Genomic DNA, 55,605 nt, shown 5'->3' with positions numbered 1-55,605 from the left:
TAGCGGTCGATCATCGCGGTGGCCTCGGCCTGCGGGTTCTTCGTCCACACCCCCTGCGGACCCCGGAAGTCGGGAATGCCGGAGTCGGTCGAGATGCCCGCTCCGGTGAGCACCGACACTGGCATTGGCTCGTTCACGTGGCAAACGGTGTCACACTTACCTCTCGTATGCGACTTCCGCCCCACATCCTCGTGGTCAACGGCATCAAGGTCCGCCGGCCGGTCTTCCTGATCGGAGCTCCGCATTCCGGCGCGGACCTGCTGGCCCGCGCCCTGAAAAGGTCTCCAGGCTTCCACGTGACGATGGGCCGCGCGAGCGTGGCCCACGTGGTGTACGCCTTCGCCCGCAAGCCGTCCATCGGCCACACCTCCGGCGCGGTGCGCGTGCTGCGCGACGCGCTGGCCGAGTCGTGGCAGGTGCTGCCCCGCTCGTGCGGCCAGTGCGCCGAGTCGTGCAGGGAGGCGGGCGGCGTCACCGGTACCGGTCCCTGCGTGTCCACCGGCGACATCACCCGGTTCGGCGACGGCAGCCCCGACCTGCTCTACAGCGCGCCGGTACTGCTGCAGGCCTTCCCCGACGCGCGGTTCGTGCAGCTCATCCGCGACGGCAGGGACGTGGTGGCCGACATGCTGGACGATCCGGCCTGCCTGGCCTGGTTCAAGCCGTCGATGCTGACGGAGCAGACCGAGTTCCCCAACACCTTCCTGGGCGTCAACAAGGACGAGCACCTCGACCGGTGGAAGGGCATGCCGGTGGCGGGCAAGAGCGCCCTGCGCTGGCGCAGCGCCGTGCGCCTGAGCGCCGAACTGCGCAGGACGCTGCCGCAGGACCAGCTCCTGACCTTGCGCTACGAGGAGCTGATCCACAAGCCGGTGCCGTCGGTGGCCACGCTCACGGAGTTCCTGGAGACGCGGGTGTCCAAGGTCGTCCTCTACGGCACCGGTGTCCCCAAGGTCGGCGCCTGGCGGTCCAAGCTGCGGCGCGGCGACCTGGAGCTGGTGGAGAAGGTCGCCAGGGAAGAGCTCAAGCGGCTGGGCTACCTGAAGAAGAGCTGAACTGGGTGCGGTAGAGCTCGGCGTAGATGCCGCCGCGGGCCAGCAGGTCGTCGTGGCCGCCGCGCTCGGCGATGCGGCCCTCGTGCACGACGAGGATCTCGTCGGCCTCCCTGATCGTCGACAACCGGTGGGCGATGACCAGTGACGTGCGGCCCTCCAGCGCGGTCTTCAGCGCCACCTGCACCGCAGCCTCCGACTCCGAGTCGAGGTGGGCGGTGGCCTCGTCGAGCACGACCACGCGCGGCGCCTTGAGCAGCAGCCGGGCCAGCGCCAGACGCTGCTTCTCGCCGCCCGACAGCCGGTAGCCCCGGTCGCCGACGACGGTGTCGAGCCCGTCGGGCAGGCCCTCGACGAGATCGCCGATCTGCGCGGCCCTCAGAGCCTCCCAGATCTCCTCCTGGCTCGCCTCCGGCCTGGCGTAGCGGAGGTTGGCCCCGATCGTGTCATGGAAGAGATGGGCGTCCTGCATGACCACGCCCACGGTGTCGCGCAGCGAGTCGAGCGTGGCCTCGCGCACGTCGAGCCCGTTGACGCGGACCGCGCCCTCGTTGACGTCGTACAGGCGCGAGACCAGTGAGGTGATCGTCGTCTTGCCCGCCCCCGAGTGGCCGACCAGGGCGATGAGCTGGCCGGGGCGGGCGGTGAACGACACCCCTTCCAGCACCGGCTGGGACGGTCCTGTGTCCTGCCTGGCCACCGACTCCAGCGAGGCCAGCGAGACCTCCTCGGCCGACGGGTAGCGGAAGCGCACGTCGTCGAACTCGATCGTCACAGGGCCGTCGGGGATCGGGACGGCGCCGGGCTTCTGGGCGACCATGGGCTTGAGGTCGAGGATCTCGAAGACGCGGTCGAAGCTCACCAGGGCGGTCATCACGTCGACGTGCACGTTCGACAGGGACGTCAAAGGGCCGTACAGGCGCATCAGCAGGGCGGCCAGGGCCACCAGCGTGCCGAGCTCGAAGACGCCGGAGACCGACAGGACGCCGCCGATGCCGTACACCAGGGCCGTGGCCAGCGCCGCCACCAGGCCGAGCGCGACCCGGAACACGGTGCCGTACATGCCGACCGTCACGCCCACGTCACGCACCCTGGCCGCCCGCGCGCCGAACACCGCAGCGTCGTCCTCGGGGCGGCCGTAGAGCTTGGCAACCATCGCGCCCGCCACGTTGAACCGCTCCGTCGTGACCGAGCTCATCTCGGCGTCGAGCTGCATCTGCTCGCGGGTCAGGGCCGACATGCGGCGCCCGACGTACTTGGCCGGCACGATGAAGATCGGCAGCAGCACCAGCGCGACCAGCGTCACCTGCCACGACAGCGCCAGCATCGCGCCGAGCACCAGGACGAGGCTGACCACGTTGGACACCACGGACGACAGCGTGCTGGTGAGCGCCCGCTGAGCGCCGATCACGTCGGTGTTGAGCCTGCTGACCAGCGCGCCGGTCTGGGCCCGCATGAAGAAGGCCACCGGCATGCGCTGCACGTGGTCGAACACCTCGGTGCGCAGGTCGTAGATCAGGCCCTCGCCGATGCGCGCGGAGAACCACCGCTGCACCAGCGTCAGCCCGGCATCCACCAGCGCCAGCGCGCCGATCGCCACCGCCAGCCCGACCACCACGCCGGGCCTCTTGGGCAGGATGCCGTCGTCGATGATCGCCTTCATCAGCAGCGGGTTGGCGATCACGATCACCGCGCCCGCCACCACCAGCGCCAGGAACGCCGCGATGTGCCTGTTGTACGGCCTGGCGTAGCGCGCGATGCGCCGGACCGTGCCGGGACGCAGCCGCTGCTTGGTCACCGATTCGTCGCGTCGCAGGGACGCCATCGCCGAAGGCCCGAAGCCTCCGCCCATCATCGCCATCCGGGGGATCCCCTCCTCGTCCCCAGAAGACAGCGTCACGGGGCCGTACGGCGATTCCCGCGTCAGCTCACCGCGAAACCGGCGAAGGGCGCTTGACGGCCCTCGAGGACGGCCCAGCACCCCCTCAGCGGGTGCGAGTTCCCCCTCGAAATCTCTCCCGGGCGGGAGATTCAGCCGAACAGCGCCTTGATGCGGGCCGCCTGTTCGACCCCCTCGGCCACACTCTGCTCCTCCAGGGAGCGGCCCTGCGCCCCCTGGAGGAGTCGCTTGGTCGCGGCGGCCGCATCCCGATTGGTGGCCAGCAGCTCCGCGATCTTGTCTTGTACGGCTTGCTCCAGGTCGCCCCCGGCGACCACTTTCTCGGCGAGGCCGATCCGCATGGCCTCGTCGGCGTGCACGGTCCTGGCCGTCAGGCAGATGTCGATCGCCTTGGCCAGACCCACCAGCTCCACCAGGGGCTTGGTCCCCGTGAGATCGGGCACCAGGCCCAGCGCGGGCTCTTTCATGCAGAACGAAACATCATCGGCCACGATCCGCAGGTCGCAAGCGAGCGCGAGCTGGAACCCCGCGCCGATCGCGTGCCCCTGCACGGCTGCGATGGAAACGATCTCCGGGCGGCGCAGCCACAGGAACCCCGCCTGGGCCTGTCTGATGCGCTGCTCGAAGGTTGCGCCCTCGCTTTTGGCGACCGAGCCGAACGAGCCCTGTCCGGGCACCCCCTCAGGTGTGAACATTCGCAGGTCTATCCCTGCTGAGAAGGACGGTCCCTCACCTTTCACGACGACGACGCGCACCTGCTCGGGCAGGTTCTCGCCGATGCGAGCCAGTTCGGACCAGGTCGCGAACGTCTGGGCGTTGCGCTTTTCCGGCCGATCGAGCGTGATCGTCGCTATCTCACCGTCCACCTCGTGGCGAAGCCCGCTCTCCGTGGAGGCAGAGCCATTCTCCGCTTTCCCCCCGCGCTGTCGCGCCTGCGCGTCCGCCATCGCCTGTTCCCTTCCGCCAATGCTGAGCGTCGCGCCCGAGCCTACAGAACATGGTTCTGGACTCGGGCGCGACGTCGACCGACTAGGGACGGGCGGCTGCGGTCGCACGTTCCGAGGCGGCCGTCAGCGCTTGGACTTGCCTCGGGTCGCCCCGCCGCGCCCACGCAGAGTCACACCGGACTCGCTCAGGATGCGGTGGATGAACCCGTAGGACCGACCGGTCGAAGCGGCCAGGGCGCGGATGCTTTCGCCCGCGGCGTAGCGCTTCTTGAGATCGCCGGCCAGTTTTTCCCGGTCGGCCCCGGTGACCCGGGTGCCCTTCTTCAGTGTCTCGGCCACGAGTACCTCCTGTAGTGCCGGACTTCCGCAGCGTTACTCCGCCATGATCAGTCATTTCAGCGGGATCGGCTACCTACTCCACGGGAAAAGATCCGTACCCACTCAAATTAAGATCAGGCAAGTGCCACAAGATCGGAAAATTCATCGCTCCATGCGTCTTCAGTTCCGTCCGGTAGCAAGATCACCCTATCCGGTGACAGGGCGTCAACGGCACCCTCGTCATGTGTGACTAGGACGATTGCTCCTGAATACGACCTTAGAGCGGTGAGAACTTGCTCCCTGCTGACCGGATCGAGGTTGTTCGTCGGCTCGTCAAGAAGCAGGACATTGGCGCTCGAAAGCACCAGGATGGCCAGCGCCAGCCGGGTCTTCTCGCCGCCCGACAGCACCCCTGCGGGCTTGTCCACGTCGTCGCCGGTGAACAGGAAGGACCCGAGGACCTTCCGCAACTCCGTGTCGGTGAACTCGCCGCCGGCCGATCGCATGTTCTCCAGAAGCGTACGACCGGCGTCGAGAGTCTCGTGTTCCTGGGCGTAGTAACCGATCTTGAGGCCGTGACCTGGCCTGATCTCGCCCGTGTCGGGATGCTCGACGCCGCCGAGCAGGCGCAGCAGCGTGGTCTTGCCCGCGCCGTTCAGCCCGAGGATGACGACCCTGTGACCTCGGTCGATGGCCACGTCGACGTCGGTGAAGACCTCCAGCGAGCCATAGGACTTCGACAATCCCTCGGCCGTCAGCGGGGTGCGCCCGCACGGCTGCGGATCGGGGAAGCGCAGCCGTGCCACCTTGTCGCTCTGGCGCTCCCCCTCGGTGCCCGACAGCAACCGGTGCGCACGCCGCATCATGTCCTGGGCGGCCTTGGCCTTGGTGGCCTTGGCGCGCATCTTGTCGGCCTGCGCGAGCAGCGCACCCGCCTGTTTCTCGGCGTTGGCGCGCTCGCGCTTGCGGCGCTTCTCGTCGGTCTCGCGCTGATCCAGGTACGCCTTCCAGCCGACGTTGTAGTGATCGATCACCGACCGGTTGGCGTCCAGGTGCAGGACCTTGTTGACCGTGGCTTCAAGAAGACCGACGTCGTGGCTGATGATCACCAAGCCACCTTGATGCGAGCGCAAAAAATCGCGAAGCCATCCGATTGAGTCCGCATCTAGGTGGTTTGTGGGCTCATCGAGAAGGAGAGTTTCCGCTCCGCTGAAAAGAATTCGCGCCAATTCCACGCGCCTGCGCTGGCCGCCGGAAAGCGTTTGCAACGGCTGCCCGAGCACCCTGTCGGGCAGGCCGAGGCTGGAGGAGATGGAGGCCGCCTCCGACTCGGCCGCGTACCCGCCGAGCACATGCATTTGATCTTCGAGCCGGCCGTACTGCCTGACGGCCTTCTCCCGGGTGCGGTCGTCGGCGGAGGACATGCCGAGCTCGGCCTCGCGCAGCTTGCGCAGGACCTCGTCCAGCCCTCTCGCCGACAGGATGCGGTCGCGCGCCAGCACCTGCAGGTCACCGGTGCGCGGATCCTGGGGGAGGTAGCCCACGCTGCCTGAGGTGGTGACGGTGCCCGCGGCGGGCAGGCCCTCGCCCGCCAGCACCTTGGTCAGGGTGGTCTTGCCCGCGCCGTTGCGGCCGACCAACCCGATCTTGTCGCCGGGGTTGACCCGGAACGACGCTTTCTCGATGAGCAGACGCGCGCCCGCGCGCAGCTCGATGTCACTGGCGATGATCATAGTGGCGGACACTCCCGAGCTAGGAAACGAGGATTGGGCGTGCGACGCCGGTCAATCGGGAGTATGCATACAGATCAGTGTAGGACCACGGTCAGCACCTTCTCGTCTGCTTGACGGTCCATCCGCCCCGGTTCAGCGCCGCGTCAGGTGCTTGCCGATCAGGGCCAGGTTGTGGATGGCGGCCAGGCCGTACTGCGCGGCGCCGTTGGTGGAGACGAACGCCGCCTCCCGTACGGGGGCGAGCACCTCGGGGCCGTCGACCAGGGTCAGCTCCCAGGACCGCTGCCGCTGCAACGGGTTGCTGTTGAGCTGGTCACCCTCGTCGAGGAAGAACTTGCGCCACGCCCACGCCGCCAGTTCGGCGTCGCCGGTGCGCGCGGCCGCGTACGCGGTGAGCCTGCTGTGCGCCTGGATCAGCGAGATCCCGCTCAGCGGCCGCCCCACCTCGGCCTCCTGCTGCTCGGGGGTGGCCAGGTAGAGCCTGCAGTACCGCAGCCACGCCTCCTCGAACCCGGGGACGTCCAGGTCGAGCGCGATGAGCTCCGCGCACATCTCCGGCAGCCCGAACAGCGACGACAGGTGCGAGACGGAGATCTTGTCCCGCGAGGTGTCGAACCGTCCGGTCTCCAGGTTCAGCCGGCCCTCGCCGGTCAGGAAGCCGTTCGGCAGCGCCCCGATGTCGGCCATCGTCCCCAGCAACCGGTCTCTGGCCCGTTCGTCGCCGTGCCGCTCCCAGCGGGTCAGCCACGCCGCCGCCAGCGAACCCCAGTCGGTGCCGAGCCCGACCGACAGCGCCTCGGGGTCGGGGGTGTAGACGTCCTCGCGCACCTTGCGCGTGGGATCGATGACGACGAACGTCTCCTCGGGCGTGCTCAGCTCGTCCATGAGGTCGCCGGTGCGCTCGTCGGCCGTCAGGTAGTAGTAGAAGCGCCGGTAGGCGGCGTTGGAGATGCGCAGCTGCTTGCAGCTGCACCCCCAGTGCTGCACGTTGTGCCGGGTGCCCAGGCCCTTCCACCTGCCGAGATGGTAGACGTCGACCTCGCCGGTGTGGCGGGTCATGGCCTCGGCGAAGCGGAAGACCTCCGCCCGGCCCGTGCGCAGGTACTGCAGCCACAACCACAGGTCGGGCGAGAGCTCGGAGTTGTCCCAGGCGTAGCCGCCGACGTCGTAGCGCCAGGTGTGGCGGTCGCGGTCGTAGGTGTGCATGACGTCGCCGTAGTCCCAGAAGCCGTACCACCTGCGCTGCTCACGCTCGCGCCGGTACAACTCGAACAGGAAGTCCAGCCGGTCCTCGATCTCGGCGTGCGCGGGCGTGGAGCGGTCGGGCAGCTCCCACAGGCCGAACACGCCCGCCTCACGCACCCGCTCGGGAGCGGCGGCCAGCAGGCCCGGCTCGTTCAGCGCGGCGGCGTGCGCGGCCAGGTCCCGCGCGGACGGCGTGGCGTCGTGGACGCGCAGGGTCAGCTCGTGCGTACGCGCCACGCCGTGCGCGTCGCCGAACCCCGGCTCGTAGTCCTCGTAGGTGACCTCCAGACCTTCGAGCTGCTCGGCGAAGGTGTCCTGGCCCATGCCGTCGTGGTAGAAGCGCAGGTCCATGGCCGGGGCGGAGGGCGACCAGAGCCAGACGGTCGCCGTGGCCAGGTCCGCGGCCGCGTTCCTGATGTCCAGGCGGGTGGGGTGCAGGCGCCAGAAGTCGCGCAGCCCGAAGCCGAGGCCGCCGCCCGTTCCACCGACGTAGCCGTACCCCGACGACCTGGTCCCGGCCGGGATCGTCACCCACGCGTGGCCGTCGGCGGTGCGTTTGCGCAGCGTGAAGCCGTCGGCGGAGCCCTGGTCGAGGGTGTAGTCGTTCCAGGCGGGGATGAGGTGCAGGCGGCCGGCGACCTCCGGGGCGATCTCGCCGCACGGGCGGCCCTCGACCTGCGCCCGCCGTACGGACTCGCCGGGGTCGCGGCGCAGCCCGGTCAGACCGCGCACGGCCTCGGTGAGGAAACCCCCTGAGCCGGCCAGGCGCACGTGCCTGTCGTGAAGCTCGTCACGCATCACCACGTCGGCGCGCAGCCCGAGCCCGGCCAGGAAGTCCCGCTCGGGGTCGCCGTCCCAGACGAACGTGTGCATGATCCGCACGGCCTCCGCGCCCGCGTGGAAGTACAGGCGCACGGTGAACGGCAGCCAGTCGCCGTGCCGGCCCTCCAGGCGGACGACGGCGCGCACGGGGCCGTCCTGCTCGACCGTGACGCGTTCGACCACGCCGGTGGCCTGCTCGCGGGCCACAGGACCGCCCTCGTCGGGGGTGGGCTCACCCTGGCGGAGACTGACCAGGCGCACGTCCCTGGCGATCTCGCGGCTCCCGCGCGAGATCGACCGGGCCAGCGTGCCGCCCGACTCCTCGATCGTCCAGGTCACCACGCCGGTGCCGACGCGCAGCACGCCGTCCTCACGGACGACGGTGACGGGCATGGCGGGGACGGCGGGCTCGCGTCCCGGCTCGATCCGGTACGCGAAAGCGCCCCTGCCCGCGCCGATCGCGTGCGCGGACCACTTGACCGAACCGTCGGGCCAGGTGGCGGTCACCCAGCTCTGCACGGGCACCTCGCGCCCGTCGGAGTCGGCCAGCGCGAACGGCGCCCCGCGCCCGACCGCGCCACGCGGCCACGGGACCCCCCAGGTCGCGCCCTGCTCCCCCGGCCGATCCAACCAGCGCAACACAGTCATTGAATCTCCTTGAGTCGCTCCGCGACGATGATCGCGACCGCGTCGGCGCCGCGGAAGCAGAAATGGGTGTCGTCGGCCACCCCGTCCGGATACAGCAGGTGCGTGCCGGGCGGGAAGTGGGTGAACAGGGCTTTGGAGCCCTCGGGGCCGAGCCGCTCGTACAGCTCGGTGGTGGCGGCGGTCAGGTCGATCAGCGGCACGCCCTCGGCGGCGGCCAGCGCGCGTACCTGGTCGGGGTAGTCGCCGTGGGTCGGCGTCAGCCGCTCGCCGTCGAACCTGCGGCGCTGCACCGGCGTGCACAGAACCGGCAGCGCGCCGGCCCCGCGCGCCTCCTCGACGAAGGCGCGCAGGTTGTCCTGGTACGGGATCGCGGGATCCTTCTGGTCGTTGTGCCCGAACTGGAGCACGACCAGGTCGCCCGGCGCGATCTCGCGGACGAGCGCCGCCCACAACCCCTCCGCCCGGTGACTGGCCGTAGTGGCGCCGCCCTTGGCGAAGTTGCGCACGGGCCCGCCGACGTACGCGCCGAGCTGCGCTCCCCACCCCGACATGGGCGCCTCGAACGCCGGGCACGAGGCCACGGTCGAGTCGCCCGCCAGCAGCACGGTGCGGGTCACTCCTTGACGCCCCCGATCAGCACGCCCTTGGCGAAGTGCTTTTGCAGGAATGGGTAGAAGAACAGGATCGGCAGCGTCGCGATGACGATGACCGCGAACTTCAGCCCCTGCTCCGGCGGCACCCAGGTCCTGTCCATCTGGGCCAGAGCGTTGGCGGCGTCGGTGTTGATGAGTTGGCGCACCAGGATCTGCAGCGTCCACTTGTTCGGGTCGCTGATGTACAGCAGCGGCGACATGTAGTCGTTCCAGATGCCGACCGCGTAGAACAGCGAGAACGTTGCGATGATCGGCTTGGACAGCGGCAGGACGATCTTAAAGAAGACGCCCATCTCGTTGCAGCCGTCGATGCGCGCCGCCTCCTCCAGGGCCTGCGGCAGCTCCTGGAAGAAGCTCTTGACGATGATCAGGTAGAACGGGTTGATCGCCAGCGGCAGGATCAGCGCCCAGTAGCTGTCGAGCAGCCCAAGGTCGCGCACCACCAGATAGGTGGGGATCATGCCGCCGGTGAAGACCATCGTGAAGATGATCAGGTTCAGCACCAGGATCCGGCCCGGCAGGTACCGCTTGGCCAGCGGGTAGGCCATGGTGAAGGTGAGCAGCACCTGCACCACCATGCCGACCGCGGTCACGATCACGGTCGTGAGCAGGGCACGGACGAAGGTGGGGGTGGCGAAGATGTACTCGTACGACTCGGTGACGATCTTCTCCGGCCACAGGAAGAACGGCCGGGAGGCGATCTCCGGCTCGCCGGCGAACGACGCGGCCAGGACGTAGAGCAGCGGCAGGGTCGTGATCAGTGCCAGGCCCACGAGCGCGACGACGTTGAGCGTGTCGAACGTGCGGCTGCCGATGGAGTTGTTGTTGTTGACCGCGAGCTTCTTGGGCTTGGTGTCAGTCATGCTGGTCATGGCCGGCTCCTTAGAACAGTCCCCGCTGGCCGAGACGCTTGGCCAGCCAGTTGGAACCGAAGATCAGGATGACGCCCGCGACGCCCTTGAACAGGCCGACGGCGGTGGAGTAGCTGATGGCGCCGTTCTGGATGCCGGCGTAGTAGACGTAGGTGTCGAAGACGTTCGCCACGTCGCGGTTCAGCGAGGTGGTCATCAGCCAGATCTGCTCGAAGCCGGAGTCCAGCAGGTTGCCGGAGGCGAGGATCGCCATGACGACGACCGTCGGGCGGATCGCGGGCAGCGTGACGTGCCAGAGTTGGCGGAAGCGGCCGGCGCCGTCCATGCGGGCGGCCTCGTACAGGTTGGGGTCCACCCCGGCCAGCGCGGCCAGGTAGATGATCGTGCCCCAGCCCGTCATCTTCCAGACCTGCTGGAGGATGATCAGCGGCCGGAACCACTCCTCCTGCGCCATGTAGTCGATCTTCGCGGTGTCGCCCAGGATGTCGCGCATCCAGCCGGAGATCACGCCGAAGTCGGCGGCGAAGAGCACGTACGTCAGCGACGCGACGATCGTCCAGGACAGGAAGTGCGGGATGTAGATGAGCGACTGGACCGAACGCTTGAGAATGTTGAGCCGCAGCTCGTTCAGCAGCAGCGCGACGATGATCGGCGCTGGGAAGACGATGAGGATGTGCAGCAACGCCACGAAGAGCGTGTTGAACATCAGCTTGCCGAAGTCGCCGCCGGTGAAGAGGGTCTCGAAGTGCTTGAGGCCCACCCAAGGGCTGCCCGAGTAGCCGAGGAAGGGCAAGTAGTCCTGGAAGGCGATCGTCACGCCGTACATCGGCAGGTACTTGAAGAGCGCGAAGTAGGCGAGGCCCGGGAGCAGCATCAGGTAGAGCCAGCGGTAACGCAACGCTGCGGTGCGCAGCGGCACCTTGTCGGCCCGCTTCGGCTTCTTCGCCTTGGGCGCCGCCTTCGGAGGCGTCGCCAGGTCGGTGGCCACAGCGGCCTCCTTTCGTATGAGGGGCCCGGAAGGTGCCCGGGCCCCTCAATCGGGAGTCGTGACTACTTGGGGAGCTTCGCGAGCCCCTCGTTGATCTCGGTGATCACCTGGTCGCCACCGCTGTCGTGCCAGCGCTTGATCTCGGCCTTGAGTCCCTCTTCGTCGATCGCGCCCGACAGGAACTTGACCCGGGCGTCGGAGACGATCTTGTCGATCTGCGCGCCCTTCTCGATCTGCGTCTTCGAGATCACGGGCAGCGCCACGTTGTGCACGGCCGTCTTGAGGTCCTCCTCCACCAGCTTCTTCTGCAGGTCGAGAATGTCCCGGTACGGCTGACCAGACGGGACGCGCTGGTAGGCGATGCCGCCGATGTCCACCGTGCCCTTGGTGCCGAACTGGACGAAGGCGTCGTCCACGTTGTCCTGGACGGTCTTGACCGCGGGGTCGTCCTCGTTGATCAGCGCGGCGGTGTCGCCGTTCTCGACCTTGAAGTTGCGGCCCTCGATGCCGTTCTGCAGCAGGACCTGGCCCTCCTTGGTGGCCAGCTTGTCCAGCGTCTTCAGCACGTTGTCGAGCTCGGCCTCGGTGCGCACGCTCTGCCTGGAGATCGCCAGGGAGTCCGCGTAACCCGTGAACGGGTAGGAGTGCTTCTCTGTGTCGGACTTCGCCATGTTGCCGACCATGGTGACCTTGTCGCCGTAGTCCTTGTCGCCGTTCTCTCTGAACAGGTCGAAGACCTGGCGGGAGCGGATGTTGACGTCGATGATCATGCCGCCCCTGCCATGGAAGAACGGGTCGTTCCACTTGGCGGAGTCGAGAGTGGCGAAGTCGGGGTTGACGAGGCCCTCGTCGACCATCTTCTTCAGCCACTTGTTGGCTTCGAGGAACTCAGGCGTGTCGAACCCGGGCCCGACCTTTCCCTCGCGCTCGCCCCAGCCGGTCGGGGCGCCGAACCAGGTCTCGATCACGTCGTACGGGCTGGCGCTGGCGTAGTCACCGGGCCACTTCGGGATGATGAGTCCGTAGGTGTCCTTCTTACCGTTGCCGTCGGGGTCCTTCTCGGTGAAGGCCTTGGCGACCTGGTAGAAGTCCTCGATCGTCTTCGGCTCCTCAAGACCGACCTTCTTCAGCCAGTCCTTGCGGATGACGACCGCCGAGCGCAGCAGGGGCCGCATCCGGTAGAGGCCGTAGGTCCTGCCGTTGATGGAGGCGTTGAGCGCGGACTGCGCGTTCGCCGGCTTGAGGTTCGGATACTTGTCCAGCTTGTCGGTCAGATCCCAGAAGGCCCCCGCCTGCGCGGCCCTCACGAACGCCGGCAGCTTCGGGTCCACCACGATGACCTGCGGAATGCTGTCTGAGGCCAGGGTGACGTTCAGCTTCTCGGTGTACTCGGCGTTGGGAACCCAGGTGACCTTGATCTTCTTGCCGAGGAACTTCTCGATGGCCTGCTGCATCTCGCCGGTAGGTTCGGGAGCCGTGCCGAACAGCTTCGACATGAACGTGATCGTGTTCGGATCAGACTGGGCCGCGTCGCCACCTCCAGAGCAGGCGGAGGCGGTGAGAGCAGCCGTGAGCGTTAACACACCGGCGATGAGCCGGCGACGACGCGATGCGCTCATAGGTTCCCTTTCGAATGCAGGCGCGCCTCGTTCTCCTCGAAGAAGCGCAGGCAAAGCCACGTGTTGAGATAGATCCACGCGCCGAAGCTGATCGCCGGGGCGAGGATGGGCGCCGCCGAGGTCGCGAAGGCGATGGCTGACAGAGCCAGCAGCAACAGCACCGACGAGGCCGGACGCAGGAGCGCTAGCTGTGTCGCCTTGGGCCAGTACGCCCATAGCGGCAGGTCGTAATGCACGTAGAGCGGCCCGAGGTAGGCGCCGACACCCGCCAGGGCGATGAGCGCCACGAAGGTCGCGATCCGCAACGCGCCCATGCCGGGCCCGAGAGCGGACAGATAGAGGTAGTTGCCGACCAGGACGACGGCGAGCGCCGCCGCGGGCAGGACCAGCAACGAGGCCCGGACGAACTCCCGTCGGTAGACGGCCCAGAATTCGGCCCAGGCCTGAAACGTTTCATTCCGGGCATGCCGACGAGCCAGGGTGTAGGCGGCCACAGTGGCGGGCCCGAGCCCGAGGATCACGCCGCCCGCGAGGGTGAAGACGATCCACATCAGGTTCAGGCGGACCGCCCAGATGAGCTCTGAGCAGGCAGCTTGAATCCTGATCGACAGGGCGGGATGGTTCATCCGGCACCACCTTCTCGTGGCCCGTGCACGGATACGGGGGGCGAGTGTTGCACCGCGGTTCCTGCCCAGTTACAGGGGCATGAACGGCGGTTGGTGCGAAATTAGTGTTGAATCGACTCAAAGTCAATGACGAGATACCCGGAGATTTTCGTACTCTCCGATCAGCGGCGCCATCTGCCTGAAGCCGATCTTGCCTCCTGCCAGGGCGGGACCGCCGACCGAGCCGTCGTCCCGCCAGCGGAACGAGACCAAATCGTTGACCGAGAAGGTCACCTCACCCCCCTTGACGTCGAGCCGGATCGCATAGGGGCCGTCGGCGTCCATCACCCCAGGCAGCGGATCCGGGCCCTGCGCGACCAGGTGGAAGCCGTGGCTCTTGCGCAGGTTGCAAGTGTGCAGGGCGCGCTCCGACTGCCACATGCGGCGGAAGTAGGAGACGTGGTAGGCGTCGATGTCGCCGTGGTGGTACTGCTCATAAGGGCCGCTGCGCGGGGCCAGGCGCTCGTCGAACAGGTCCTCGCCGTTCCCGCCCCTGGCGTGGAAGAACATGATCGCCAGGCCCGGCTCCCTGATCGGCCGGAAGTCCCACTCGATCCGCACGTCGGCCGGGAACTCCTCCGGACACCACAACACCAGGTTGGCCGCCTGACCGTCGGAGGCCGGCCTGAGGCTCTCCAGACGCATCCTGCCCTGGGGGAAGGACATGGCGCCATCTCCTTCCATCCGGAATCCCGCCAGGTCCTGGGGGGTGGCCAGGGGGTTGCGATACAGCTCTTTCACGGGGCCCCTTTCATGGTGGTGTGGGGTCGGCTACGGGTGGGTCCGCCGTGCGAGCGCGTCGCGGTGAGCACGCGTCGTCGGGCGCTCGTCGTTCGGCGCGCCGCGTCGGCGGGAGGTCGTGCGGTGGGGCCCGGCGCAACGCGAACGGCGCCCAGCACTCCTACCAGCCCAAACACGGGTGCGCCGCCAAAGGCGTGCAGCGAGGCGGTGCGTCAGGCGCGGCGGAGGGCGCTGGATTCGCGGACCACCAGGTCAGGCTGGAAGATGACCTGCCGGTGCCGGTGCTCCTCCGGCTCGGCCACCTCCTCCAGCAGCAGGTCGATGGCCGTGCGCCCGAGCAGTTCGCGCGGTTGCCTGATCGACGACAGCGGCACGGCGGCCGCCGCGGCGAAGTCGATGTCGTCGTAGCCGATGATGGCCAGGTCGTCGGGCACCCGCAGCCCGTGGGTGGCCATCGCCTGTAACAACCCCAGCGCCATCATGTCGTTGGCGCAGAAGGCGGCGGTGGGCCGCTCTTCGGCGGGCAGCCCCGCGACGTGCTCCCCGATGGCCCGCCCTTCCGCCACGGTCAGCGCGGGAGCGGAGCGGGTGAGCAGTTCGACGGCTCCGTCGGCGGCGGCGACGGCGCTGGTGACGCCGGCGTGCCGGTCGGCGACTTGTTTGATGGACGGTGGTCCTCCGACGAACATGATCCGCCGGTGCCCCCGCTCGATGAGGTGCGCGCCGGCGATCTGCCCGCCGAGCCGGTCGTCGACCGCGACCGAGCACTGCAGCCCGGTGGCCGGGCTGTCGACCAGCACCACGGGCGTGCCGCGGGCGGCCAGCTCCTCCAGATAGGGGCTCTCCATCTCGACGGGGGTGATCAGTATGCCCATGACCCGCTGCTGTTCGAGCTGGTCGAGGTGGCGACGTTCGCGGCCGGGGTCGCCGGCGCTGTTGCAGAGCACCACCATCGTGTCGTGGCCGTCGGCGACCGCTTCCGCGCCCTGGGCCACGTCCACGAAGAACGGGTTGGAGACGTCGAGCACGACGAGGCCGACCGTGCGGCTGCGTCCCACCCGCAGGTGGCGAGCCACTTCATTACGGACGAACCCCAGCTTCTTTATCGCTTCGAAGACGCGTTCGCGTGTAGCGGGTGACACGATCTCCGGGCGGTTGAGCACATTGCTCACCGTGCCCACAGAGACGCGCGCCAGTTGCGCGACCTCCTTGATGTTCCTGGTCGCCATCGATCCTCACGAGGCCGTGCTGCTGTCGTAGGTGCACAAACGGGAGCTACCTGCGGTGAACCGCCGGACGCGGCCCACTGTGAACCCGCTCATCATAGCGGGAATCAAGATTTTTTTGAATCGTATCAAAACCTCAAAACAGTCACGAGCGCGGCGTGGCGGCGGACGCCTTCATGCCGTCGAGCATCAGGCACAGGTAGTACGCGGGCCGAGCAGCCACGGGTTCGGGCAGTTGGTCGGGGTGGCAGGTGAAGACGTTCAGCAGGTGGATCAGGTCCTCGACGCCGACGTCGGTACGCATGGAGCCCTCGGCCTGCGCACGGCGTACGAGCCCGTCGAACTGCTCCACCCACCCCGCCCGCACCCGCGCGAACTCGGCCCGCTCCACGATCGCCTCCTGCGGCAGCACCGCCAGCGCGGTGGCCAGCGCGGCGCGGCCGGGCTCGGCGACCCAGAGCACGAAGTCCCAGATGGCGCCCCAGGCGTCGGACGCGCTCTCGGCGGCCTCGTCGAGAGCGCGGGCCATCGTGTGGATGTAGTGGTCGCCGACGGCCGCGATCAGGGCGTTCCTGTCGGGGAAGCGCCGGTAGAGGGTGCCGACGCCGACGCCCGCGCGCTTGGCGACGCTCTCCATGGGCGCGTTGACGCCGCGTTCTGCCATGACCTCGGCGGCGGCCACGACGATCTTGTCCAGGTTCCGTCTGGCATCCGCACGCACGTGAGACCCCCAACTGGACGATTCGATTCCGCTTATTGTACCGTCCAGCCCAACCGGAACTTGAGATTCCACTTATTGGAGGTTGACCGTGATCGTGGTAACCGGTGCCACCGGCTCCATCGGACGCGCCCTCGTCGAACGCCTGCGCGGGCACGACACCCTCGCCGTCGTCCGCAAACCCGCCGACGACCTCGGCACCGACTACGCGCTCGCCGACTTCGACGAGCCCGCGACCATCGGCAGGCTCCTGTCGGAGGGCGACCGGCTGTTCCTCAACAGCTCGCTGTGGCCCGGCTTCGTCGACGCCCACCGCGCGGTGATCGACCTGGCCGCCCACGCGGGCGTCGCGCAGATCGTCGCCGTGTCGGTACGCGACGCCGCCCCGGGAGCCAAACTGGGCGGCGGCATGCACGGCGAGGTCGACGCCCACCTGAGGAAGTCGGGCGTGCCCTGGTCGATCCTGCAGCCGACCGGCTTCATGCAGAACCTGCCGCGCGACGTCCAGAACGACCGGGTCTACGGCTCGTACGGGCCGAAGGAGGTCAACTACATCGACACCCGCGACATCGCCGAGGTAGCGGCCGCCCTGCTGACCCGGCCCGTCGGAGAAAGCCGTGACCACGTGCTCACGGGGCCCGAGTCGTTCTCCCACGAACGCATCGCCGCGCAGATCAGCGCGGCACTCGGCCGCCCGGTCCACTACGTCGACCTGCCCGTCCCCGAGATGACGGCGCACCTGGAACGGCAGGGCGTCCCGCAGCCGCACGCGGGGGACCTGGCGGAGCTGATGGGCACCACAGGAGACGGGCGATGGGCGACCGTCACGACGGCGGTCGAAGACCTCACGGGCCGCCCGCCCCGCCCCCTGTCAGCCTTCCTCGCCGACCACCGAACCCAGTTCTCCTCGTAAGCTCGCTCGGCGTCGGAGAGACGATCGTCCGGGCGACCGCGTCCTCACGCGGAGACGTCCTGTCCGAGACCTCGGCGGATGGCCGCGGCAATGCGGTCCACATCTCCGCGTTCGGCGGGTGGCAGCGGGGCGCCGGCCGACTCTCGAGCGGCGGTGGCCGTGCCGAGCAGGCGTGCGGCGCGACGGTGCTCTCCCACCCCCGCGTAGGCGCCGGCGAGTCCTTCGAGGGCGAGCGCGACGGCCCGAGGGTCGCCGGTGGCGCGAGCCACGGCGTGTCCCTCCCGGTGCAGGGCCAGCGCCGTGTCGGCGTCTCCGCGCAGCTCGGCGATGAAGCCCAGCTCGGCCAGGATCAACGCGGTCCCGTTGTCGGGCATGATCTGGCGGTTCCAGTCAAGCCAGCCCCGCAGGAGTGCCTCGGCCTCGTCGAGGTCGCCTCGTCGGCGGGCCGCGAGCGCCAAGCCGACCTCGGCGAGCTCGTGGGCGAGGGTATTGGATTGCTCCAATGCCCGCTCCCGAGCTCGCCGATGGAAATCGTCGGCCACGTCGTGATCCCCCATGAGCAGCGCGGTACGACCGAGCGCCGACAGCCGGGAGGAGACCTCGTTCCACAACCCCAGCTCTTCGGCCATGCGCAGCCCGTCGCGGCGCAGCCGCATGGCGCGCTCATAGTCACCGGTGATCTCGGCCAGCGTTGCGAGGAGGTTGACCGCCTGGGTCTGCCCCCACCTGTCGCCGAGGTCCTGAAACAGGGCCAGGCAGCGGGTGCCGTCGCGCTCCAAGGCGGCCAGGTCTCCGCGGACCAGGGCCTGTTTGGCGCGGGTCATCAGCGCGGCGGCGACGCCCCACCCTTCACCATCTGCCAGGAACCGGGCGAGCGCCTGCTCCGTGAGCTCCTCACTGGCGGTCAGCTCGCCGAAGTCGACCGAGGCGAAGGCCACGAACCAGGCGGCCATGCCGTCCGCTCCTGCCTCCATGGGCGCGAGCTGCCCAAGTCCGGCGAACATCGTCAGGCCCGCCAGCCACGCTCGAGCGGTGGCCCGTGGATCCGCGACGGGCACGCCACCGCTCTCCGTACCGCTCGGGTGTGTCCGGCCCGCCTCCAGCGCGGCGGTCAGCGCTCTACGGCCCTCAACGATCCGGCCGCGCAGGACCCAGTACCAGGCCAGCGCGTTGGCCAGCTGAGCCGCCTGGCCCGGGGCTCCGTCCTGGGCCGCGGCTTCGAGTGCGGCCCGCAGGTTGGCCCCTTCGCTGTCCAGCCGCCGCAGCCAGCGGCGCTGGTCGTGGCCCCTCAGGTGCTGGTCGCCGCGCTTGGCCACGTCGGTGTAGTGATCGCGATGGCGCCGTTTGAACAGCTCGTGCTCGCCCGCCTCGCGCAAGCGCTCCAGGCTGTAGGCGGCGATCGACTCCAGCAGCCGGTAGCGCGGCCTGCCGTCGTCATCCGTCATGACGACAAGCGAGCGATCCACCAGGCGGCCGAGCAGTTCTGGCACGTCGGCCGCTGCCATGCCGTTCCCCGCGCAGACCTGTTCGGCGGACTCCAGAGCGCACCCGCCGGGGTGGACGGCCAAGCGGCGCAGCAGGACGCGTTCGGGCTCGGTGAGCAGGCTCCAGCTCCAGTCAATGACGGCGCGCAGGGTCTGCTGCCGGGCGGGGGCGTCGCGCCGCTGCCCCACCAGCAGACGAAACCGGTCGTCCAGCCGTCGGGCGACTTCGTGGACGCCCATCGTACGGACCTTGGCGGCGGCCAGCTCAAGCGCGAGCGGGATGCCGTCGAGCCGCCGGCAGACGGCTCGCACCGCCTCGGCGTTGCCCGGCTCCAGCGCGAACGCCGGCGCGGCGGCCGCCGCCCGCGCCACGAACAGCCGCACCGCTCCGGAGGAGGCGAGGGCGGCCGGGGCCTCGTCGGTCTCCGGCACGTCCAGCGGCGGTACCGGCAGCACCACCTCGCCCGACAAATCGAGAGGCTCGCGGCTGGTGGCCAGGATCAGCAGGCCGGGTACGGCCTTGAGCAGCCGGTCGGCCAGCGCGGCGACCGGTTCGACGACATGCTCGCAGTTGTCCAGTACCACCAGGGCCCGTTGGGCACGCAACGTGGCGACGAGCCGTTCCACCTGGGTCCCCGAAGCCTCCACGTCATCGCGCAGGCCGACCGCGCAGGCGATCGCCTCGGCCACCTCCTGCTCCCGCGCGGAGCGTTCCAGCAGCCCCAGCTCGACCAGCCATACGCCGCCCGGTTCGCCGTCGTGGAGCAGCCGGGCGGCGGTCTCCAGCGCCAGCCGCGTCTTGCCCACGCCGCCCGGGCCGGTCAAGGTGATCAGCCGGCTCTGGTCGAGGAGCGAGCGCGCGTGCGCGACCGCTTGCTCGCGGCCGATGAGCTCGGTACGGACGGCGGGAAGATTCGTGCGCGGCCGGCGAACGGGAGCCGTCTCCAGCGCCGGGTCCTGGCGGAGGATCGCCTGGTGCAGCGCCGCGAGTTCGGGCCCGGGTTCGACGCCCAGTTCCTGATCCAGTCGTTCGCGCAGCTCCCGGTAGCCGGCCAGCGCCTCTGCCTGCCGTCCCGCGCCGTACAGGGCTCGGATGTGGGCGGCCCGCAACCGCTCCCGCAGCGGATGGCGAGCCACCAGATCGGCGAGCTCGGCCGCCAGTAGACGGTGCTCGCCGAGGTGCAGCCGTGCCTCGGTCAGATGCTCCACCGCGACCAGCCGCTCCTCCTCCAGCCGTACCGCCGCGGCGCGGGCGAACTCCTGGTCGGCGAAATCCTCGAACGCCGGCCCACGCCACAGGGCGAGGGCGTCCGCCAGCAGCGCTGCCACGCTCGCGCTGTCCCCGGACTCGTACGCGCGAGCGACCAGCGCCGAGAACCGGCCGACGTCCACGGCCTCCGGCTCCGCGCGCAAGGCGAACCCTGCCGGCGCCGACACGACGAGATCGCGACCGCCGGGCTCGGCCTCCTGGAGCGCCCTGCGTAGCTGCGACACCTTGGTCTGGAGTACGGCGGTGGGCTTGGCCGGCAGCCGCTCGCCCCACAGGGCGTCGATGAGCCGGTCAGCGGACACCAGCCGCCCCTCCTGCGCCAGCAGGATGGCGAGCACCGTCCGGACCTTGGCCTCGGGGACGTGCACGAGCCTGCCGTCCGCCGTCCACACCGCTAGCGGACCAAGTACCCCAAAGCGCATGCCGTCACAGTAGCCGAGCGAAAGTCTCTCAAAATTCCGCCGAAAGTCCCCTGAGGCACCGTGAAACCGCGCGAACAACTCTGAACGCAAGGACATCGATCATGACTCGATACGCAGGGAAGAAGGCCGTCGTCACCGGCGGGTCGCACGGCATGGGACTGGCCATCGCCAAGGCGCTGGTGCAAGAGGGCGCGCAGGTCGTGGTGACCGGCCGCAACGAGGCCACGCTGGCCTCGGCCCGCGCGAAACTGGGCGCGGCCGGGCACGCCGTGCGCTCCGACGCGGCCGGCCTGGCCGACATCGACGCCCTGGGCACACAGGTGGGCAGCACGCTCGGCCGGATCGACGCCCTGTTCGTCAACCACGGCATCGCCGAACTGGAGAGGCTGGAGCACGTGACGGAGGCGTCCTACGACCGCCACTTCGACATCAACGCCAAGGGCGCGTTCTTCACCGTGCAGCGGCTGGCGCCGTTCATCAACGACGGCGGCGCGATCGTCCTGACGACGGTCGCCAACGACCGCGTCTTCGGCGGCATGAGCGCCTACTCCGGCTCCAAGGAGGCGCTGCGGGCATTCGCCCAGGTCTGGGCAGCGGAGTTCCTGCCCAGGCGGATCCGGGTGAATTCCGTGGCGCCTGGGTTCATCAAGACGCCGACCATGGGCGTGGCGGGGCTGACCGACGAGGAGCGGGCCGCGTTCGAGAAGCAGGGGGATGAGATGACACCGCTGCGCCGCAACGGCACCGTCGAGGAGGTCGCCACGGCGGCGCTGTTCCTGGCCTTCGACGCGACCTTCACCACGAACATCGAGTTGGCCGTGGACGGCGGATTCGCTCAGGGCATCACCGCCGACGGACATTGACGTGACCGCGTGGAACGACGCCGCTGACAGCCCGGATCCGTCGGTGGCCAGAGCGGTTCGCCGCGCGGGCGCGCACCGCCGAAGGGCAGGAACGCGAGCGGTTGTGGCGGAAGATGACCACGTTGGCGCCGACCTATCTCACCTACCAGGCCAAGACCCAGGATCCCCGTGGTCGTACGGGAGCACCTGACCCGTTTCACACCAGGGCCGCCACCGCCTTGACCGCGTGATCCACCTGCTCGGGGGTGGTCACGATGCTTGTGCCGAACCGCAGCAGCGACGCGCTGTACGGCGTCACGCTCGTGACCACCTTCTGCTCGTGCAGCCGGCGTACCGCCTCGAACGGCGGCATGTCCCTGATCGAGCAGCACACCAGCCCGGCCGACAGCTCGGGCGCCTGCGGGGTGGCCAGCGTGACGTGCGGAATCTCCCGCAGACCCGCTTTGAGCCGGGTGGCCAGCTCCTGCGTACGCGCCCGCACCCGGTCCTTGCCGATCGCCGTCATGAACTCGAACGCCTGCGTCATCGCCCACCGGTGCTCGAACGCCTTGTAGCCGCCGGGCGTGACCAGTTCGGCCGTGCCGCGCCCCGGCGACCGGCTGCCCTGCCAGGCGTCGAACGCGGCCTGGCTGAAGCTCGGGATGATCGGCGCGAGGGCGTCCCAGGCCCTGCCCCACACGATGCCGGTGCCGCGCGGCCCGAACAGCCACTTGTGCGTGCCGCTGGCCAGGAAGTCACAGCCCAGGTCCGTCACGCCGTCGTCCATCGCGCCGAACCCGTGCACCCCGTCGACGCACAGCAGCGCCCTGTCCCGCTGGTCGCGGCCCTTGTTGGCCTCGGCCAGCATGCCGGCGATCGCGCGGACGGGCAGGCGCACGCCCGTACTGGAATGCACCCAGGTGATCGCCACCACCCTGGTCCGCGGGCCGAGCCCGTCCTTGATCGCCGAGACCATCCGGTCGGCGGAGGCCCGCGCCGGGTCGTCGTACAGTCTGACCCTGCGCACCTTCGCCCCCGTGCGCTCGGTGAGCAGGCGCAGGCCCTCGTGGGTGGCCAGGAAGTCGTGCTCGGTGGTCAGCACGTCCTGTCCTGGGCGCAGCCTCATGCCGGAGTAGAGCAGGCCCAGGCCCATCGTGGTGCTGTCGGTCAGCGCGATCGCGGTCGGGTCCGTGCCCAGGTAGCGGGCGGCGGCCTGGCGTACCGTCTGGTCGGGGTTGCCGCCGGGAGGGGTGTACTCGGGGTTGGCGTCCAGGGCGTCGCGGTGCGTCCTGATGGCCGCGCGGACCGGCGCGGGCGCAGGGGCCAGCACGAACGCCGCGAACTGCCCGAGGGCGGGGTCCAGGGCGAATTGGGCGCGGACGGACGCCCAGTCCTTGGGGTCAAGAGCCGGGACGCCCCGCGCCGGATTCGGCGGCGCGGCGGCCTCGTCCTTGGGGACGGCGCTGCACGCGCCCACCCCGGCCAGCATTCCCGCACCCAGGAGGGCACGTCTGTTCAGCCGCATGCCTCATTCCTATCCAGGAGCGGGCCCGGCCAGTCGCGGCCTCAGCCTTTCATCGCGGCCACCTGCCTGATCAGGTCGGAGACGCGGACGATGCCGAGGCACCGGTTCATCTCGTCGGTGACGACCAGGTCGTCGTAGACGCGGCCGGCGTCCCGGCCCGCGGCCTGCATGGCGGCGATCGCGGGGGTCGTCCGCGGGACCGTGCGGGGCGGGTCGGCCAGGCGCTGCGCGGGCTTGGAGCCGTGCAGGGCGTGGCCGTAGCGGGCCGCGAACGACAGCAGGAAGCGGCTGCGGTCCAGGCTGCCTTTGGGCCGCTGGAACTCGTCCACCAGGATCACGCTGGTGATCGTCGGCTCGTGCCCGAACGCCGCCATCGCCTCCTCCGCCTTGGCCTCCACCGGCAGCGTCACCGCCGGGATCAGCAACTCCTGCACGCGGGGGCCGAGCATGACCGTGGACGGCGACTCGTCGGCCACGGGGAGCGGGACCCGTACCTTGCCGTCGGGGCCGGGGGCCAGCAGCGGGCCGTGCGCGAGGCGTACACCCAGGCCCCTGGCCACCGCCACCTGCGGCTCGCGTTCCACGCCCGGAGCCATCACGTGCGCGCCGATGCCGCGCGCCAGCGTCACCACCGACCGCGCCACCGCGGCGGCCCGGTAGTCGCCGGGGATGCGGGTGACCAGTTCGGGGTCCAGGGCCAGCAGGTATGGGGCGGAGTCGGCGACCACGTCGAGTGTCACACCGCCGGTGGTGCCCACGTCGGCGAAGCCGATGAGGTAGCCGATCGTGCGCAGACTGTCGAGCCCCACCTTCAGCAGCGGCCGTTCCTGCTCTTGGCACGGTCCAGTGAGCAGCAGGATCGCCTCTCGCGGATGCCTGCCGGATCGTCGGAGCGCCTCGTGCAGCGGGGCCAGCGCGCCCGCGCCCGCGAGAACCACCCGGATGGGGAGTTCGAGCATCATGGGCAGGGGCGTCGCTTTGAGCGTGCCGGTGTTGTCCACCACGGCGGGGTGTGCGATGACAGCCCCGGTGTCGAGATCCACCATGGGGCTGGTGAGCAGGGAGGACGACACATGAAGATAATCCAGCCGCCACCAGGTGTTGCAGAAGTGGCAGCAAACAAAATTTACCGACATTTCGGCTTCGTGTAGCTCCGGCTCCCGCCGGGTACATCATCGGGTTGGCCGCGCTAGCCTTCGTGGCATGAGCGCAGCGCGTCCGGCCAAGGGCGGGGGCCGGTGGGTCACGGTGCCGCCGGAGCGCCTGCACCCGTGGATCGACGGCTTCGCCGACCGGCACGGGCCCTTCTCCGCCACCGGCGACTCCCGGGCCGTACGGCTGACGGCCGACGACGGGGCGCTGGCCGAGCTGCGCGTCCCCTTCCCGCCCATGGTGCCGGGGCCGCCGCACGTCACCCGGCTCGTCGCCCACGCGCAGGCGTCGCGGCGGGTGGGGGTGTTCCTGGTACGGCTCGGCGGGTACGCGGCCGGGGTCTTCGACGGGGCCACGCTGGTGGTGTCCAAGGTGGGCTCGCGGCTGGTGCAGGGGCGCACGGCGGCGGGCGGCTGGTCCCAGCAGCGCTTCGCCCGCAGGCGGCGCAACCAGGCGGGACAGGCCCTTGACGACGCGGTGGAGACCGCCCTGCGGGTGTTGTCCCCTTACCTGGGAGAGCTGGACGGGGTGGTGCTCGGCGGAGATCGGCGGGCGGTCGACGGCCTGCGCGCCGACCGGCGGCTGTCGCCGCTGCTGGCCCTGGAGACCGAGCCGTTCCTGGTGGTGCCCGATCCGAAGCTGGCGGTGCTGCGTGACACCCCGGCGACGTTCCGCGCCGTCCGCATCCACATCACCGACCCATCCTGAACCCGCTCCCCACACCCGCCCTCATGATCCCCGCGCCCGCCCCGCAGTCCCCGCCGCCCGCCCGTGGGTCCCGCGTTCGCCCGTGGGGCCGCCACGCGCCCGTCCCCTCTGAGTGCTTCTCGTGTCGTCGCGGGGTCACAGCCAGCCCTGGACCTTGGCGCGCTGCACGGCCTCGATCCGGTTGCGGGCGTGCGTCTTCTGGATGGCCGACGACAGGTAGTTGCGCACCGTCCCCTCCGACAGGTGCAGCCGCCCCGCGATGTCCCCGATCGTCGAGCCGTCGGCCGCGGCCTCCAGCACGTCGCGCTCGCGCGGCGACAGCGGGTTCGGTCCCGCGCTCAGCGCCGCCGCGGCCAGCCCCGGGTCGATGACCCGCTCCCCCGCCTGAACCCGCCTGATGGCCGCCGCCAGCTCTCTGGCCGGGCTGTCCTTCACCAGGAACGCCACGGCCCCCGCCTCCATGGCGGTGCGCAGGTAGCCGGGCCGCCCGAACGTGGTCAGGATCATCACCCGGCACCCCGGTACCCGGCCGATGATTTCGGCACAGGCGGTGAGCCCGTCCATGCCGGGCATCTCGATGTCGAGCAGCGCGATGTCGGGCCGGACCTCCGCCGCGACGGCGAGCGCCTCCTCGCCGTCGGCGGCCTCGCCCACGACCTCGATGTCAGGTTCGAGGCCCAGCAGGGACGCCAGCGCCCCGCGTACCATGCCCTGGTCCTCGGCCAGCATCACCCGGATCACGCGCACGCCTCCGCTCCGGCCGGGACCAGCACCCGCAGCAGGTGGCCGCCGCCCGGCGAGGGCCCCGCCGTCACGGCGCCGCCGGCTCCCGTCACCCGCTCGGTGAGGCCGCGCAGGCCGCTGCCCATCTCGTACGACCCCTCGCCGCCCTTCCCGTCGTCCACGATCTCCAAAGTGGCGCAGGCGGCGTCGGACGTCACCCTGATCTCGCAGGACGTGGCCCGCGCGTGCCGGACGACGTTGGTGGTGCCCTCGCGCACGGACCAGCCGAACAGCCCGTCGAGCAGGCCGGGCAGCGGCGTCCCCGAGACGCGCACCTCGGACCTGACCCCGGCCGCCCGCAGCACCGCCCTGGCGTTGTCGAGCTCCTCCGACAGGCTGCGCTGCCGGTAGCCGGTGACGGCCTCGCGCACCTCGGTCAGGGCCTTCCTGGCGACGGACTCGATGTCCTCGATCTCCTTTCGCGCCTGCGGGGACTGCTCGGCCAGCCGCCCGGCCAGCTCGCTCTTGAGCACGATCAGCGACAGGCTGTGGCCGAGGAGGTCGTGCAGGTCGCGGGCGATGCGCAGGCGCTCCTCGGTGGCAGCCAGCCGGGCCACCTCGCCCTGGGCCAGGCGGAGCTTGACGTTGAGCACCCTGCTGTTGCGCACGCTGATGAACAGCACACCGAGCGTCACCACCTGGAGGCACAGCACGATGATGGTCATGGGTTCGGTGCCGTGGATCACCCCCGCGCCGACGACGACGCCCAGGTTGGCGAGGTTGGCCCACACGGCCCAGTTGGCGGGCAGGGTGAACCCGTACAGGACGACGGTGTAGACGGGCAGACTGAGCCAGGAGCCGCCGAAGACGAGCGCGGCGCCCACCCCCAGTGCAGTGGTGAGCCCCAGCAGGGGGTAGGTCCAGCGGCCCCGTTCCAGGTAGCTCCTGGCGCTCAGCACCGTCGACATGAAGGAGGCCACGAAGGCCAGCAGCAGCGCGCCCGCCCAGACCGCCCTGACCCCGTTGAGCATGCCCACCATGATCTCGGCGAGGGGGAAGACCAGGTAGACCATGCCCACGGAGACGCCGAGCAAGCGCCGCTTCGGCGACGGATGCTCGCCGCCGAAGGTGATTCTGTCCGCGAAGCTCACTCCCGTACCGTAGCCCTGCGGTAGAGGTAGGCCGCCACTCCCCCCAGAACGAGCGCCCACCCGCCGACGACGGCCACGTCCGTCAGCGGCAGGCCGTGACCTGCGACGAGACTGTGCCCCATGTCGGCGTAGTGGAACGACGGCGTGACGTTCGCGACCGCCCGCAGGGTGTCCCCGAGGACCTCGGGCGGGAACCACAGCCCGCCGGCCAGCGCCAGCGCGAACATGCAGATCATCGCGACCGGCTGGGCGGCGTCGGCCGACAACAACGACCCGATGGCCAGGCCGAGCGCGACGAACGGCAGCGCCCCGAGCCACATCGTGAGCTCCAGCGGCACCCAGGTGCCCAGCGGAAGCTGCACACCCCGGATGACGGCGACCACGCTGACCAGCAGCAACCCGGGCAGCACCAGGAGCATCGCGGTGCAGATCTTCGTCACGATGATCATCCAGCCGGGCAGCGGGGTGATCTGGAGCTGACGCAGCCAGCCCGACCCCCGCTCGGCGGCCCAGGGGACGGCCGTGCTCATCAGGGACGAGGCCAGCGCCCCGTAGGCGGCCATCGACACCATCAGCAGGACGCTGTAGGAGACGCCCGAGGGATCGTTCTGCCCGCCGAAGGCACCGGCCATGATCAGGTAGAAGACGACGGGGAAGGCGATCACGAAGATGAGGTAGCGCCGGTTGCGCAGCATCCGCAGCGCCTCGGTCCTGGCGTAGTAGAGCATTCACGACTCCTTGGTCAAGGCGAGGAAGGCGGCTTCGAGGTCGGCGCCGGACAGCCGCAGCTCGCGTACGTCGAGCGTGGTGCCCCGGTAGAGCCCGGCGAGGGTGGCGTCGCTGTCGGCGGTGCGCAGGGTGACGGTGCCGTCGGCGACCTCCACGGCGCTCACCCCCGGCAGCCGGTCGAGCCCGGCCGAGGGCTGCTCGCCGATGAGGAAGCTGACGGTGTGGTCGCCCGCGCCCGCCTTGATCTCGGCCGCGGTGCCGTCGGCCGCCAGCCGGCCCCTGGCGATGACGATCACCCGGTCGGAGTGCTCGTCGGCCTCCTCCAGGTAGTGGGTGGCGAACAGCACGGTCCTGCCGCCGGCCGCGTAGTCGTGCATGCTGGCCCAGAACCGCAGCCGGGACTCCACGTCCATGGCCGAGGTCGGCTCGTCGAGCAGCAGGATCCGGGGCGCGCCCGCGACGGCCAGGGCGAACCTGACCCGCTGCGCCTGGCCGCCCGACAGCTTGTTCGCCCGCCGGCCTGCCAGGTCGGTCAGGTCGGCGAGTTCGAGGATCTGCCGCAGGTCGAGCGGGCGGGGGTAGAGGCGGCGGACGAGGTCGATGAGCTCCTTGACCGACAGTTCGGGGATGAGCGCCCCGTTCTGGAGCATGGCGCCCATCTCGCCGGCCTTGACGGCCTCGTCGGGGGTGCGGCCGTGGACGGCGACCGTGCCCCGGCTGGGCTTGAGCAGGCCGAGCAGCAGGTTGACGGAGGTCGACTTGCCGGCGCCGTTGGGGCCGAGCAGGGCCACGGTCTTGCCGGGCTCGATGGCGATCGACAAATCGTCGACGGCGAGCACGTCCCCGTAGTGCTTGCTGACGTGGTCGAACACGATGGCGTTCATGGAAGGAACGCTATGGCCGCCGTTTCTTCGCGGTTAGTGCGTTCCTTCCGGGGTTGACCATGACATTTGTCAGATCGGCGTCACAGGCGGCAGGCGTAGATGGCGGTGACCAGGATGGCCCTTGCGCCGATCTCCCAGAGCTGGTCCATGACCTGCTGGTGGCCCTTGCGCCGGACCATGGCCCGCACGGCGACCCAGCCCTCGCGGTGCAGCGGCGAGACCGTCGGCCCCTCCATGCCGGGCGTGAGCGCGATGGCCTCCTCGACGCTCTCGACGCGGATGTCGTAGTCCATCATCACGAAGTCGCGGGCGTGCACGACGCCCTGGAAGCGGCGGACGAGCTGGTCGACGCCCGGCGTGCCCGGAGTGCTCTGCTGCTTGATCAGCACGGCCTCCGAGCGCATGATCGGCTCGCCGAACACCTCCAGGCCGACGTTGCGCAGCGTGGTGCCGGTCTCGACGACGTCGGCCACGGCGTCGGCCACGCCGAGCCTGATGGCGGTCTCGACGGCGCCGTCCAGCTTGATCACCCGGGCGTCGACGCCCTGGTCGGAGAGGTACTTGTCGAGCAGGCCCACGTAAGAGGTGGCGACCCGGCGGCCGTTGAGGTCGTCGACGCAGGTCATCGCGCCGGCCGTGGTGGCCAGGCGGAAGGTGGAGCCGCCGAAACCGAGCGGCATGATCTCTTCGACCGGCGCGCCGGAGTCGATCAGCATGTCGCGGCCGGTGATGCCGACGTCGAGGGTGCCCTCTCCGACGTAGACGGCGATGTCGCGCGGGCGCAGGAAGAACAGCTCGCAGCCGTTGGCCTCGTCGACGACGACGAGCTCCTTGCTGTCTCTGCGGGGCCGGTAGCCGGCCTCTTTCAGCATGTTCTGGGCGGCTTCGCTGAGCGCGCCCTTGTTCGGTACTGCCAGACGCAGCATGTTCGGGTCCTTCAGTGTCTCGCTGTGGCTTCTCCAGGGCTGGTGGCGGGCGCCGGGCGCCCTAGAGATGCTTGTAGACCTGGTCGAGCCCGATGCCCTTGGCGATCATGAGCACCTGCACGTGGTACAGCAGCTGGGAGATCTCCTCGGCGGCCCTGTCGTCTGACTCGTACTCGGCGGCCATCCAGCTTTCGGCGGCCTCCTCGACGACCTTCTTGCCGATGGCATGGACGCCGGCGTCGAGCGCGGCCACGGTGCCCGAGCCCGCGGGCCTGGTCGTGGCCTTCTCTGACAGCTCGGAGAACAGCTCTTCGAAGGTCTTCATGGTCTCTCTCGTGGATTGGACGACGTGCCTGCTAAGCCTAGTCTGCGCGAGAGGGTGACGCCGACCTGCGTCCGCCACGCGAGACGGCGTCGACAAGAGTTCATCGCGGTGACTTCTTGGCCTGCGCAACGCTCTCCCGCGACCCCCGGACGCGCGGCTGCCCGCCGTCCCCAGGGGGCACGGCGGGCAGCAGGTCGGTCACCGGAAAACGGCAACTGGCGCAGCGGACAGGGGGTCAGCGCTCGTAGCGGCGGCCCGAGTTGCGTCGGTAGCCGCCGCCGTTGCCTCGCTCGTCGCCACGGCCGCCGCCGGAACGGAAGCCGTCGCGCGGTCCGCGGTCATCGGAGCGGACGCCGTCGCGCGGCCCACGGTCGTCCGGACGGTAGCCGTCGCGCGGCCCGCGGTCGGCCGAGAACGGGCGGCCGCGGTCGGAGCCGTACCGGCCGCCGCCGCGCTGGCCGCGGTCGTCCTGACGGTAGGGGCGGTCGTCGGAACGGTAGCCGCCGCCGCGCCGCCGGTCGTCGCCGAACGCGCGCGGCTCCTGCGAACGCCCGAACGGCCGCTCGCCCTCGGCGTGCCGACGCGGGCGACGGTCGTCGCCGGATCCCGACGGCCGCTCGCCGTCCTCGTGACGACGGGGACGGGCGTCGTCGCCCGACCGGTACGCCCGCTCGCCGTCCTCGTGACGGCGCGGACGCCGGTCATCGTCGTGACGACGGGGGCGGCGCTCGCCGTCGAAGTCGCGGCGCCCGCCGCGACGCCCGCCGCGGCGCTGCTCCTGGCCGCCCTCGCGGCGGGGCCGCAGCGGCTTGCGGACGTCAGGCTCCCAGACGGGGATGGCCTCGCCGCTGGGGATGCGGGCGCCGGTCACCTCGGCGAGCCTGGGGTGGCCGGGGGTGGCCTTCAGGCGGAACGGGTGGATGCCCGCCCGCCGGGTGAGGGCGTCGGTGGAGCGGCGCTCGTTGGGCAGCACCAGCGTGACGACGGTGCCCTTCTCGCCGGCGCGGGCCGTGCGGCCGCCCCGGTGCAGGTAGCTCTTGTGGTCCTGCGGCGGGTCGACGTGCAGCACCAGGCTGATGTTGTCGACGTGGATGCCGCGGGCCGCGACGTCGGTGCAGACCAGCACGTTGATGGCGCCCTCGCGGAACTCGGCGAGGATGCGGGTGCGCTGGTTCTGGCGCTTGCCGCCGTGCAGGCCGCCGGACTTGACGCCGACGCGGGCGAGCTGCTTGCAGAGCCGGTCGACGCCGTGCTGGGTGCGGACGAAGATGATCGTACGGCCCTCGCGGTTGGCGATCTCAGCCGTCACGTCGAACTTGTCGTCGCGCGTGACCTGCATCACGTGGTGCTCCATGGTGTCGACCGGCGAGGTCGCGGGGGCCACGGAGTGGGTGATCGGGTCCTTGAGGAAGCGCTGCACCAGCTTGTCGACGTCGCCGTCGAGCGTGGCCGAGAACAGCAGCCGCTGCCCGTCGGTCGGCGTCTGCGCGAGCAGGTCGGTGACGACGGGGAAGAAGCCGAGGTCGCACATGTGGTCGGCCTCGTCCAGGACGCTGACCTCGACGTCGGAGAGCGTGCACTCTCCCTGCCTGATCAGGTCGCCGAGGCGGCCGGGGGTGGCGATGACGATGTCGACGCCGCGCCGCAGCGCCTCGATCTGCTTGCCCATGGACATGCCGCCGACGACGACCTTCATGCGCAGGCCCAGGCCGCGGCCCAGCGGCTCGAGGGCGTCGTGCACCTGGAGGGCGAGCTCGCGGGTGGGGACGAGGATCATCGCGCGGGGGCGGCCGGGCGCGGGCCTCACGCCGGCGATGCGGGCCATGGTGGGCAGGCCGAAGGCGAGGGTCTTGCCGGAGCCTGTCTGGCCGCGGCCGAGCACGTCGTGGCCGACCAGCACGTCGGGGATGGTCGCGCTCTGGATGGGGAAGGGGCTGTCGATGCCCTGCTTGGCCAGCCCGGTGATGAGCGGCTTGGGCAGGCCGAGCAGCTCGAATTCCGAGGGACCTGGTTCGGGGGCGCCGGGGGTGCTCTCGTCGAACGAGGGCATGACAGCGTCAAGCATGGTCACGAAAGTCGTGCCTTTCCGTAGAAGTGGCACGTCACTTCTGCGAAAGGACGAGCCAGGGCGTGCGGTACGCGCCGCACATGTTCAGGACACCCGCCATGGGGACGGGGTGAAGAGGAGGGGGATACACCGGGCACCGGCCGCAGGCGATGCGAAACGCGCGATGAGACGTCAGGTGTTCCTAGTTACCAACGCCGGGATGTTATCGGATAATTCCCGGTCGGGTCCGGACCTTCCGCAACCCTCTATGGCACGCTGAAAGGCTGACGCCTTACGCCAGCCATAACAGCAGAAATGATCAGACGTTAAAGCCTAGCATACGGAGCTGCTCACGCCCCTCGTCGGTGATCTTGTCCGGCCCCCATGGCGGCAGCCAGACCCAGTTGATCTTGACGTCGGACACCATGCCGTCGAGCGCCGAGTGGGCCTGGTCCTCGATGACGTCCGTCAGCGGGCAGGCCGCGCTGGTCAGCGTCATGTCGATGGTGGCCACCGGCTGCTGACCGTCGCCGGCGGGGTCGAGGTTGAGCCCGTAGATCAGACCCAGGTCGACCACGTTGATGCCGAGCTCGGGGTCGACGACGTCCTTGAGCGCCTCCCATACCTCTTCGGCGGTCGCGTCACCGTCGAAGCCGGTAGGCGTCTCCACTGGCTTGCTCATCGAGCACTCCTCACAACAGCGTCCTTGTAGGCCATCCAGGAGAGCAACGCGCACTTGACACGCGCGGGGAACTTGGCGACGCCCGCGAACGCGACCGCGTCGCCGAGCACCTCCTCATCGGCCTCCACCTGTCCCCTGCCCTGCATGAGCCGGGTGAACTCGTCGACCACGGAGAGCGTCTCCTGGACCGTCGAGCCCGTGGTCAACTCGTGCAGCACCGAGGCCGCGGCCTGGCTGATCGAACAACCCTGTCCGTCGTAGGAGACGTCGAGGATCTTGCCGGCGTCGTCCACCTTGACCCTGAGCGTGATCTCGTCGCCGCACGTCGGGTTCACGTGGTGGACCTCGGTGTCGTACGGCTCACGAAGCCCCCGCCCCTGCGGGTGCTTGTAGTGCTCCAGGATCAGCTCCTGGTACATCGACTCGCCGATCATGGCTATGCGAACACCTTCTGAACGTGGTGGAGGCCGCGCACCAGGGCGTCGATCTCGCCCGTGGTGTTGTACAGGTAGAACGACGCCCTCGTGGTCGCCGGTATTCCGAACCGCAGGTGCAGCGGGCGCGCGCAGTGGTGACCGACGCGCACGGCGACGCCGAACTGGTCGTCAAGAATCTGCCCGACGTCGTGCGGGTGTATGCCCTCCAGGGTGAAGGAGACCGTGCCCCCGCGGCGCTCCAGCGAGTCGGGGCCGATGAAGCGCAGCGTGGGCACCTCGCGCAGGGCGTCGAGCGCGTAGGCCGTCAGCGTGCGCTCGTGCGCCTCGATGGCCTCCATGCCGACCTCGGTGAGGTAGTCGACGGCCGCGCCGAGCCCGATGGCCTCGACGATCGGCGGCGTGCCCGCCTCGAACTTGTGCGGCACCGGCGCGTACGTCGAGCGGTCCATCCAGACCGCCTCGATCATCTCGCCGCCGCCCAGGAACGGGGGCATGGCCTCCAGCAGCTCGGCCCGGCCCCACAGCACGCCGATGCCGGAGGGGCCGGCCATCTTGTGGCCGGTGAAGGCCACGAAGTCGGCGCCCAGCTCGGTGACGTTCACCGGGTGGTGCGGCACCGACTGCGACGCGTCGAGCATGATCAGCGCGCCGACCTCGTGCGCCCGCCCGGCCACCTCGGCGACCGGGTTGACGGTGCCGAGCACGTTGGACTGGTGGGCGATCGAGACGATCTTCGTCCGCTCGGTGATCAGGTCGGGCGTGTAGTCGAGCCGCCCGTCGTCGGTGACGCCGAACCACTTCAGCGTCGCGCCGGTGCGCTGCACGAGCAACTGCCACGGCACGATGTTGGAGTGGTGCTCCATCTCGGAGATGACGATCTCGTCGCCGGGGCCGAGGGTGAAGCGGGGGTCGGTGTTGGCGGGATTGCCGAAGGAGTAGGCGACCAGGTTGAGCGCCTCGGAGGCGTTCTTGGTGAAGATCACCTCGTCGCGCGACGGCGCCCCGACGAAGCCCGCGACCTTGTCGCGGGCGCCCTCGTAGGCGTCGGTCGACTCGGCGCCGAGCACGTGCATGGCCCGCCCGACGTTGCTGTAGTGCAACGCCAGGTGCTCACGCATGGTCTCGATGACCTGGTTGGGCTTCTGGGAGGAGTTGCCCGAATCGAGGTAGACGAGCGGGCGCCCGCCGGGCAGCTCGCGGGAGAAGACCGGGAAGTCCTTCCTGATCTTCTCCACATCGAAGCTGATGGAGCTCATGCAGACGCCTTCGTGTACTGCTCGTAGCCCTCGGCCTCAAGCTTCTCGGCCAGCTCAGGGCCGCCCTCCTCGACGATCCTGCCACCCGCGAAGACGTGCACGAAGTCGGGCTTCACGTAGCGCAGGATGCGGGTGTAGTGCGTGATCAGCAGCACGCCGGTCTCGCCGGAGGCGCGGAAGCGGTTGATGCCCTCCGACACCACGCGCAGCGCGTCGACGTCGAGGCCCGAGTCGGTCTCGTCGAGCACGGCGATCTTCGGCTTGAGCAGCTCGAGCTGGAGGATCTCGTGGCGCTTCTTCTCACCGCCGGAGAAGCCCTCGTTGAGGTTGCGCTGGGCGAAGGCCGAGTCGATGGCCAGGGCGTCCATGCCGTTCTTCAGGTCCTTGGCGAACTCGCGCAGCTTGGGCGCCTCGCCGCGGACGGCGGTGACGGCCGAGCGCAGGAAGTTGGACACCGACACGCCGGGGACCTCGACCGGGTACTGCATGGCCAGGAACAGACCGGCGCGGGCCCGCTCGTCGACCGACAGCTCCAGCAGGTCGACGCCGTCGAGCAGCACCTGCCCGCCGGTGATCGTGTACTTGGGGTGGCCGGCGATCGCGTAGGCGAGCGTCGACTTGCCCGAGCCGTTGGGGCCCATGATGGCGTGGGTCTGGCCGGACTGCACGGTCAGGTTGACGCCGCGCAGGATTTCCTTGTCCGCTACGGCGACGTGCAGGTCACGGATCTCTAGGGTGGACATGTGTTTATGACTCCTTCGAGAGCGAGACGAGGACGTCGTCGCCGTCGATCTTGACTGTGTAGACGTTCACGGGCTTGGTCGCGGGCGGGCCTGTCGGCTTGCCGCTGCGCACGTCGAAGCACGAGCCGTGCAGCCAGCACTCCAGCGTGCCGTCGTAGACCTCGCCTTCGCTGAGCTTCACCTCGGCGTGCGAGCAGACGTCGTGCAGCGCGTAGACGTCGCCGCCCTTGCGCACGAGCGCGACCGGGGTCTCGCCGACCTCCACGCCGATGACGCCCCCGTCGGGGATGTCATCGAGCTTGCACACCTTCTCGAACTCACTCATCGGGAGAGCTCCGCCTCCACGGCGCCGAGGACGCGCTCGCGGATCTCCTCGATCTCGATCTTCTCGATCAGCTGGCCGAGGAAGCCCCTGACGACCAGGCGGCGTGCCTCGTCGTAGGGGATGCCGCGGGCCTGGAGGTAGAAGATGTGCTCGTCGTCGAGGCGGCCGGAGGCGGAGGCGTGCCCCGCTCCCGCGACCTCGCCGGTGAGGATCTCCAGGTTGGGCACCGAGTCGGCGCGGGCGCCGTCGGTGAGGAGCAGGTTGCGGTTGAGCTCGTAGGTGTCGGTGCCCTCTGCCTCGACCCTGATGATCACGTCGCCGATCCAGACCGCGTGGGCCTCCTCGCCCTGCAGCGCGCCCCGGTAGTCGACGTTGCTCTTGCAGTTGGGCTGCGAGTGGTCGACCAGCAGGCGGTGCTCCAGGTGCTGGCCGGCGTCCACGAAGTAGACGCCCGACAGGTCGGCGTCGCCGCCGGGAGCGGTGTAGGACACGCTGGGCGACAGGCGTACGAGGTCGCCGCCGAGCGTGGCCACGAAGCTGCGGAAGGTGGCGTCCTTGGCGAGCTGGGCGTGGTGGTGGGAGACGTGGACCGCGTCGTCCTCCCAGTCCTGCAGGCTGACGACCCGCAGCGAGGCGCCGTCGCCGACGACGAACTCGATGTTGTCGGCGTAGACCGCGCTGCCCTTGTGGTCGAGCACGAGCACGGCCTCGGCCATCGGCTCGACCGCGACCACGATGTGGCCGTAGGTCGCGCCGTCGCCGGAGCCGGTGAGCGTCAGGACGGTCGGCTTGGAGGTGACGGCCTCGCGCGGCACCGTGATCACGGTGGCCTTCTCGAAGCTGTTCCACGCCTGCGCGCTGACCCGGTCGGCCGGCGTGTACGCCTTGCCGAGGCGCGGGTCGTCGCGGCCCACGGTCTCGACGGTGACCTCGGGGGCGGCGTCGACGTCGACGCGCACGTGGCCCACGGGCTCGGCCTTGCCGTTGTGCAGGCCCTTCAGGCGCGAGAGCGGCGTGAAGCGCCACGCCTCCTCGCGCCCGGTCGGGACCTCGAAGTCGTCCAGTGCGTAGGACGCCTTCTCGTGCAGAGTCGACAGGGGCTTCTCGTTCAGGCCCATCAGCCGACGGCTCCTTCCATCTGCAGCTCGATCAGCCGGTTCAGCTCGAGCGCGTACTCCATCGGCAGCTCACGGGCGATCGGCTCCACGAAGCCGCGCACGATCATCGCCATCGCCTCGTCCTCGTCGAGCCCGCGGCTCATGAGGTAGAAGAGCTGGTCCTCGCTGACCTTGGAGACCGTGGCCTCGTGGCCCATCGAGACGTCGTCCTCGCGGACGTCGACGTAGGGGTAGGTGTCGGAGCGGCTGATCTGGTCGACCAGGAGCGCGTCGCACTTGACGGTGCTGGCGCTGCCGTGGGCGCCCTCCTCGATCTGCACCAGCCCTCGGTAGGAGGTGCGGCCGCCGCCGCGCGCCACCGACTTGGAGATGACGCTGGAGCTGGTGTTGGGCGCCAGGTGCACCATCTTGGAGCCGGCGTCCTGGTGCTGGCCCTCGCCGGCGAACGCGACGCTCAGCGTCTCGCCCTTGGCGTGCTCGCCCATGAGGTAGACGGCCGGGTACTTCATCGTGACCTTGGAGCCGATGTTGCCGTCGATCCACTCCATGGTGGCGCCCTCGTAGGCGACGGCGCGCTTGGTGACCAGGTTGTAGACGTTGTTGGACCAGTTCTGGATGGTCGTGTAACGGCAGCGGGCGTTCTTCTTCACGATGATCTCGACGACGGCGCTGTGCAGCGAGTCGGAGGAGTAGATCGGCGCGGTGCAGCCCTCGACGTAGTGGACGTAGGAGTTCTCGTCCACGATGATCAGGGTGCGCTCGAACTGGCCCATGTTCTCGGTGTTGATCCGGAAGTAGGCCTGCAGCGGGATCTCGACCTCGACGTTCGGCGGCACGTAGATGAACGAGCCACCGGACCACACGGAGGTGTTGAGCGCGGCGAACTTGTTGTCGCCCACGGGGATGACGGAGCCGAAGTACTCCTTGAAGAGCTCTTCGTGCTCCTTCAGGCCCGTGTCGGTGTCGACGAAGATGACGCCCTTCTCCTCAAGGTCCTCACGGATCTTGTGGTAGACGACCTCGGACTCGTACTGGGCGGCGACACCGGCGATGAGGCGCTGCTTCTCCGCCTCGGGGATGCCGAGCTTGTCGTAGGTGTTCTTGATGTCGGCGGGCAGCTCGTCCCAGGAAGCGGCCTGCTTCTCGGTGGAGCGCACGAAGTACTTGATGTTGTCGAAGTCGATGTCCGTGAGGTCGGAACCCCAGGTGGGCAGCGGCTTCTTGTCGAACAGGCGGAGGCCCTTCAGGCGAAGGTCGAGCATCCACTCCGGCTCGTTCTTGAGCCCGGAGATGTTGCGGACGACCTCCTCGGACAGGCCTCTCTTGGCCGCCGCGCCCGCGGCATCCGGGTCGGCCCAGCCGAACTTGTAATTCCCGAGGCCTTCCAGCTCCGGGCGGTCGGTGACAGTCACCTTCCGGTCTCCTTGCTCTTGTCTCTATGTGCGGATTCGCCCAGACTCTGTGGGCTCACGTGTGTCGTGCAGACCCCGTCGCCGTGCGCGATCGTGGCCAGGCGCTGCACCGGGGTGCCGAGCAGTTGCGCGAACGCCTCCGTCTCGGCCTCGCACAGCTGCGGGAACTCCGCGGCCGCGTGGGCCACCGGGCAGTGGTGCTGGCAGAGTTGGTCGCCGCCCGACTTGGCCTTGCTGGCCGAGGCGGCGTACCCCTCCGCCGACAGCGCCTGCGCCAGCACCTGCACGCGCTGGTCGGCCGGCACCGTCCGCATGACCGGCTCCAGCCGCTTGAGCAGGCCCGAGACCTGCGAGCGGGCGAAGTCGGCCACCGCTTCGTCTCCCATGCGCTCGGCCAGGAAGCGCAGCGCGCTCCCGGCCAGGTCGTCATAGGCGTGCTCGAAGGCACTGCGCCCCGCGTCGGTGATCGCGAACAGCTTGGCGGGGCGTCCGCGTCCGCGCTGGCCGCGCGGGCGAACCGTGCGCGGCTCGATCATCCCTTCGGCCAGCAACGCGTCGAGGTGCCGGCGGACGGCGGCGGACGTGAGCCCGAGCCGCTCGCCCAGCGCCGCGGCCGCGACGGGGCCATGCTCAAGAATCAGCCTGGCCACACGGGCGCGGGTGCCGCGCTCGCTGCCTGGCTCCATCGTGGGCATGTTTTTCACAACATCAGTGTGCCGTAATTCCTTCCCGGTTCACAAATGGATCCGACCAGGCCGGGAATGGAATTTCTCACGCAGGGTAGCCTTACCTAACTTTTGCGAGGATGGCGAAGACGGCCGTCGCGCACAGGATGAGGCCCAGCATCACAGAGGCCATCGGCACGGCGCTACCGGAACCGGCGAGCCCGACCAGCGGGGCGGCCAGGGCGCCCAGCGCGAACTGCAGCACGCCCAGCAGGGCCGAGGCGCTGCCGGCCACCTGGGCGGGCTGCGAGGCCAGCGCCAGGGCGCCGGTGCCGGGCAGGACCAGGCCCTGGCCCAGCATGATGACGACCAGGCCGCCCACGATGCCCCACAGGCCGAGCCCGCTGAGCGCGGCGGTCATCAGCAGCCCGGCGCCGACCACGGCGGTGACGAGCCCGACACGCACCAGCAGGATCGGCGGCACCCGGCCCGCCAGCCGGCCGCCGACCTGGGCCATGACGGTCAGAGCCAGGGCGTTGAGCCCGAAGATGAGCGAGTACTGCTGGGGCGTGGCGCCGTACACCTCCTGCAGGACGAACGGCGAGCCGGAGATGTAGCCGAACATCGCCGCGAAGGCCAGCCCGGCGGTCAGGGCGCAGCCCATGAACGCGCGGTCGCGCAGGAGCTTGCCGAACGTGGCCACGGTGTGCTTGAGCCCGCCGCTCTCGCGCTGGCCGGCGGGCAGCGTCTCGCGCACGCCGCCCAGCACCGCCAGCAGCAGCACCAGGCCCGCCACGCTGAGCGCCACGAACACGCCCCGCCACGAGGTGAACGACAGCAGTTGCGCCCCCGCGATGGGCGCCAGGATCGGCGCAAGACCGCTGACGAGCATGAGCGTGGCGAAGATGCGGGCGATGGCGGCGCCGTCGTAGAGGTCGCGGACCACGGCCCGCACGATCACCAGGGCCGCGCCGCCCAGCACGCCCTGCAGCAGGCGGAAGGCGATGAGCATCGGCACCGAGGGGGCGAAGGCGCACAGCAGCGAGGCCGCCATGAACCCGGCCACACCCACGATCAGCGGCACCCTCCTGCCGCGCACGTCGCTCACCGGCCCCGCGATCACCTGGCCGACGGAGACGCCGATGAGGCAGGCGGTCAGGGTGAGCTGGACCTGGGCAGGGGCGCTGAGCATCTCGGAGGTGATGGCGGGCAGCGCGGGGAGGTACATGTCGATGGACAGCGGCCCGATCGCCGACAGGGCGCCCAGGATCAGCAGAAGCAGTCCGCGGCGGTTCGTCTGTTCTTGTGGTCGGACGGCGGTGGACGTGGCTTCGGCCACGGACATGCGTGATCCCCTCTCCCTCGTAGGCCGGTGGCCCACGAGGGCCGAGAGATCAAACCAGGATGGGGTCCTCCTAATTCCCGGTTATCAGATATTTCCGCCGATTTCGCGAAGTTGTATGACGAACGCCGCGCGGGTCCCCGCCGGCACGGGACCCGGGGTCGCGCTCGCCTCGGTACGACCTTCCAGCGCGGAAGGCCGATTTACCGGAAACAACGCGGCAAGACCTGACCCAAAACCGGCCGCGCTCACCTGCGGAGCCGACCGCCTGGCGTAGTCCCTAAACTCATGGCCATGGAATCCCCAGCCGTCGAGATCATCGACCTGGTCAAACGTTACGGCGGCACGACCGCCGTCGACGGGCTCACGCTCCGTGCCGGGCTCGGCGCGGTCACGGCGGTCCTCGGTCCCAACGGCGCGGGCAAGACCTCGACGGTCGAGATCTGCGAGGGGTTCCGCAAGGCGGACGCGGGCACCGTCCGGGTGCTCGGCCTGGCGCCCGCGCGGCCCGAGCTGCGGGCGCGGGTGGGCGTCATGCTGCAGGCCGGCGGCGTCCCGCCGGCCATGCGCTGCGCGGAGTGGCTGCGGCTGGTCTCGCGCTTCTACGCCAGCCCGCTCGACGTCCGGGCCCTGCTGGAGCGGCTGGGCCTCGCCGATCACGGACGCACCCCCTACCGGCGGCTGTCGGGCGGGCAGCAGCAGCGGCTGTCGCTGGCCGCGGCCGTCGTCGGGCGGCCGGAGCTGGTCTTCCTCGACGAGCCGACCGCCGGGCTCGACCCGCAGGCCAGGCACGCCTGCTGGGAGCTGGTGGGCGAACTGCGCGGGGCGGGAGTGTCCGTGGTGCTGACCACCCACCACATGGACGAGGCCGAGCGGCTCGCCGACCACGTGGTGATCATCGACAGGGGGCGCGTGGTGGCCGAGGGCACCCCGGCCACGCTGACGGGGGCCGAACGCCAGCTCCGCTTCAGGGCCCGCCCAGGGCTGGCGCTGGAAGAGCTGCTCAACGCGCTGCCCTCGGGGAGCGCCGCCAAAGAGTCTCCCGCCGGCCACTACATCATCGAGGGCCAGGTGGGTCCCGAACTGCTGGCCACGGTGACGGCCTGGTGCGCGGCCGAGGGCGTCACGGCCGACGACCTGCGCATCGAGCGGCGCACCCTCGAAGACGTCTTCCTGGAGCTGACCGGCAAGGAGCTGCGATGACCGAGCTTGTCGAGGTCATGAGTGAGCAAGGAAACATGGGCCCGGCGAAGGAGGGTTCATGACGGCGCTCGACTTCACCCCGGCGCCCGGCGCGGCGCCGTTCCCCCGCATGGTCGCGGCCCAGACGGGCGCGGAGATCCGCGCGATGCTGCGCAACGGCGAGCAGCTCCTGCTCACCATGGTCATCCCCGTGCTGCTGCTGGTGGGCTTCTCCGTCGCGCCGCTGATCGACATCGGGGGCGGCAGCCGGATCGACTTCCTGGCGCCGGGCGTGCTGGCGCTGGCGGTCATGTCCACCGCCTTCACCGGCCAGGCCATCGCGACCGGCTTCGAGCGCCGCTACGGGGTTTTGAAGCGGCTCGGGGCGACGCCGCTGTCCAGGGCCGGGCTCATGCTCGCCAAGACGGGCGCCGTGGTGGCCGTGGAGCTGCTGCAAGCCGTGGTGATCGTGCTCGTGGGGCTGGCGCTGGGGTGGCGGCCGCACGGCTCGCCGTTCAGCGCGGTGCTGCTCATCGTGGTGGGGACCGCGGCGTTCAGCGGGCTGGGGCTGCTCATGGCGGGCACGCTCCGCGCCGAGGCCACCCTGGCCGCCGCCAACCTGGTGTACCTGGTGCTGCTGGGGGCGGGCGGGGTGATCTTCCCGCTGTCGAAGTTCCCCGCCTCGGCGCTGCCGGTGCTGGAACTGCTGCCGATCTCGGCCCTGACGGGCGGGCTCCGTGCCGTGCTCGCCCACGGCGCCGCGCTGCCGCTGGGGCCGCTGGCGGTGCTCGCGGCCTGGGCGGTGCTGTCGCTGGGTCTGGTCTCACGAACCTTCCGCTGGGAGTAACCCGCGACGCGGTTGGGGCCTCGGTCTTTGGAGGCGTTTGGGCCTCCTCATTCGGGGCTTTCCTGTCGCAGGGCGCCATAACGGCGTCTGGTCAGGGCCGCCACCGCCGTGAGCGGGACCGCGGCGCCCGCCGCCAGGCCGAACAGCAGCCCGTAGGAGCCGTCCTCGGCCAGCGGGCCGGCCGCCCACGACGAGACCGCGCTGCCGACGAACAGGGCCGAGGCGAAGAACGCGATCGTGGTGCCCCTGGCCTCCGGCACCACGGCGGTGGCCCAGGTCTGCAGCGAGGAGTGCAGGAACGACCAGCCGCCGCCGAGCAGGAGCGCGGTGACGGCCACAGTGGCCATGCTGAGGTGCACCGTCACGATCCCGAACCCGACGCACAGGTGCGCGCCGCCCACCGTCATGAGCAGCGGCGCGGGCCAGCGGCCCGACAGGCTCTTGACGACCTTCGAAAACGCCCACAGGCCGAGCCCGTAGGCGGTGATGCCCAGGCCCGCGATGGCCGCGGGGTGGCCGATGTACTGCAGGGCAGTGGGCAGGTACGGCAGGGCGCCCAGCATGATCGCCCCCTCGACGAACGCCAGCGCGAACACCAGCAACGCCCACGGCTGCCTGAGCACCGCCCCGAGATACCCACCCACCCCCGGCCGCCCCCTCCCACCAACCGCCTCAGCCCCCGACACCCCATCCACACCCGTCGCTCCCGTTCCCGAGACCCCGCCAACCGTCCCCGCCGCCCCGCCGACGTCTTGGGTACCGCCCGCCTCCGACGCAACCGGCCCACGCCCCACCTCGGCACCCTGCGCAACGTCCAACTCGCCGCGCACATCACCCACACCGGGCTCAGGCCCCGCAACGGCCATCGGCTCAGCACCCCTGCCAGGCGCAGCGTCCGGCCTGGAGGCGGCCTCCACCGAGTGGGCAGCACCCCGGGCAGAGGCGCTCTCCGACGCCAGAGCGTCGTCCGATGCCGACGCGACCTCAGATGCCGGAGCGGCGGGCGCTGCCGGTGTGTTTTTCGGTGCCGGGACGGTGTTCGGGCTGTGGGTGTTCGGGGTGGGGGTGGGTAGTGAGAGGGGGCGGTGGGGTTCGGGGAGGGTGCGTAGGGCGATGGCGCAGGCGAAGGCGCAGGCGGCGGGCACCGTGAAGGCGACCCGCCAGTCCACCAGCCCCGCGAGAACCCCGCCGAGCCCCGTGGCCAGGGCCGTTCCGAGGGCGGCTGCGCCCATCAGGTCGGTCAGGGCGCGCTGACGTACCGAGGCCTGGACCGTGTCTCCCACGTACGTCAGCCCGGTCGGGATCACCGCCCCGAAGCAGGCGCCGGTCACGACCCTGGCCACCACCAGGGCCCCCAGCACCGGCATCAGCGCCGAGACGGCTCCCGCGAGGGCCGCGCCGAAGAGCGCCCCGCGCATGACGCGCACCCTCCCGAACCGGTCCGACAGCACGCCCCACAGCGGCTGCGTCAGCCCGTAGGCCAGGTAGTAGGCGCTGGCGGCGGCGACGGCGGCCGAGAGTGGGACGTTCAGGTCGACGGCGATGAGCACGAGCATGGGGCTCACGGCGAAGCGGTCGAAGCTGCTGACGAAGGAGGCCACGGACAGGGTGAGCGGCGGCCGGGCCGGCCCGGCGGGGAGAGCGGCGGCGTTCATGCGTCCCAGGTGTGATTTGTCCAGACAAATGACCTCCGCAAACGTACTACAGGGCGAAATCCGGAACGTCGTCGGGCTTGAGTAAGCTCTGACGGTTGTCTTCATGAGGAGTCCCGTGACCGCCTTCGCCCTCGACGATCCCCTCGATCGCGGCTCCGGCCTGCCCAAACCGGGCAACCTGCTGCGGACGGCGGCCGACTCGATCCCGCCGTCCGGGCTCGTCCTGCTGGCGATCTTCTCGGTGCAGCTCGGCGCCGGGTTCGCGAAGGAGTTGTTCGTGGCGCTGCCGCCGAGCGCGGTGGTGTTCCTGCGCATCGTGGCCGGCGCGCTGATCATCGGGGCGGTGGCCCGGCCCAGGCTCAAGGGGCTGGCCTGGCGTGACTGGGCGGTGGGCATCGGCTTCGGCGTGACGCTCGCCCTCATGAACCTGTCCTTCTACGAGGCCCTGTCCCGGCTGCCGATGGGCATCGCGGTGGCGATCGAGTTCCTCGGGCCGCTGGGCGTGGCGGTGGCGGCCTCGCGGCGCCGGCTCGACCTGCTGTGGGTGGGACTGGCGGCGGCCGGCGTGGCGCTGCTCGCGCCGTGGGGCGATTCGGCGTCGGTGAGCTGGGCCGGCATCGGGTTCGCGATGGTGGCGGGGGTCGGCTGGGCCGGTTACATCCTGCTGTCGGCGGCGGCCGGGCGGCGGTTCCCCGGGACGAGCGGGTTGTCGTTCGCGATGATCGTGTCGGCCGTGGTGATCGCGCCGGTGGGCGTCACGACCGGTGGGGCCGATCTGCTGCAGCCCGAGTTGCTGCTGATCGGGCTCGGGGTGGGGCTGCTGTCGTCGGTGATCCCGTACTCGCTGGAACTGCAGGCGCTGCGGCGGATGCCCACGCACGTGTTCGGCATCCTGATGAGCCTGGAGCCGGCGGTGGCGGCGCTGATCGGGGTGTTGCTGCTGAGCGAGTTCCTGCACGTGCAGCAGTGGGCGGCGATCATCTGCATCGTGGCGGCCAGTCTGGGATCGACGCGGATGGCCCGGCGCCGCAAGTAGGCCCGCCAGGGCGCCGCAAGTAGGGACCCGCGGGCCCGCCGCGCGCCCGTGAGATGGGGTCTTCGGGCGCGCGGCGGAGGGCTCGGCTCTCGGTGGGCGGGGTGTGCCGAGCCCGCGAAGGTCAGCGGAGTGCGGGTGTCCGCCTGACCAGGCTGATGCCACCTGCCGGAGCCGGAGGTGGCCGGTCCGATGGGGACCGCGATGACGGGGCCACGGCGCTCGCGCTGAGGCGTCGCTTCTGTGACCCGCATCGAGGTTACCGCTCTTGGGGAGCGTTGGATCCCTAAATGTAGGAACTCGTCCGGATATTAGGTGATCAGTGCTCGGCCCAGATGCCGCGTACGTGGCCGATGTGCTCTTCCATGATCTGCCCGACAGCCGCGCCGTCGCCGCTCTTGAGCGCGTCGAGCAACGCGAGGTGCTCCCTGGCCGAGTCGCCCAGGGTGCCGCGCTCGTAGAGCTCGGACAGGCCGTACAGCCTGGCCCTGTTGCGCAGGTCGCGCACCACCTCGACCAGGTGGGCGTTGCCGCACAGCGTCAGCAGCTCCACGTGGAAGCGCAGGTCGGCGTCGACGTAGGCGAGCAGGTCGCCGCGCTCGCTGGCCGAGACGATCTCCTCGGCGATGGGCCGCAGCCGCTCGAACTCCTCGGCGCGCGAGCTGTCGGCCAGCCTGGACACGATGGGCACCTCGATGAGCTGCCGGATCTCGGTGAGCTCGTCGAGGTCGCGGTCGGACAGCTCGGTCACCCGGAAACCCTTGTTGCGCACCGCCTCGACCAGGCCCTCCTTGGCCAGGTCGAGCATGGCCTCGCGAACGGGCGTGGCCGAGACGCCGAACTGGGCGGCCAGCACCGGCGCGGAGTAGACCACGCCGGGGCGCATCTCACCGGTGATCAGCGCGGCCCGCAGCGCGTGCGCGACCTGCTCGCGAAGGCTCTGCCGCTCCCCCACCATCGGCAGGTCGAGCCGGTCCTCGGCAGCCATCGGCATCCTTTCCCGTTCACGAGCTCCTAAGAAACCTGCTCACCAGCCTGCCGCCACGCCTCGTAGGCGGCGGCCGCGATCACGAGGTCCTCCCACGCCATGCCCGTGCTCTTGAACACGCGCGGCCCGGGACCGGCCACCACCGCCCCGGCGACCAGGTCGGCGAGATTGCCTGCGAGATGACCGGTGGAGATCGTACCTTGGCGGATCGGGATGATCACATCACCGGCTTCCTCCAAGGCGGCCGCCCTCGCCTCGACGACCACGGTGGCGCGGGCGACGAGGTCGCCGTCGAGCTCGCGGGCGCCGGGTTCGTGCGACCCGACCGCGACGACGGTGACGCCGTCGCGGGCGAGCTTACCGGGGAACAGGGGCCGGTCGGCGGTCGTGCAGCACGCGATGAGGTCGGCCCGCGCCACCGCCTCGTGAACGTCCCTCTCCGCTATCTGGGACGCCCCGGGATCGGAGGCGGAGGTCAGGGCTTGGGCGGGCAGGCCGAGAGCGCGGCAGCGGGCGGCGAGGGCCTCGGCCCGTCCGGCGTCCCGCCCGGCCACGCTCACCTCGGTGATGGGACGGACCTCGCGCAGAGCCAGCACGTGCCCCCACGCCTGCGGCCCGCTCCCGAACACCACCAGCCTCCCGCCCCCGGGATCGGCCAGGTGGCGCACGGCGAGGGCGGAGACGGCCGGGGTGCGCAGCGAGGTGAGCGCGATGCCGTCCATGGCGGCCAGCGGCGTCAGCGTGTCGCCGTCGAACAGCAGGTACGTCCCCTGGATCCGGGGCAGCCCGCGCCCGGGGTTGCCGGGCGCGACGCTGACCGCCTTGACCCCCGCGTACCGCCGGGTGGCGGCGGGCATGAGCAGGAGTTGACCGGCGGGCAGGTCCACGACGGGCCGCTGCGGCGTGGCCTCGGGGTCGAGCCCGTCGCGCAGGGCGTCCTCCAGGATGCGCACGGCCCGGCCGAGCGGGACCAGCCGCTCCAGCGTGGCGGCGTCGAGATACGGCAGTGAGGTCATCGCGGCGCGACCCCCGCCGGGCGGACCGTCGTGATCACGCTGTCCTCCTCAGAGCTCGAAACCGGCGGGGAACGGGTCGCGCGGGTCGAGGAAGTACTGGGCCGTCCCCGTGATCCAGGCCCGTCCGGTGATGGACGGGACGACCGCGGGCCCGCCGCCGACGGTGGTCTCCTCCAGGAGCCTGCCGACGAACCGGGTCCCGATGAAGGATTCGTTGACGAAGTCGCGCCCGAGCGGCAACTCGCCCCTGGCGTGCAGTTGCGCCATGCGGGCGCTGGTGCCGGTGCCGCAGGGCGAGCGGTCGAACCAGCCGGGGTGGATGGCCATGGCGTGCCGCGAGTGGTGGGCGTCGGAGCCGGGGGCGGCGAAGTAGACGTGGTGGCAGCCGCGGATGTGGGGGTCCTCGCGGTGTACGGGCTCGTCGGCGGCGTTGACGGCTTCCATGGTCGCCAGGCCGGCGGCGATGATCTCGTTCTTGGCCTTGCGGTCGAAGGGCAGGCCGTAGGAGTCGAGGTTCACGATGGCGTAGAAGTTGCCGCCGTAGGCCAGGTCGTACGGGATCTCCCCGAATCCTGGCACGGTGACGCAGGCGCCGAGCCTGTCGCTGTAGGAGGGCACGTTGCGCAGCGTCACCGACATGGCCATGCCGTCCTTGACGGCCACGTCCACCTCGACGAGCCCGGCGGGCACCTCCAGGCGCACGGTGGTGACCGGCTCGACGACCTCGACCATGCCGGTCTCGACCAGCACGGTGGCCACGCCGATGGTGCCGTGCCCGCACATCGGCAGCAGCCCCGACACCTCGATGAACAGCACGCCGAAGTCGGCGTCCGGCCTGGTGGGCGGCTGGAGGATGGCGCCGCTCATGGCGGCGTGGCCGCGCGGCTCGGTCATCAGCAGCGTGCGGATGTGGTCGAGGTTGTCACGGAAGTAGACGCGCCGCTCGGCCATGCTCGCGCCGGGAACGACGCCCACGCCGCCGGTGATCACACGGGTGGGCATGCCCTCGGTGTGGGAGTCGACGGCGTGGAAAACCCGTTTTGTCCTCATCGCAGCCCTTCTGCCAGTGCTTTCTCGGTCGCGGCCCGCACCACGGCGTCCTGTTCCGCGGTCAGCGGCTGCCTGGGCTGCCTGCAGGGGCCGCCGTGGCGGCCCGCGAGGTCCATGGACAGCTTGATGGCCTGCACGAACTCCGTCTTGGAGTCCCAGCGCAGCAGGGGATGCAGCGTCTTGTAAAGAGGCAGCGCGGTGTCCAGGTCGCGGGCGAGCGCGGCGCGGTAGAGGGCGACGCTGGAGGCGGGCAGCGCGTTGGGGTAGCCGGCGATCCAGCCGACCGCACCGGCCACCGCCAGTTCGAGCAGCACATCGTCGGAGCCGATCAGCAGGTCGAGCTCGGGGGCCAGTTCGGCCAGCTCGTAGGCCCGCCGCACGTCCCCGCTGAACTCCTTCACCGCCACGATCAGCCCCTCCTCGTGCAGCCTGGCCAGCAGCGCGGGGGTCAGATCGACCTTGGTGTCGAACGGGTTGTTGTAGGCCACGATCGGCAGCCCGGCCTTGGCCACCTCACGATAGTGGGCGATGACCGCCCGCTCGTCGGCCCGGTAGGCGTTCGGCGGCAGCAGGAGCACCGAGCCGCAGCCCGCCTCCCCGGCCTGCTCGGCCCAGCGGCGCGACTCGGAGGCCCCGTAGGCGCCCACGCCGGCCATCACGTTCGGCCCGCCGACGGCCGCGACGGCGGTCTCGACCACCGTGGTGCGCTCCTGCGGGGTGAGCGTCTGGTACTCGCCGAGCGAGCCGTTGGCCACGATGCCGTCGCAGCCGCCCGCGACCAGCCAGCGGCAGTGCTCGGCGTAGCCGTCGGCGTCGACGGACAGGTCTTCACGCAGGGGCAGAGCGGTGGCGACCATGACGCCGTGCCAGGTTCTGCTGCGATTTTCCATCAGGGGGTCCCTTCGTTCGATGAGGCATCCAGTGAGGCGAGCGCGCCGAGAGTGACGGGCTGGGCGATGGGGCGCCGGGGCGGCTGGGGCAGCTCCCCGGCCAGGCACGAGACGGCGTAGCCGCAGACGCGGCCCTGGCACCAGCCCATCCCGGGCCTGGCCAGCAGCTTGATCGAGCGGGCGTCGGTGGCTCCCAGGCGCCGCGCCTGGCGTACGCGCGCCAACGGCACCTCCTCGCACCGGCACACGAGCGTGTCGTCGCGCAGCCATCCCTGCCAGCCGGACTGGACGGGGTAGGCCCGCTGCAGCGCCGCGCCGAAGGCCCGCCACCGCTCACGCCGCCTGGCGAGGATCTCGGGCACCGGGCCCGCCATCGAGCGGCCCGCGATGCGGCCCTCCAGCTCCGACAGGTGCCAGCCGCCGACGCCGGTGGGCTCTCCAGCGGCCCAGACCCCGGGGACGGTGGTGCGCTGCTCGGCGTCCACGACCAGCACGGGGCTGCCGTCCACGTCGTGCCGGGTCCCGCAGCCGAGTTGGGTGCCGAGTTCGATCTGCGGCACGAACCCGTAGCCGGCGGCCACAGTGTCGCACTCGACGACGCGGGTGGCGAGAACGTTCCACCCCCTGTCGAGGCGGGCCAGGGTGACGGCCTCGACCTCGCGTTCGCCGTGCGCCGCGATCACGGCCTGCCTGGTGTGGTAGGGCACGCGGTGCCTGGCCAGGCCGGCCGCGTACCCGGCCGCTTCCGCGGCCTTGCCCAGGGCCGGCAGCGGGTGCCTGGCCAGCCCCAGCCCGCCGTTCGCCTCGAACACGCCCAGCACCCTGGCCCCGGCTCCGGCCAGCCCGGTCGCCACGGGCAGCAGGAAGGGGCCGGTGCCGGAGACGACGATCCGCCGTCCCGCCACGACGCCGTTGCCTTTGAGCAGCGCCTGCGCACCGCCCGCTGTGAGCACGCCGGGCAGGTCCCAGCCGGGGAACGGCAGCGGCCGATCATGGGCGCCGGTGGCGATGAGCAGCCGCCGGGTCCGCAGTGTGACGGGTTCGCCGGTGTGGTTCTCGCAGCGCACGATCAGGTCTCCGTCCAGCTCGCGCGAGATGTTCCACACCTGGTGGCGCGGCAGCACGTCGGCGCGGGCCTCCAGGGCCCGCGCCTGGCGCAGGAACCGGTCGAGGCCGGGCGCGGGCTCGGGGGCGGCGGCGTGGCGGAAGTACTGGCCGCCGAGGCGCGCCGAGGAGTCGGCCAGCGCCACCCGGAGCCCGGCCAGCGCCGCGGTGAGCGCCCCCGCCACCCCGGCGGGCCCACCGCCCACCACAACCAGGTCATAGATCACGAATCCTCCTTCGTCGGGCCCAACCGATGACCTCGACAAGCTCGGTCATGACGTCGTCACCTCGTCACCGGGTTCGGCCTCGGCCAGGCAGGCCCGTTCAGGCGCCCGCCCGTTGACCGAGATCAGGCAGTCGAAGCAGACGCCGATCCCGCAGAACAGCCCTCTGGGCCGCCCGCCGAACCGGGTGCTGCGCCACGACCTGACCCCGGCCGCGTGCAGGGCCGCGCCGATGGTCTGGCCGGGCGCGACCGGCACCGGCCGGCCGTCGATAGTGATGTGGAAGGTCACGGGCTTCCTCTCACTGGGCCTCCTCGGGGGACTCGGCGAAGCGGTCCGGGCGGAAGGGGTGCAGGTCCAGGTCGGTCCGCCCGCCGGCGATGAGCTGGGCGAGCAGGTGCCCGGTCGCCGGGGCGAGCCCGATGCCGGCGCCCTCGTGCCCGCACGCGTGGTAGAGGCCGGGCACGCGCGGGTCGGCGCCGATGACGGGCAGGTGGTCGGGACAGTACGGGCGGAAGCCGCAGTAGGACCTGATCACCCGCACCTCGCGCAGCGCGGGGAAGAGCGCCACCGCCTGGGCGGCCAGCTTGGCCAGCACGGGCACCGACGTGGTCCGGTCGAACCCGACCCGCTCCCTGCTGGCCCCGATGAGCACGGTCCCGGCCGGGGTGCCCTCGATGACGGCCGAGGTCTCCAGGTCGGCCGAGTCGCTGGCCACGTTCGTCACGTAGGCGGCGGTGTAGACCTTGTGCCTGATCAGGGGCTCCGGCAGCGGCTCTGTGACCAGGATGAACCCGCGCCTGGGCAGGATCGGCAGGTTCACCCCCGCCAGCGCGGCCACCTCGCCGCCCCAGGTGCCCGCCGCGTTGATCACCGCGCCACCGAGCACGTCGCCGTGCGTGGTGCGGACGCCGCAAACGCGCCCTCCCGACCGGATGACCCCGCTCACCTCGGCGCCGAGGCGCAGCCGCAGGGTGCCGTGGCCGAAGCTGCCGGCGCCGAGTTCGAGCAGCCTGGCGGCCGCGAGCATGGGCTGGACCTGGGCGTCCTGGGGGTAGAACACGCCGCCGGCCAGGTCGTTGCTCAGGTGGGGTTCGTGTTCGCGCAGTTCGGGCCCCGGCACGATGACGTGCTCGACGTCCTGTTTGGCGGCCAGCTCGGTGAGCTTCCGCTGGACCTCGCCGGTCTCGGCGACGACCAGTCCGCCCTTGGCCTCGAACTCGAACCCGCCGTGCCCGGCCAGGTCGCGCCAGAGCCGGTTCGACAGCACGGCCAGCTCCAGCTCGGGCCCCGGCTCCTTGTCGGAGACGAGCACGTTGCCCTCGCCCGAGCCCGTCGTGCCGCCCGCGACGGGCCCCCGGTCGAGCACGGTCACGTCGAGCCCCGCGCGCGCGGCGTAGTAGGCGCAGGCCGCCCCGACCACGCCCGCGCCGACGACGATCACGTCGGACATCCACCACCTCCCCAGGTAATATGTCACATACCCTGCTGCTTGAGAAGCCCGTTGGCGGGACCGGCGGACCCGGCCCTTACCATCGATGACGTGAAGCTACCCACAGACCACCCCAACCCCCTTGTGCGCGGCCTGTTCTCCTTCTGGGCGCCCACAAAGCAGTCGATGCGGGGCTGGGCGCTGGCCTCCGTGGTGGTCAACGCGGGCATCACGGTGACGGGCGCGGGCGTGCGCGTCACCGGCTCGGGGCTGGGCTGCCCGACCTGGCCCAAGTGCACGCCCGACAGCTTCCTGCCGGTCGCCCATCCCGAGGTCTCGCCGCTCAACATGGCCGTGGAGTTCGGCAACCGGCTGCTGACGTTCCTGGTGCTGGCGGTCGGGATCGCGTGCGTGGTGTCGGCGCTGCGGATGACGCCGCGCCGGCCCTCCCTGGCGCGGCTCGCGTGGCTGCAGCCCGTGGGGATCGTGACCCAGGCCCTGTGGGGCGGGCTGGTGGTCAACACCATGCTCAACCCGTTCACGGTCGGCATGCACTTCCTCATCTCCAGCGGCCTGATCGCCGCCTGCTGGATGCTCTACGCCCGCGCGGGCGAGGGCGACGGCCCCGTGCGGCGGGTGGTGCACCGCGACATCCGCAGGCTCGGCCACGTGCTGCTCGCGGCGGTGTTCGTGCTGCTGGTGGTCGGCGTGGTGGTGAGCGGCACGGGCCCGCACTCCGGCGATGTGATGGCCTCGCGCTTCGACCTCGACATCGAGGCGGTGGCGCGACTGCACGCCGACATCGCCTACGTGGTGGTCGGGCTGAGCTTCGCGCTGCTGTTCGCGCTGCACGTGAGCGACGCGCCGCGCCCGGCCAGGCGGGCCGCGCTGGCGCTGGTGGTGGTGGAGCTGTCCCAGGGCGTGATCGGCTACACGCAGTACTTCCTGGCCGTGCCCGCCGCCCTGGTCCTGCTGCACGTGCTCGGCTCGACGGTGGTGTGGATCTTCGCGCTCAGGGCGGTCACCTCGCTGCGTACGCGCACCCCCGAGAACGTTCCCGCGCCCCACTCCCCCGCCGAAGCAGCCGCCGCCGTCTGAGGTGGTATGCCAGGCTATGGGGTGAAAGGTCGGCCACTCCCCCACCGCCGGAGGGTGCGAATTGTTGGGAAAGGTCCGCCCCTCTCGGAAGGCGTTACGCCGCACGTACCAGGGCCTGGTGCTCCTGAGCGTGCTCATGCTCGCGCCCATGACGTGGGCCTGGCTGAACAGCTCGCAGCACCGGGAGACGGCCGAGGGCGACGGCTGGCTCGCGCGGGTGCCGCCGTCGCAGGCGGCGCTGGTGCTGGGCGCGGGCCTGTACGGGACGCAGCCCACGCCGATGCTGGCCCGCAGGCTCGACATCGCCGCCGACCTGTATCGCTCGGGCAAGGTGCGGGCGCTGCTGCTGTCGGGCGACAACAGCCGCGAGGAGTACGACGAGCCGACCGCCATGCGCGACTACCTGCGCGGCAAGGGCGTGCCCGACACGGTGATGGTGCTGGACTATGCCGGCTTCGACACGTGGGACTCATGCGTGCGGGCGCGCAAGGTGTTCGGGGCGCGGCAGGTGACCGTGGTGACGCAGGAGTTCCACCTGCCCAGGGCCGTCACGCTGTGCCGCACGGCCGGGCTGGAGACGTTCGGGGTCGGTGACGACTCCGTCAGGCGCTGGGCTTTGACCACGTACTACCTGGCCACCCGCGAGCTGTTCGCCACCGCCAAGGCCTTCGCCGACGCGATGGTGCTGAACTCCGACCCGATCTTCCCCGGGCCCCGCGAGGTCTCACTCACCGAAATCCTGGATCAGCCGGGCGCTCCGGGGGCGTAGCCGGGCGGCGGAGAGCCCCTGGCGACCGACTGGGTGTGCACCGACGGCGTGGGGAAGTCGGCGCGGGCGGTGCTCATGCACTCGAGCAGGGCCCGCTGCTCCTCGTGGAAGGTCTGCTCGTCGACCATGTGGCGGGCCGCCCGCTCGTGCAGCAGGCCCAGCTCGGTGGCGGCGAGCTGGTAGTCGCGCATCGCCCGCACCCCGCGCTTGCCGCCGTGGAGCCTGGCCCACTGCCTGGCCTGGCGCCGCCTGGGGAAGGCCGACAACATGAAGATGTCGGCCTGCGTGACCAGCTTGGTCGGCTCGTACGGCGGCAGATAGCGCTGGATGAGGGCCACGATGCGCCGCCTGTCGCGGAAGACCACGCCGATGAGCACGATCAGCACCAGCAGCAGCACCAGGTAGGCCACCACGAGCCCGGGGAAGCCGCCGTAGGAGGCCAGGCCGTTCCACAGGCCGTGCAGGATCATCGCGCCCGTCCAGCCGGCCAGGATGTAGGTGACCCGCTCGGAGCCGGAGCGCTGGGCCGCGTAGGCGACGGCCACCCCGATCATCGAGCTGAACAGCGGATGCGCGAACGGCGACAGGATGCCGCGCAGCACCACCGTGACCGCCAGCCCCTTGACCCCCGCCTCGGAGTTGAGCGCCTGCAGGTAGTAGCTGACGTTCTCGCTCATGGCGAAGCCGAGCCCGACCATGCTGGCGTAGATGACGCCGTCGGTGGGCCCGTCGAGCTCGGCCCTGCGAAATCGCAGCAGCCCCAGCAGCACCAGGCCCTTCATGGTCTCCTCGACCACGGGGGCGCCGAAGGTGGCCGCGATGTTGCGGGCGCTGGCCTCCGACAGCTTGGCGGTGTCGATGATGTAGTGCAGGTTGAGCGAGTTGATCACGCCGGCGACCAGCACCGCGATGCCCGCGCCCCAGGCGAAGGCGAAGATGAGGTTGCTGCGCGGCTCGGGCTCCATGCGGTCGAGCGCCAGCACGGCGGCCAGCAGCAGCGGCACCGGCGCCAGGGCCAGCACGAGCGCGATGAAGAACTGCACGGGGGCGCCGTCGATCACGTCGAAGGAGAACGAGACCAGGGCGCAGATGCCGGTGAGGACCAGCCCGATGATCAACGCGAACGACGGGCGGTCCTTCAACACCCAGCGTGGATCACGGGTCGCCATACGGTGACTTTAACGGATCAGAGCGCCGGGAGCCGCGTCGGTCCTGGCGGGACGGCTCGGGATACCCACTCCTCACCATCAGGACACGCGGCCACCGTCTCAGGCCAGCAGCGGGTCGATCGCGACGGCCAGGAACAGCAGCGCCAGGTAGGCGTTGGACCAGTGGAAGAAGCGCATGGGGCGCAGGTCGACGCCGGTCTTGCCGGCGTTGAGCCGGCTCAGCAGGCGGTGGACCTCCCACAGGCACATGGCGCCGAGCGCGGCGGCGATCACGGGGTAGAACAGCGTGGTGCCCGCCACCGGCCACAACGCCAGCGAGCACAGCACGGTCGCCCAGGTGTAGGCGATCGACTCCAGGATGACCCGCCGCTCGGTGGCCACCACCGGCAGCATCGGCACCTTGGCCGCCGCGTAGTCCTCCTTGTAGCGCATGGCCAGCGTCCAGGTGTGCGGCGGCGTCCAGAAGAAGACCACCCCGAACAGCACCAGCGGCGCCCAGTCGAGCCGCTCGGTGATGCCCGCCCAGCCGATCATCACCGGCATGCAGCCCGCGATGCCGCCCCACACGATGTTCTGGGCCGTGCGCCGCTTGAGCAACATCGAGTAGACCAGCACGTAGAACAGGATCGCCGCGAGGGACAGCAGCGCCGCCAGCCCGTTGGTGGTCAGCCACAGGCCCACGGTGGACAGGATCCCGAGCACGATCCCGAAGACCAGCGCGCCGCGCGGTGACACCTGGTGCCTGGCCAGCGGCCTGCGGCGGGTGCGGCGCATCTTCTGGTCGATGTCGCGGTCGACGTAGCAGTTGAGCGCGTTGGCGCTGCCCGCCGATAGGGTGCCGAACACCATGACAGATATGGACGTCCACAGCGGGGGCAGCCCGCGCGCCGCGAGGAACATCACCGGCAGCGTCGTGATGAGCAGGAGCTCGATGATCCGCGGCTTGGTGAGCGCGATGTAGGCCTTCACGGTCATGGCGAACGACCGCGGCGCCTCCACCTGAGGTGATGGGGCCGTGGCCTGCCTGTTGGTCAGCACCGTCAAGGCGCTTCCAGCCTGTGCGGAGTCAACGCGTAACCTCTGATAAGAGCGGATCCTTGGATGGGCGCCGGCGACGCCCCTGCGAACAAACAAACTGTAGTAGCAGGGGCGGCCGGTCCGGCCAATGGGGGGCTTGCGCCATGCATGGACACCGCGTGGGTGGAGCGGGAATCGATCTCCGGCTCCGCTCGGTTAAGGTCCCGTGTGGGCGGGATAGCCAACCGGTACAACCAATGACAACTAGATTCCGGAGACCGAGCACTTGAGCACCGAACTCGTGCCAGCCCTCGAATGGACCGACCTGGACAAGCAGGCGGTCGACACCGTTCGAGCCCTGGCGATGGACGCAGTGGAGAAGGCGGGCTCGGGGCATCCCGGCACCGCCATGAGCCTGGCCCCCGCCGCATACCTGCTCTTCCAGCGCGTGATGCGCCACGACCCGACCGACCCCAACTGGGCCGGACGCGACCGGTTCGTGCTGTCGTGCGGCCACACCAGCCTGACGCTCTACATCCAGCTCTACCTTTCCGGCTACGGCCTGACGCTCGACGACCTCAGGCGCCTGCGCCAGTGGGACAGCCTCACCCCCGGTCACCCCGAGCACGGCCACACGGCGGGCGTCGAGACGACGACGGGCCCGCTCGGCCAGGGCCTGGGCAACGCGGTCGGCATGGCGATGGCGGCCCGCCGCGAGCGCGGCCTGTTCGACCCCGACGCCGAGCTCGGCTCCTCGCCGTTCGACCACCACATCTGGTGCCTGGTCAGCGACGGCGACATCGAGGAGGGCATCAGCCACGAGGTCAGCGCGCTCGCGGGCCACCAGAAGCTGGGCAACCTCATCGTCGTCTGGGACGACAACCGCATCTCCATCGAGGACGA

54 protein-coding genes (2 of these 54 running past the window's edge) are annotated in these 55,605 nt (G+C 70.4%); 11 read left to right on the top strand and 43 right to left on the bottom strand.

Annotation, left to right across the window (positions count from 1 at the left end):
- Positions 1-125 carry the beginning of an SIR2 family NAD-dependent protein deacylase gene (locus ACFOY2_RS24140; RefSeq protein ID WP_379530533.1) on the bottom strand. It extends 601 nt beyond the left edge of the window, so only the first 125 of its 726 coding nucleotides appear in the window; its start codon is at positions 123-125; its stop codon lies beyond the left edge, outside the window.
- Positions 126-167: 42 nt separating this feature from the next.
- On the opposite strand from ACFOY2_RS24140, the gene ACFOY2_RS24135 reads away from it, so the two are divergent.
- Positions 168-1,055: a sulfotransferase family protein gene (locus tag ACFOY2_RS24135; RefSeq protein ID WP_379530346.1), complete on the top strand. Its 888-nt coding sequence runs from the start codon at positions 168-170 to the stop codon at positions 1,053-1,055.
- Here the strand turns inward: ACFOY2_RS24135 and ACFOY2_RS24130 are convergent.
- The 13 genes from ACFOY2_RS24130 to ACFOY2_RS24070 all read right to left on the bottom strand — a co-directional run bounded on the left by ACFOY2_RS24130 (position 1,024) and on the right by ACFOY2_RS24070 (position 16,150).
- Entirely contained in the window at positions 1,024-2,913 is a 1,890-nt protein-coding gene (locus ACFOY2_RS24130) for an ABC transporter ATP-binding protein (protein WP_379530532.1), read from the bottom strand. The two genes, ACFOY2_RS24135 and ACFOY2_RS24130, sit on opposite strands and share 32 nt — an antisense overlap.
- Before the next feature lie 170 nt (positions 2,914-3,083).
- Positions 3,084-3,899, bottom strand: coding sequence for an enoyl-CoA hydratase/isomerase family protein (locus tag ACFOY2_RS24125; RefSeq protein ID WP_379530345.1), 816 nt, complete (start codon positions 3,897-3,899; stop codon positions 3,084-3,086).
- Between the two features lie 123 nt (positions 3,900-4,022).
- A complete protein-coding gene (locus tag ACFOY2_RS24120) occupies positions 4,023-4,238 on the bottom strand; it encodes a helix-turn-helix domain-containing protein (RefSeq protein WP_020547488.1) in 216 nt (71 codons plus the stop codon).
- A 113-nt stretch (positions 4,239-4,351) separates the two neighbouring features.
- Entirely contained in the window at positions 4,352-5,950 is a 1,599-nt protein-coding gene (locus tag ACFOY2_RS24115; protein WP_379530344.1) for an ABC-F family ATP-binding cassette domain-containing protein, read from the bottom strand.
- A gap of 132 nt (positions 5,951-6,082) precedes the next feature.
- Positions 6,083-8,665 carry an exo-rhamnogalacturonan lyase family protein gene (locus ACFOY2_RS24110; RefSeq protein WP_379530343.1) on the bottom strand — a complete coding sequence of 861 codons (2,583 nt, stop codon included), beginning with the start codon at positions 8,663-8,665 and terminating at the stop codon, positions 6,083-6,085.
- Positions 8,662-9,282 carry a rhamnogalacturonan acetylesterase gene (locus ACFOY2_RS24105; protein ID WP_379530342.1) on the bottom strand — a complete coding sequence of 207 codons (621 nt, stop codon included), beginning with the start codon at positions 9,280-9,282 and terminating at the stop codon, positions 8,662-8,664. Before ACFOY2_RS24105 ends, ACFOY2_RS24110 begins: the two co-directional genes overlap by 4 nt.
- On the bottom strand, positions 9,279-10,190 hold the full coding sequence (locus tag ACFOY2_RS24100) for a carbohydrate ABC transporter permease (RefSeq protein ID WP_379530341.1): 912 nt from the start codon (positions 10,188-10,190) through the stop codon (positions 9,279-9,281). The genes ACFOY2_RS24105 and ACFOY2_RS24100 overlap by 4 nt, the downstream gene beginning before the upstream one ends.
- Before the next feature lie 10 nt (positions 10,191-10,200).
- On the bottom strand, positions 10,201-11,178 hold the full coding sequence (locus ACFOY2_RS24095) for an ABC transporter permease (protein ID WP_379530340.1): 978 nt from the start codon (positions 11,176-11,178) through the stop codon (positions 10,201-10,203).
- A gap of 62 nt (positions 11,179-11,240) precedes the next feature.
- Positions 11,241-12,674: an extracellular solute-binding protein gene (locus ACFOY2_RS24090; RefSeq protein ID WP_379530339.1), complete on the bottom strand. Its 1,434-nt coding sequence runs from the start codon at positions 12,672-12,674 to the stop codon at positions 11,241-11,243.
- Positions 12,675-12,793: 119 nt separating this feature from the next.
- Positions 12,794-13,423, bottom strand: a complete 630-nt coding sequence (locus ACFOY2_RS24085) for a YesL family protein (protein WP_379530338.1) — start codon at positions 13,421-13,423, stop codon at positions 12,794-12,796.
- 123 nt (positions 13,424-13,546) lie between these two features.
- Positions 13,547-14,203: a DUF1961 family protein gene (locus ACFOY2_RS24080; RefSeq protein ID WP_379530337.1), complete on the bottom strand. Its 657-nt coding sequence runs from the start codon at positions 14,201-14,203 to the stop codon at positions 13,547-13,549.
- A 212-nt stretch (positions 14,204-14,415) separates the two neighbouring features.
- Positions 14,416-15,432, bottom strand: a complete 1,017-nt coding sequence (locus ACFOY2_RS24075) for a LacI family DNA-binding transcriptional regulator (protein ID WP_379530336.1) — start codon at positions 15,430-15,432, stop codon at positions 14,416-14,418.
- Positions 15,433-15,574: 142 nt separating this feature from the next.
- Complete coding sequence (locus ACFOY2_RS24070; protein ID WP_379530335.1) at positions 15,575-16,150, bottom strand: TetR/AcrR family transcriptional regulator; 576 nt, start codon at positions 16,148-16,150, stop codon at positions 15,575-15,577.
- Between the two features lie 88 nt (positions 16,151-16,238).
- On the opposite strand from ACFOY2_RS24070, the gene ACFOY2_RS24065 reads away from it, so the two are divergent.
- Positions 16,239-17,060, top strand: coding sequence for an NmrA family NAD(P)-binding protein (locus ACFOY2_RS24065; protein WP_379530334.1), 822 nt, complete (start codon positions 16,239-16,241; stop codon positions 17,058-17,060).
- 44 nt (positions 17,061-17,104) lie between these two features.
- Here ACFOY2_RS24065 and ACFOY2_RS24060 read toward each other — a convergent pair whose 3' ends face one another.
- On the bottom strand, positions 17,105-20,236 hold the full coding sequence (locus ACFOY2_RS24060) for a BTAD domain-containing putative transcriptional regulator (protein ID WP_379530333.1): 3,132 nt from the start codon (positions 20,234-20,236) through the stop codon (positions 17,105-17,107).
- Positions 20,237-20,337: 101 nt separating this feature from the next.
- Between ACFOY2_RS24060 and ACFOY2_RS24055 the strand changes: the two genes are divergently transcribed.
- Positions 20,338-21,099, top strand: coding sequence for an SDR family oxidoreductase (locus tag ACFOY2_RS24055; protein WP_379530332.1), 762 nt, complete (start codon positions 20,338-20,340; stop codon positions 21,097-21,099).
- A gap of 23 nt (positions 21,100-21,122) precedes the next feature.
- Positions 21,123-21,329 (top strand): nitroreductase/quinone reductase family protein, encoded by a 207-nt coding sequence (locus ACFOY2_RS24050; RefSeq protein ID WP_379530531.1) that lies wholly within the window; start codon positions 21,123-21,125, stop codon positions 21,327-21,329.
- Here ACFOY2_RS24050 and ACFOY2_RS24045 read toward each other — a convergent pair.
- Positions 21,296-22,603 carry an aminotransferase class V-fold PLP-dependent enzyme gene (locus tag ACFOY2_RS24045; RefSeq protein ID WP_379530331.1) on the bottom strand — a complete coding sequence of 436 codons (1,308 nt, stop codon included), beginning with the start codon at positions 22,601-22,603 and terminating at the stop codon, positions 21,296-21,298. The genes ACFOY2_RS24050 and ACFOY2_RS24045 overlap by 34 nt on opposite strands.
- A 41-nt stretch (positions 22,604-22,644) precedes the next feature.
- On the bottom strand, positions 22,645-23,676 hold the full coding sequence (locus ACFOY2_RS24040; protein WP_379530330.1) for an EAL domain-containing protein: 1,032 nt from the start codon (positions 23,674-23,676) through the stop codon (positions 22,645-22,647).
- A 130-nt stretch (positions 23,677-23,806) separates the two neighbouring features.
- On the opposite strand from ACFOY2_RS24040, the gene ACFOY2_RS24035 reads away from it, so the two are divergent.
- Positions 23,807-24,463, top strand: coding sequence for an acVLRF1 family peptidyl-tRNA hydrolase (locus ACFOY2_RS24035; RefSeq protein ID WP_379530329.1), 657 nt, complete (start codon positions 23,807-23,809; stop codon positions 24,461-24,463).
- Positions 24,464-24,598: 135 nt separating this feature from the next.
- On the opposite strand, the gene ACFOY2_RS24030 is transcribed toward ACFOY2_RS24035, so the two are convergent.
- From ACFOY2_RS24030 to ACFOY2_RS23955, 16 genes are all read right to left on the bottom strand, one after another.
- The gene (locus ACFOY2_RS24030; protein ID WP_379530530.1) at positions 24,599-25,204 is read right to left on the bottom strand and encodes a response regulator transcription factor; all 606 of its coding nucleotides are present in this window, start codon (positions 25,202-25,204) and stop codon (positions 24,599-24,601) included.
- The gene (locus ACFOY2_RS24025; RefSeq protein WP_379530328.1) at positions 25,201-26,337 is read right to left on the bottom strand and encodes a sensor histidine kinase; all 1,137 of its coding nucleotides are present in this window, start codon (positions 26,335-26,337) and stop codon (positions 25,201-25,203) included. Before ACFOY2_RS24025 ends, ACFOY2_RS24030 begins: the two co-directional genes overlap by 4 nt.
- On the bottom strand, positions 26,334-27,065 hold the full coding sequence (locus ACFOY2_RS24020) for an ABC transporter permease (protein WP_379530327.1): 732 nt from the start codon (positions 27,063-27,065) through the stop codon (positions 26,334-26,336). The genes ACFOY2_RS24025 and ACFOY2_RS24020 overlap by 4 nt, the downstream gene beginning before the upstream one ends.
- Positions 27,066-27,950: an ABC transporter ATP-binding protein gene (locus tag ACFOY2_RS24015; protein ID WP_379530326.1), complete on the bottom strand. Its 885-nt coding sequence runs from the start codon at positions 27,948-27,950 to the stop codon at positions 27,066-27,068. It abuts the gene before it with no gap.
- Between the two features lie 80 nt (positions 27,951-28,030).
- Positions 28,031-28,876, bottom strand: coding sequence for an ATP phosphoribosyltransferase (gene hisG, locus ACFOY2_RS24010; RefSeq protein WP_379530325.1), 846 nt, complete (start codon positions 28,874-28,876; stop codon positions 28,031-28,033).
- 61 nt (positions 28,877-28,937) lie between these two features.
- Positions 28,938-29,201, bottom strand: a complete 264-nt coding sequence (locus tag ACFOY2_RS24005; protein WP_379530324.1) for a phosphoribosyl-ATP diphosphatase — start codon at positions 29,199-29,201, stop codon at positions 28,938-28,940.
- Positions 29,202-29,436: 235 nt separating this feature from the next.
- Entirely contained in the window at positions 29,437-31,266 is a 1,830-nt protein-coding gene (locus ACFOY2_RS24000; RefSeq protein WP_379530323.1) for a DEAD/DEAH box helicase, read from the bottom strand.
- Positions 31,267-31,567: 301 nt separating this feature from the next.
- The gene (locus ACFOY2_RS23995) at positions 31,568-31,930 is read right to left on the bottom strand and encodes a metal-sulfur cluster assembly factor (RefSeq protein ID WP_379530322.1); all 363 of its coding nucleotides are present in this window, start codon (positions 31,928-31,930) and stop codon (positions 31,568-31,570) included.
- Complete coding sequence (sufU, locus tag ACFOY2_RS23990; RefSeq protein ID WP_379530321.1) at positions 31,927-32,364, bottom strand: Fe-S cluster assembly sulfur transfer protein SufU; 438 nt, start codon at positions 32,362-32,364, stop codon at positions 31,927-31,929. Before sufU ends, ACFOY2_RS23995 begins: the two co-directional genes overlap by 4 nt.
- A 2-nt stretch (positions 32,365-32,366) precedes the next feature.
- Positions 32,367-33,623, bottom strand: a complete 1,257-nt coding sequence (locus ACFOY2_RS23985; protein WP_379530320.1) for a cysteine desulfurase — start codon at positions 33,621-33,623, stop codon at positions 32,367-32,369.
- Entirely contained in the window at positions 33,620-34,366 is a 747-nt protein-coding gene (sufC, locus tag ACFOY2_RS23980; protein ID WP_379530319.1) for a Fe-S cluster assembly ATPase SufC, read from the bottom strand. The genes ACFOY2_RS23985 and sufC overlap by 4 nt, the downstream gene beginning before the upstream one ends.
- A 4-nt stretch (positions 34,367-34,370) precedes the next feature.
- Positions 34,371-34,691, bottom strand: a complete 321-nt coding sequence (locus ACFOY2_RS23975) for a non-heme iron oxygenase ferredoxin subunit (protein ID WP_379530318.1) — start codon at positions 34,689-34,691, stop codon at positions 34,371-34,373.
- Complete coding sequence (gene sufD / locus ACFOY2_RS23970) at positions 34,688-35,809, bottom strand: Fe-S cluster assembly protein SufD (RefSeq protein WP_379530317.1); 1,122 nt, start codon at positions 35,807-35,809, stop codon at positions 34,688-34,690. Before sufD ends, ACFOY2_RS23975 begins: the two co-directional genes overlap by 4 nt.
- The gene (gene sufB, locus ACFOY2_RS23965; protein ID WP_379530316.1) at positions 35,809-37,221 is read right to left on the bottom strand and encodes a Fe-S cluster assembly protein SufB; all 1,413 of its coding nucleotides are present in this window, start codon (positions 37,219-37,221) and stop codon (positions 35,809-35,811) included. Before sufB ends, sufD begins: the two co-directional genes overlap by 1 nt.
- Positions 37,218-37,916, bottom strand: a complete 699-nt coding sequence (locus ACFOY2_RS23960) for a helix-turn-helix transcriptional regulator (protein WP_357813110.1) — start codon at positions 37,914-37,916, stop codon at positions 37,218-37,220. Before ACFOY2_RS23960 ends, sufB begins: the two co-directional genes overlap by 4 nt.
- Positions 37,917-38,007: 91 nt before the next feature.
- The gene (locus ACFOY2_RS23955) at positions 38,008-39,231 is read right to left on the bottom strand and encodes a multidrug effflux MFS transporter (RefSeq protein WP_379530315.1); all 1,224 of its coding nucleotides are present in this window, start codon (positions 39,229-39,231) and stop codon (positions 38,008-38,010) included.
- A gap of 291 nt (positions 39,232-39,522) precedes the next feature.
- Here ACFOY2_RS23955 and ACFOY2_RS23950 point away from each other — a divergent pair, with 291 nt between their 5' ends.
- A complete protein-coding gene (locus tag ACFOY2_RS23950) occupies positions 39,523-40,431 on the top strand; it encodes an ABC transporter ATP-binding protein (RefSeq protein ID WP_379530314.1) in 909 nt (302 codons plus the stop codon).
- A 58-nt stretch (positions 40,432-40,489) separates the two neighbouring features.
- Positions 40,490-41,257, top strand: a complete 768-nt coding sequence (locus tag ACFOY2_RS23945; protein ID WP_379530313.1) for an ABC transporter permease — start codon at positions 40,490-40,492, stop codon at positions 41,255-41,257.
- 47 nt (positions 41,258-41,304) lie between these two features.
- Here ACFOY2_RS23945 and ACFOY2_RS23940 read toward each other — a convergent pair whose 3' ends face one another.
- The gene (locus tag ACFOY2_RS23940) at positions 41,305-42,912 is read right to left on the bottom strand and encodes an MFS transporter (protein WP_379530312.1); all 1,608 of its coding nucleotides are present in this window, start codon (positions 42,910-42,912) and stop codon (positions 41,305-41,307) included.
- Between the two features lie 103 nt (positions 42,913-43,015).
- On the opposite strand from ACFOY2_RS23940, the gene ACFOY2_RS23935 reads away from it, so the two are divergent.
- Positions 43,016-43,948, top strand: coding sequence for an EamA family transporter (locus ACFOY2_RS23935; protein WP_379530311.1), 933 nt, complete (start codon positions 43,016-43,018; stop codon positions 43,946-43,948).
- 316 nt (positions 43,949-44,264) lie between these two features.
- Here ACFOY2_RS23935 and ACFOY2_RS23930 read toward each other — a convergent pair whose 3' ends face one another.
- From ACFOY2_RS23930 to ACFOY2_RS23900, 7 genes are read right to left on the bottom strand one after another with little or no spacing between them, the layout of a single operon-like run.
- On the bottom strand, positions 44,265-44,933 hold the full coding sequence (locus ACFOY2_RS23930; protein WP_379530310.1) for a GntR family transcriptional regulator: 669 nt from the start codon (positions 44,931-44,933) through the stop codon (positions 44,265-44,267).
- Between the two features lie 26 nt (positions 44,934-44,959).
- Entirely contained in the window at positions 44,960-45,949 is a 990-nt protein-coding gene (locus ACFOY2_RS23925) for an ornithine cyclodeaminase family protein (RefSeq protein WP_379530309.1), read from the bottom strand.
- A gap of 48 nt (positions 45,950-45,997) precedes the next feature.
- Complete coding sequence (locus ACFOY2_RS23920; RefSeq protein WP_379530308.1) at positions 45,998-46,999, bottom strand: proline racemase family protein; 1,002 nt, start codon at positions 46,997-46,999, stop codon at positions 45,998-46,000.
- The gene (locus ACFOY2_RS23915) at positions 46,996-47,889 is read right to left on the bottom strand and encodes a dihydrodipicolinate synthase family protein (protein ID WP_379530307.1); all 894 of its coding nucleotides are present in this window, start codon (positions 47,887-47,889) and stop codon (positions 46,996-46,998) included. The genes ACFOY2_RS23920 and ACFOY2_RS23915 overlap by 4 nt, the downstream gene beginning before the upstream one ends.
- Positions 47,889-49,220, bottom strand: coding sequence for an FAD/NAD(P)-dependent oxidoreductase (locus ACFOY2_RS23910; RefSeq protein ID WP_379530306.1), 1,332 nt, complete (start codon positions 49,218-49,220; stop codon positions 47,889-47,891). The genes ACFOY2_RS23915 and ACFOY2_RS23910 overlap by 1 nt, the downstream gene beginning before the upstream one ends.
- A 45-nt stretch (positions 49,221-49,265) precedes the next feature.
- On the bottom strand, positions 49,266-49,508 hold the full coding sequence (locus tag ACFOY2_RS23905) for a (2Fe-2S)-binding protein (protein ID WP_379530305.1): 243 nt from the start codon (positions 49,506-49,508) through the stop codon (positions 49,266-49,268).
- A gap of 10 nt (positions 49,509-49,518) precedes the next feature.
- Entirely contained in the window at positions 49,519-50,670 is a 1,152-nt protein-coding gene (locus ACFOY2_RS23900; RefSeq protein ID WP_379530304.1) for an NAD(P)/FAD-dependent oxidoreductase, read from the bottom strand.
- 90 nt (positions 50,671-50,760) lie between these two features.
- Between ACFOY2_RS23900 and ACFOY2_RS23895 the strand changes: the two genes are divergently transcribed.
- Complete coding sequence (locus ACFOY2_RS23895; RefSeq protein WP_379530303.1) at positions 50,761-51,747, top strand: COX15/CtaA family protein; 987 nt, start codon at positions 50,761-50,763, stop codon at positions 51,745-51,747.
- A 64-nt stretch (positions 51,748-51,811) separates the two neighbouring features.
- Positions 51,812-52,516 (top strand): SanA/YdcF family protein, encoded by a 705-nt coding sequence (locus ACFOY2_RS23890; RefSeq protein ID WP_379530302.1) that lies wholly within the window; start codon positions 51,812-51,814, stop codon positions 52,514-52,516.
- On the opposite strand, the gene ACFOY2_RS23885 is transcribed toward ACFOY2_RS23890, so the two are convergent.
- Both ACFOY2_RS23885 and ACFOY2_RS23880 read right to left on the bottom strand, forming a co-directional pair.
- Positions 52,492-53,685 carry a PrsW family intramembrane metalloprotease gene (locus ACFOY2_RS23885; protein ID WP_357812388.1) on the bottom strand — a complete coding sequence of 398 codons (1,194 nt, stop codon included), beginning with the start codon at positions 53,683-53,685 and terminating at the stop codon, positions 52,492-52,494. The genes ACFOY2_RS23890 and ACFOY2_RS23885 overlap by 25 nt on opposite strands.
- Positions 53,686-53,784: 99 nt before the next feature.
- A complete protein-coding gene (locus tag ACFOY2_RS23880; protein ID WP_379530301.1) occupies positions 53,785-54,729 on the bottom strand; it encodes a heme o synthase in 945 nt (314 codons plus the stop codon).
- A gap of 259 nt (positions 54,730-54,988) precedes the next feature.
- Between ACFOY2_RS23880 and tkt the strand changes: the two genes are divergently transcribed.
- Positions 54,989-55,605 carry the 5' portion of a transketolase gene (tkt, locus tag ACFOY2_RS23875; protein ID WP_379530300.1) on the top strand. The gene runs 1,492 nt beyond the window's last position, so 617 of the gene's 2,109 nt are visible here — the first part of the coding sequence; the start codon lies at positions 54,989-54,991; the stop codon falls past the right edge of the window.

The sequence above is a fragment of the Nonomuraea purpurea genome (genome assembly GCF_042650645.1).
In the GTDB taxonomy this organism is placed as follows: domain Bacteria; phylum Actinomycetota; class Actinomycetes; order Streptosporangiales; family Streptosporangiaceae; genus Nonomuraea; species Nonomuraea purpurea.
The sequence above is the reverse complement of the archived record's forward strand: the minus strand, read 5'-3'. Positions and strand labels throughout refer to the sequence as shown.

What these genes read in the sequence shown, in the direction of transcription:
- ACFOY2_RS23900 (WP_379530304.1), bottom strand. Translation starts at nt 50,670, where the DNA reads ATGTCCGACGTGATCGTCGTCGGCGCGGGCGTGGTCGGGGCGGCCTGC.
- ACFOY2_RS23985 (WP_379530320.1), bottom strand. Translation starts at nt 33,623, where the DNA reads ATGAGCTCCATCAGCTTCGATGTGGAGAAGATCAGGAAGGACTTCCCG.
- sufU (WP_379530321.1), bottom strand. Translation starts at nt 32,364, where the DNA reads ATGATCGGCGAGTCGATGTACCAGGAGCTGATCCTGGAGCACTACAAG.
- ACFOY2_RS23995 (WP_379530322.1), bottom strand. Translation starts at nt 31,930, where the DNA reads ATGAGCAAGCCAGTGGAGACGCCTACCGGCTTCGACGGTGACGCGACC.
- ACFOY2_RS23940 (WP_379530312.1), bottom strand. Translation starts at nt 42,912, where the DNA reads ATGAACGCCGCCGCTCTCCCCGCCGGGCCGGCCCGGCCGCCGCTCACC.
- sufD (WP_379530317.1), bottom strand. Translation starts at nt 35,809, where the DNA reads ATGGGCCTGAACGAGAAGCCCCTGTCGACTCTGCACGAGAAGGCGTCC.
- ACFOY2_RS24135 (WP_379530346.1), top strand. Translation starts at nt 168, where the DNA reads ATGCGACTTCCGCCCCACATCCTCGTGGTCAACGGCATCAAGGTCCGC.
- ACFOY2_RS24125 (WP_379530345.1), bottom strand. Translation starts at nt 3,899, where the DNA reads ATGGCGGACGCGCAGGCGCGACAGCGCGGGGGGAAAGCGGAGAATGGC.
- ACFOY2_RS23915 (WP_379530307.1), bottom strand. Translation starts at nt 47,889, where the DNA reads ATGGAAAATCGCAGCAGAACCTGGCACGGCGTCATGGTCGCCACCGCT.
- ACFOY2_RS24020 (WP_379530327.1), bottom strand. Translation starts at nt 27,065, where the DNA reads ATGCTCTACTACGCCAGGACCGAGGCGCTGCGGATGCTGCGCAACCGG.
- ACFOY2_RS23930 (WP_379530310.1), bottom strand. Translation starts at nt 44,933, where the DNA reads ATGGCTGCCGAGGACCGGCTCGACCTGCCGATGGTGGGGGAGCGGCAG.
- ACFOY2_RS23945 (WP_379530313.1), top strand. Translation starts at nt 40,490, where the DNA reads ATGACGGCGCTCGACTTCACCCCGGCGCCCGGCGCGGCGCCGTTCCCC.
- ACFOY2_RS23950 (WP_379530314.1), top strand. Translation starts at nt 39,523, where the DNA reads ATGGAATCCCCAGCCGTCGAGATCATCGACCTGGTCAAACGTTACGGC.
- ACFOY2_RS24045 (WP_379530331.1), bottom strand. Translation starts at nt 22,603, where the DNA reads ATGCGGCTGAACAGACGTGCCCTCCTGGGTGCGGGAATGCTGGCCGGG.
- ACFOY2_RS23935 (WP_379530311.1), top strand. Translation starts at nt 43,016, where the DNA reads ATGAGGAGTCCCGTGACCGCCTTCGCCCTCGACGATCCCCTCGATCGC.
- ACFOY2_RS24075 (WP_379530336.1), bottom strand. Translation starts at nt 15,432, where the DNA reads ATGGCGACCAGGAACATCAAGGAGGTCGCGCAACTGGCGCGCGTCTCT.
- ACFOY2_RS23885 (WP_357812388.1), bottom strand. Translation starts at nt 53,685, where the DNA reads ATGGCGACCCGTGATCCACGCTGGGTGTTGAAGGACCGCCCGTCGTTC.
- ACFOY2_RS24085 (WP_379530338.1), bottom strand. Translation starts at nt 13,423, where the DNA reads ATGAACCATCCCGCCCTGTCGATCAGGATTCAAGCTGCCTGCTCAGAG.
- ACFOY2_RS24100 (WP_379530341.1), bottom strand. Translation starts at nt 10,190, where the DNA reads ATGACCAGCATGACTGACACCAAGCCCAAGAAGCTCGCGGTCAACAAC.
- ACFOY2_RS23960 (WP_357813110.1), bottom strand. Translation starts at nt 37,916, where the DNA reads ATGCCCACGATGGAGCCAGGCAGCGAGCGCGGCACCCGCGCCCGTGTG.
- ACFOY2_RS24015 (WP_379530326.1), bottom strand. Translation starts at nt 27,950, where the DNA reads ATGAACGCCATCGTGTTCGACCACGTCAGCAAGCACTACGGGGACGTG.
- ACFOY2_RS24060 (WP_379530333.1), bottom strand. Translation starts at nt 20,236, where the DNA reads ATGCGCTTTGGGGTACTTGGTCCGCTAGCGGTGTGGACGGCGGACGGC.
- ACFOY2_RS24115 (WP_379530344.1), bottom strand. Translation starts at nt 5,950, where the DNA reads ATGATCATCGCCAGTGACATCGAGCTGCGCGCGGGCGCGCGTCTGCTC.
- ACFOY2_RS24110 (WP_379530343.1), bottom strand. Translation starts at nt 8,665, where the DNA reads ATGACTGTGTTGCGCTGGTTGGATCGGCCGGGGGAGCAGGGCGCGACC.
- ACFOY2_RS23975 (WP_379530318.1), bottom strand. Translation starts at nt 34,691, where the DNA reads ATGAGTGAGTTCGAGAAGGTGTGCAAGCTCGATGACATCCCCGACGGG.
- ACFOY2_RS24000 (WP_379530323.1), bottom strand. Translation starts at nt 31,266, where the DNA reads ATGCTTGACGCTGTCATGCCCTCGTTCGACGAGAGCACCCCCGGCGCC.
- ACFOY2_RS23920 (WP_379530308.1), bottom strand. Translation starts at nt 46,999, where the DNA reads ATGAGGACAAAACGGGTTTTCCACGCCGTCGACTCCCACACCGAGGGC.
- ACFOY2_RS23955 (WP_379530315.1), bottom strand. Translation starts at nt 39,231, where the DNA reads ATGTCCGTGGCCGAAGCCACGTCCACCGCCGTCCGACCACAAGAACAG.
- ACFOY2_RS24005 (WP_379530324.1), bottom strand. Translation starts at nt 29,201, where the DNA reads ATGAAGACCTTCGAAGAGCTGTTCTCCGAGCTGTCAGAGAAGGCCACG.
- sufC (WP_379530319.1), bottom strand. Translation starts at nt 34,366, where the DNA reads ATGTCCACCCTAGAGATCCGTGACCTGCACGTCGCCGTAGCGGACAAG.
- ACFOY2_RS24055 (WP_379530332.1), top strand. Translation starts at nt 20,338, where the DNA reads ATGACTCGATACGCAGGGAAGAAGGCCGTCGTCACCGGCGGGTCGCAC.
- ACFOY2_RS24035 (WP_379530329.1), top strand. Translation starts at nt 23,807, where the DNA reads ATGAGCGCAGCGCGTCCGGCCAAGGGCGGGGGCCGGTGGGTCACGGTG.
- ACFOY2_RS24130 (WP_379530532.1), bottom strand. Translation starts at nt 2,913, where the DNA reads ATGGCGATGATGGGCGGAGGCTTCGGGCCTTCGGCGATGGCGTCCCTG.
- ACFOY2_RS23925 (WP_379530309.1), bottom strand. Translation starts at nt 45,949, where the DNA reads ATGACCTCACTGCCGTATCTCGACGCCGCCACGCTGGAGCGGCTGGTC.
- hisG (WP_379530325.1), bottom strand. Translation starts at nt 28,876, where the DNA reads ATGCTGCGTCTGGCAGTACCGAACAAGGGCGCGCTCAGCGAAGCCGCC.
- ACFOY2_RS24090 (WP_379530339.1), bottom strand. Translation starts at nt 12,674, where the DNA reads ATGTCGAAGCTGTTCGGCACGGCTCCCGAACCTACCGGCGAGATGCAG.